Source organism: Actinokineospora enzanensis DSM 44649 (assembly GCF_000374445.1).
Classification (GTDB): domain Bacteria; phylum Actinomycetota; class Actinomycetes; order Mycobacteriales; family Pseudonocardiaceae; genus Actinokineospora; species Actinokineospora enzanensis.
Window position 1 is genome coordinate 1 of sequence record NZ_KB894406.1, and the last position, 57671, is coordinate 57671.

Here is a 57671-nt window from a genome sequence, read left to right on the forward strand (position 1 = left end):
GCCCACCCGCCCTGATTCACCAGCCCACCCGCCCGCCCGAGAAGGGATGTACCCGGCGTGACCCGTCGCCCGGTCGACCACACCCACGCCCCCGTCGTGGGCTACACCGACCGCCTCTCGGCCCGGCCGGGGGAGCGGATCACCGTGCACGCCAGCTCCACGGAGCCGGACGTGCGGGTGCGGCTGCTGCTGATCGACCACGACGGCACCGCGCCCGTCCGGGTGCCGGTCGCCGCCGACCTGCCGGAGCGGATCACCGTGCCGCACCGCGACCTGGACCACGGGTCCTACGGCGAGGTGGCCGACCCGCCCGCGTTCGCCGGGGCGACCACGTTCGCGGTGTGGGTGTGGCCGACCCGTCCCGGCCAGGGCCGGGAGGGCCTGCTCACCCAGGCGGGCGTTGCCGAGCTCGGCCTGGACGAGCGGGGCAGGCCGGAGTTCGTCGCGCACACCGACGACGGCGCGGTCACCGTGACCGCCTCCGCGCCGGTGTACGCCCGCCGCTGGTACCTGCTCACCGGCTCGTACTCCGAGCGCGGCGCCCGGCTGGAGGTACGCCCCGGCGACCCGCTGGCCGAGGAGAAGGCGTCCACGGTCGTGGTCGCGCCGCCGCGCGGCACCCTGGGCACCGCCGACACCTCGCTGGTGTTCGCCGCCCGCCGGGTCGACGGCGTGATCGTGGACAACCACGACGGCAAGCTCAGCGCCCCCTGCCTGTTCGACCGCGCGCTGGACGCCGCCCAGGTGGCCGAGCTGGCCGCGGACACCACCGGCGCCTGGCACCGCGGTGCCGCCGCGCAGTGGGACCTGGCCCAGGACATCGGCGGCGACCAGCTGCTCGACCTGGTCGACGGCAGGCACGGCACGCTGCACAACGGACCGCTGCGCGGCGTCACCGCGCACGACTGGTCCGGCGACGTGCTGGACTGGCGGTTCGCCGACACCGGCTACGGCGCCGTGCACTTCCACGCCAGTGACCTGCACGACGCGGGCTGGGACCCGGTGCTGTCCGTCGACCTGCCCGACGACCTGCCCACCGGCTGCTACGCCGTCGAGCTGGCCTCGGCCGCGGGCGTCGACCGGCTGCCGTTCTTCGTGCGCCCCGCCGAGGGCGCCACCAAGGCCCCGCTGGCGTTCCTGGTGCCGACGCTGAGCTACCTCGCGTACGCGCTGGAACACGTGTACATGCCGTTCCTGCCAGAGGACCCGGCCGAGGTCGCCGCCCCGTTCGCCCGCGCCAACCAGCTGCACAGCCTCTACGACCGGCACAGCGACGGCAGCGGCGCGGCCACCGCGTCCCTGCACCGCCCGCTGCTTGGCATGCGCGACGACCACGTCTTCCGGCACGCGAGCGGCCCGCACCAGTACAGCGAGGACCTGCACCTGGTCGGCTGGCTGGGCCGCCAGGGCATCCACTTCGACATCATCACCGACCACGACCTGCACCGCGAGGGCGCGGCGGCCCTGGCGGGCTACCGGGGCGTGTTCACCGGCAGCCACCCCGAGTACTGGACCGGCACCATGCTCGACGCGGTCACCGGGCACCTGCACGGCGGCGGCGCGCTCGCCTACCTCGGCGGCAACGGCGCCTACTGGGTGACCGCCGTGCACCCGCGCAAGCCGCACATCGCCGAGCTGCGCCGCGGCTACGCGGGCGTGCGCATGTGGGAGAGCGAGCCCGGCGAGCTGACCCTGGCCTGCACCGGCGAGCCCGGCGGACTGTGGTCCGAGCGCGGCCGCTCGCCGCACCGCCTGTTCGGCATCGGCACCACCGCCGCGGGCCTGACCACCGGCGGCCCGTACGACATCCTCGCCAAGACCGGCGACGCCGAGATCGACGCCCTGCTGCAGGGCATCGACCGGGGCGAGCCGCTCGGCGCGTTCGGCGCCCTGCTCGGCGGCGCGTCCTCGTTCGAGACCGACGGGATCAACCCGCTGCTGGGCAGCCCGCCCGGTATCCGGCTGATCGGTCGGGCCCTGCTCGGCGAGGCCTACATGTCGGCCGACACCGGCCCGACCACGCCGCACCCCCTGTCCGACCCGGTGGACCACCGCCGGTCTGATCTGACCCTTCTGGACACCCCCGGCGGCGGCACCGTGTTCGCCGTCGGGTCGATCGGCTGGTGTGCGGCGCTGTCGCACCGCGGGGATGCCAACGACGTGTCCCGGCTCACCGCGGCCGTCCTGCGCTCGTTCAGCTCCGATCGGTATGGAAAGGAGCGCTAGATGCCACTGCACCCCGAGGCGCGGGCCGTCATCGCGGCCACCGACGCCGCAGGCGGTCTGATCCCCGAGGGCGTCCCGGCCGCGGAGATGCGGGCCACCTTCGCCGCGAGCTGGACCATGCCGGACAACCTGGAGCCGGTCGGCCGCGTCCACGAACGCACCATCCCCGGCCCGGCAGGCGAGCTGGTCGTGCGGGTGTACGAGCCGACCGGCGAGGGCCCGTTCCCTGGCCTGGTCTGGTTCCACGGCGGCGGTTGGGTCATCGGCTCGCTGGTCGAGAACGAGGCCGCCTGCCGCACCCTGTGCCGCGAGGCGGAGACCGTGGTGGTGTCGGTGGACTACCGGCTGGCCCCGGAGCACCCGTTCCCGGCCGCCGCCGACGACGCCTACGCCGCGATCACCTGGGTGCAGGAGCATGGCGCCGAGCTGGGCATCGACACCGAGCGGGTGGCCGTGGCGGGGGAGAGCGCCGGCGCGAACCTGGCCGCGGTCGGCTGTCTGATGATCAAGGACCGGGGTGGTCGGCAGCCGCTGCTGCAGGTCATGGCCTGTCCGGTGATCGCCCCACCGGACGACCGGCCGTCCTACCTGGACTTCGCCACCGGCCACTTCCTGACCAGGTCGAGCATGGAGTGGTTCTTCGAGCAGTACGCCAGGGACAAGTCCGACCTGGACAACCCGTACCTGAACCCGCTCGCCGCGCCCGACCTGTCCGACTTACCCCCGGCCCTGGTCATGACCGCCGAGTACGACGTCCTGCGCGACGAGGGCGAGGAGTACGCCCACCGGCTGATGGACGCCGGTGTCCCCACCGAACTGGTGCGCTACCACGGCCAGATCCACGGCTTCTTCGCCCTCCTGGTCGACCAGCTCAGCATCTCCGGCATCGCCCACCAGCGCGCCGTCAACTCGCTGCGCAAGGCGTTCACCGCCGGACTGGAGCCCGCCGCCGACGCAGTGGACACGACCGGTCACTGACCGTCGCGATCATTGATCGCGCGGGAACGACCGTTGACCCGCAGCGCACTCCTGTGGTGCGCCGCGGGTGCTTTTCGTGCCGGTCCTATTGCCCGCTTCCGCGCGCCCCTCGTAAGTTCTCCTGGCTTACGTGGGCGAGGAGGGGACGATGGACCCGTCGATGGTGGCCTCCGCGGTGCGGATCGGGGCCGCCCTGGGCAGCAGTTCCGAGGTCGAGTGGGACGAGGTCTTCGACGCCCTGGTCGGCACCGTCCCGGACACCTGCGCCGCCCAGATCACCGGCTGGGACCCGGTGGCCCACCGCTTCGTCATCCTCGCCGAGCGCGGCTACAGCCGGTCCATCTCGCAGGACCTGGCCTACGAGCTGCCGCGCACCCGCTGGGGCGGCCAGCTGTTCGACTCGACCGTGCCGTTGCTGATGGACGACGCCCCGCACAACTTCCGGGATTCCCCGCACTACCAAGAGAACCTGCGCCCGGCGGGCCTGGAGGACGGTCTCTCGGCCGCCTTGCGGCTCGGCCCGCACCGGATCGTCGGCATGCTGCACCTCAACGCCTCGGTGGCGGGCTCCTTCGGCGAGCGGACCCGTACGTTCGTCAACGAGCTGGAGAAGGTGCTGGCCCGACGCGTCGACCCGATGCGCTCGCCCCGCTTCGAGGCCTGGTTCGGTCCGGAGTGGACGGCCAGCAGGCTGGTCCCCGGCGGCACGCCGTTGCCGTTGGGCGACCGGGATCCCTCCCCGTTGGTCGACGACCCGACGATCAACCTGCTGGGCGCGGCCTTCAACGAGCTGTCCGCGGGCATGGTCGCCTTCCTCTGGCCCGGCCCGGACGGCTGGTACCGGGTCCGGCTGCTGAAGATCACGGACGGCGTGCGCAGCGGGATCATCCTCGCCACCGCCCCGTACGCCAACGCCATGGGCCTCACCGCCCGCGAGGTGGACGTGGCCACCGGGATCGTCGCGGGCCTGAGCAACCAGGCGATCGCCGAGAGCCTCGTCGTCAGCCGCCGCACCGTGGAGACCTACGTGGAACGCCTGCTGGGCAAGCTCGACTGCCAGTCCAGGGGCGAGGCGGCGGGCGTGGCCGCGCGCGCGGGCATCATCCGCCCGCACCCCACCGGCGGCGTCGGCGACCTGCACCGGCTGACCCGGGGCGCCGACCCGCAGTGGCCGTGAACCCCGGGTTCGGGGCACTGGTCAGGAACCGCCGACTTCCCGCAACCGTCGCGACAGGAATCCCCGTTCCGCCTCGACCACGCTGAGGTCCAGCGCCCGCCGGTACTCGGCCGCGGCGCGCGGGAGATCCCCCAGCCTGCGCAGGAAGTCGCCGCGGGTCGAGTGGAAGTAGCGGTACCCGTCCAGGTCGAGCCCGTCCAACACGGCCAGGCCCGCCTCGGGCCCGGACAGCTCCGCCACCGCGACGGCCCGGTTCAGCTCCACCACCGGCGAGCCGGTCAACTCGCCCAGCCGCGCGTACAGCGTGGCGACCGCGCCCCAGTCGATCACCGGATCCGTCTGCGCCGCGGCGATCGCCGCCTGCACCGCGTAGACCCCGCGCGCTCCCCGCCGCAGCGCCGTGTCCAGCAACGCCCGGCCTTCCTCGATCTCCGCCGAGTCCCACAGCTCGCGGTCCTGTTCGTCGAGGGGCACGAACACGCCGTCCCGGACCCGCGCCCGCTTCCGCGAGTCGTGCAGCAGCATCAACGCCAGCAACGCGGCCGCCTCCGGGCCGTCCACCACCCCGCACAGCGTCCGCGCCAGGTGGATCGCCTCGGCGGAGAGCTCGACCCGCCCGTCCCCATAGCCCTGGTTGAAGATCAGGTAGAGCACGGCGAACACCCCGGGCAGCCGGGTGACGGGATCGGCCCCGGCCAGCCCTTCCACGCGGATCCGCGCCCGAGCCCGGGACAGCCGCCGCTTCATGGTCTCCTCGGCGACCAGGAACGCCCGCGCGACCTCGGCCGTGGACAGCCCGCCCAGCGACCGCAACGTCAACGCCACCTGCGACTCCACCGGCAGCACCGGGTGGCAGCACATCAGCATCAGGTCCAGCTGCTCGTACGGCACGACCTCCGCAGGCCGCCACGACCGGATTTTCTCCGCCAGCACCTTTTCCCGCCGCAGCCGGTCGACGGCCCGGTTCCGCCCGGTCACCACCAACCACCCGCGCGGGTTCTCCGGCACCCCTTCGCGTTCCCACCGCCCGGCCGCGATGGCGAATGCCTCCTGCGCCGCCTCCTCGGCGAGATCCGCGTTCCCGAGCGTTTTCGCCAACGACGCCAGCACCCGAGGCCACTCCGCCCGGAAAACGGCCTCGACATCCATCAGTGCGTCACCACCGCCCGGACCTCCACGCTGCCGCCGAGCCGCACGGCCGGGAACCGGCCCGCCAGCTCCAGCGCGGCCGCCAGGTCCGGCACGTCGACCAGGTAGAAACCGCCCAGGATCTCCTTGGTGTCGGCGAACGGCCCGTCGATGACGAGCCGTTCGCCGTCCCGCAGCCGCACCGTCGCGGCCGTGTCGGCCTGGGCCAGCCGTTCGGCCGACAGGACCCGCTCGTCGGCCAGGAACGCCACGTACTCCGCGGTGATCGCGGCCCGCTCCGCCGCGTCCAGGTCGGCATAGGCGCCGACCCGCTCGTTGATCAGCAGCGCGTACCGCAATTCCCTACCTCATTTCCGCAGGTACACCGACCGCACAGCCTGCCCCACCTGCTCGGCCCGCACCAGCTCCAGGTCGGGCGCCGCGTCGGCGAACAACCGCCGCCCCTGCCCGGCGACGCTGGGGAACACCAGCAGCCGGTACTCGTCCACCAGGTCCCGCAGCTGCTCGACGATCCCGACACTGCCCGCGATCACGATGTCCCGGGACTCTGCTTTCACCGCGTCGACCAGATCGCCCTTGACCTGCGCCGAGTTCACCCACCGGGTGATGTCCACGTCCGAACGGGACACCACCAGCTTGTCCATCCCGTTCATCCGCCGCGAGAAGTCGTCGTCCCGGCCCGGCCAGACGCCCGCGAACAACTCCCACGTGACCCGTCCGAGCAGCAGCACCCCGTCGTCCATCAGCGGCCCGAGCGCGAACTTGTCACCCGCCACCGAGTCGGGCCCGTGCCGGAACGCCCACCCGCCCCACGGCGTCCCACCCCGCCCATCCGGGTCCTCGACCACCCCGTCCACCGTCACGAACTCGATGACCACAACGCGCCCCATGGCGACTCCTTCCGACACCACGGAACGAACGGCCCGGACGATCGGGGACACCCGATTGATGTGTCCCCGATCACACCTGACGGGCTCTCGTCGGCCGCTACCGGCTAATCCGGTCCGCCGTCCCGTGCCCGCATCGTGCGGCGGGTGAAGTCGACCAGCCGGAATACCGCGCCGGTGGGCGCGCCCAGTATTCGTATCGGATTCTTCGAGTCCCGGACCCCGAATGTCGAAAGCTCCACGCACTTCCCGGACTCGCAGTGACTACCTTTCCGCCAACTGACGGATTCCGCGCCTGCCACCAATACCCCTCGTCCCGTTCTCGCCGATCGGAGCCATGCCAGCCGATTGTTCCGAACCCTTCCCGGCGACGAATCCGCTGCACGGGTGGCCGCATTTCCCGAAAGGGCTAGCCCGCGCGCGGCAAGGTGGACCCTCGCTACGCTTGGTAGCTCCTCGGTTTCGGTGTGTCCTATCGGTGGGGTGACGGCCCCGGAGGCGCACCGCCAGTACTCCACGCTGAGTGCGTGGTACTTTTCGCGGCACCCACTGCGGCCTGCAAACTGACGTGTGTCACGCTGCCGAGTGCCACACGTTCGGTGTGGGCAGCGGCACGGAAGGAGGACTCGACCTTGACTCTCACCCGGGATCCCTGGGTCGTCCGCAGGCTCGGCGGTCGTCGCCTCCGCGCGCTCCGCGAGGAGCTCGACCACACCCAGCAGGAGGTGGCGGCCGCGATGGAATGGTCGCTGTCCAAGGTGCTCCGGATCGAGGCCGGGACGCACGGCGTGTCGGTCACCGACGTGCGCGCCCTGCTCGGGCACTACGGGATCACCGACCCGACGCAGGTCGACCCGCACCTGGAAGCCGCCCGCGCGGGCCGCGGCATCCCCTGGTACGAGCCCTACCGCGACGTGCTGACCCCGTCCGTGCGCAAGGTCCTCGGCTACGAGTCGGCCTGTGCCCGGATCCGGCAGGTCAACCCCGTGCACATCCCCGGTCCATTGCAGACCGCGGGCTACGCGCGCGAGCAGCTCCGCCCGTACTTCAGCGACGCCCAGCTCGACCTGGCCGTCGAGGCCCGGGTCGAACGCAGACGGCGCCTGGTGGAGGACGGCGGTCCGGAGCTGACCGTGGTGATCGACGAGAGCGCCATCCGCCGGGTGGTCGGCGGCCGCGAGGTCATGCGCGAACAGCTGGAATCGCTGTTGGCGCGGGACGCGCGAGTCCGGATCCGGGTGATCCCGTTCGCCCGTGGCTGGCATTTCGGCCTGGAGGGCGCGTTCATCCTGCTCGACCTGGCGGACGACCCGCCGATGCCCAGGGAAACCGTGCTCTACCTGGAACAGGCCGACCGCGACTTCTTCGCGGGGGACGACACCGACCTGGTGAGCGATCACGAACGGAAGTGGCAACAGGTGCTGGAGCCTGCGCTGTCGGAAGCGGAAACGCGCGACCTCATCACCGAACAGCTGCGAATACTGGGGGAGTCGTGATCCGCGTCGTCGTCCGGAATCCTAGGTCAAACGGAGCATGGCCCCATGGGCGAGAGCACTGCCAACCCACCCACTCCTGATCCCGGTCCACCCGCCGAGAAGACAAAGCCGGCACGGGCACCGCAAGAGGCGGAGTACACCCCGAGAAGTGGTGTCCTCCAGCAGTACATCGACCTCGCTCGCGCCATGGTGGAGTCGAAGACCCGGAAGTCGTGGGTCGTTCTCCTCACGTTGCTCGTGCTAGCCCTCGCCGTGCCGGCGCTCGTCATCATCATGGCGCTCAAGGTCCCGGACAAGCTCGCCGGCGAGCCGTGGGCGCTCGCAGGCGTGACTGGGCTCGGTGGTGTGGCCACCACCGCGAAGCTGTACTGGAGTCGACGGCGCAAGTAGCGCCCGGTTGGCCGCCCACGCCAGCAGGAGCCGCGACCGCTGCCGCAGTGTCCCGGCGAACCAGCCTGCCCCGATGGCGACCGCCACCGCAACCACGAACGGGAGAAAGGACGACACGGGTGTCCCGGCGACCGCGTCCGCGGTGAGGATGCCGCTCGCCAGCGCGACGAACCCGGCGGCGATCCCGAAGACCAGGTGCCCGAGCACCACGGCCGGGCGCCTCGCGCTCATCACATCACGCATGGTCGTCAGCGCACACCAGTCTTGATCGGCATCGGGTCCCCCGCATCATGATCCATATCCGCCGCCCAGGCCACCCTGGTCGGCGAACTGGTCTGATTTCTGCCAAGCATAGCGGGCGGGCCCCAGCAAACGGGCCATGCTGTCGTCACCGGAACGGATGAAATCATCCCGGCGGCCGTGTGTGGACACGGCCGCCGGGACGGGTCACGCCACGAACTCGGTCAGCACCATGACCTTCGGCTCGGTCAGGTCGAGCATCGCCGACAGCACGCCCTCGCGCCCCACGCCGGAGTCCTTGACCCCGCCGTACGGCATCTGGTCGGCCCGGTAGGTCGGCACGTCGCCGATCACCACGCCGCCGACCTGCAGCTTCGCCGTCGCGTGCGCGGCGACCCGCAGGTCGTGGGTGAACACACCGGCCTGCAACCCGTACCGGGAGGTGTTCGCCGACGCGATCGCCTCGTCCACCGAGGTCACCTTCTGCACCACGATGACCGGCCCGAAGACCTCCTCGGTCACCACGGCACACGTCTCGGGCACGTCCGCCAGCACGACCGGCTCCAGCGTGTTGCCGTCGCCGCGGCCGCCGGTCAGCAGCGTCGCGCCGCGGGTGACCGCGTCGGTGACCCAGTCGGTGATGCGCCGCGCGGCGTCCCCGTTGATCAGCGGCCCGACGTGCGTGTCCTCGTCGGCCGGGTTACCGGTGCCGAGCGAGCGCACGTGCGAGACCAGCGCGGGCACGAACTTCTCGTAGACGTCCGCGTGCACGTAGACCCGCTGCACCGACACGCACGACTGCCCGGCCTGGTGCGTCCCGAACGTCGCGACGCGCTGCGCCGCGTCATCGATGTCGTGCCAGTCCGGGCACACGATGACCGGGGCGTTGCCACCCAGCTCAAGCAGCACGTGCTTGCGCGGGTTGGCGTCGTTGATCCGCCAGCCCACCGCGTCCGAGCCGGTGAACGAGATGACCGGCAGCCGCGGGTCCGGCGCCAGCTCGGCGATCTGTTCGTTGGTCATCGGCAGCACCGACCAGGAGCCCGCGGGCAGGTCGGTCTCGGCCAGCAGCTCGCCCAGCAGCAGCGCCGAGAGGGGAGTGGCGGGCGCGGGCTTGATGATGATCGGGCAGGCCGCGGCGATGGCCGGGGCCAGCTTGTGCGCGACCAGGTTCACCGGGAAGTTGAACGGGGTGATGCCCAGCACCGGCCCGCGCGGCACCTGCCGGACCAGCGCGACCCGGTTCTCCGCGCCCTGGTCGGTGTCCAGCCGCTGCACCGAGCCGGAGAATCGCCGGGCCTCCTCGGCACCCCACCGGAACGTACCGACCGCGCGCTGCACCTCGATCCGCGCCCAGCTGATCGGCTTGCCGGACTCGGCGGTGATCAGCGCCGCCACTTCCTCCAGCCGCTCCTCCAGCCGCCGCGACACATGGTCGAGCGCGTCCGCCCGCACATGCGCGGGCAGCGCCGCCACCTCGTCGCGGACGGCGACGGCCGCGGCCACCGCCTCCTCGATGTCGGCGGCGGTGGCGTTGCTGGTGACCCCGGCGACCGCGGCGTCATAGGGACTGCGCACGGTCACCGGGGAGTCCGAGGTGCGGGGCTTGCCCGCGACCCAGTACGGGATCGTCACTGGCCTACCTGTCCGTAGTGCATCCAGACACCCTTGATCTCGGTGTAGGCCTCGATCGCGTACGGGCCCATCTCGCGGCCGTGGCCGCTGGACTTGAACCCGCCCCACGGCGCGACGGCGTCCGGGATGCAGGGCATGTTCACGAACACGGCCCCGGCGCGGATGCCCTCGGTGAGCCGGTACGCGGTGCGCACGTCGTTGGTCCAGACCGCGGCACCCAGCCCGTAGGGGGAGTCGTTGACGCGGGCGAGCAGCTCGTCCTCGTCGTCGTAGTCGAGCACGGTCAGCACCGGCCCGAAGATCTCCTCGCGCACGATCGCCATGTCGTCGGCCACCCCGGCGAACACCGTCGGCCGGTAGAAGTTGCCCGCCGCCAGCTCGCCGTCGGCCCGCGACCCACCGGCCACCAGCTGCGCCCCCGCGTCCACGCCACCGCGCACGTACCGGTCGACGTGCGCCAGGTGCTCCGCGGTCACCAGCGGCCCCATCTGGGTGTCCTCGGCGAGACCGGGACCGAGCTTGAGCGCGTCCACGGCCTTGCCCAGCTTGGTGGCGAACTCGTCCACCCGGGACGAGTCGACGTAGAGCCGCGTGTAGGCGGCGCACACCTGACCGCTGTTGAGCAGACCGCCCATGACCGACCCGGCCACGGCAGCGTCGATGTCCGCGTCCCGCGCGATCACGGTCGGGGTCTTGCCACCCAGCTCCAGCGTGACCCGCTTCAGGTCGTGCGCCGACGCCGCCACGATGTCCTTGCCCACCGCGGTCGACCCGGTGAACGAGACCTTGTCGACCCCCGGGTGCCGCACGAGCGCCTTACCGGCCTCGGGCCCACCGGTGATCAGGTTGACCACACCCTTCGGCACCCCGGCCTGCTCACAGAGCCGCACCAGGTACGCCGCACTCAACGAGGTCTGCTCCGCAGGCTTCAACACCACGGTGTTCCCGCACGCCAACGCGGGCGCCAACTTCCACACCATGATCATCAACGGGAAGTTCCACGGCGCGATCAGCGCACACACACCCACCGGAACCCGCTGGTCGAACTGCAACGTCTCGGGGAACGAGACCCGCCGAACCGCCCCGTCGATCTTGGTGGTCCACCCGGCGAAGTACCGGAAATGCTCGATCGCCCCGGTGACACTGACCGCCTTGGCAATCCCCAGCGGCTGCCCCTGATCCCGAGTCTCAAGCGCCGCCAGTTCGTCCTGGTTCGCCTCCAACAGATCGGCGATCCGCCACAGAATGGTCGCCTTCTCGGTCGCGGGCACCTTCGCCCACCCATCGAGCGCCGCCCGCGCCGCCCCGACCGCAGCGTCGACCTCGGCCGCACCCGCGTCCACCAACGTGGCAATGGGCTCCCCGCTCGCCGGGTCGAGACTGGTGAACTCACCCGCACCGACCGGCCGAACCCACTCCCCGTCGATGTACAGACTCTCGGTGCGCATCGGCTCCCCTTCCTTGCCGCCACTGGACGAACGCGCAAGCAAGTGTCAGCCCCTCCCACCCCTCCGTGATTGCCTGTCAGCGCATGGCCATTGACCGGGCGTGCCCGACCGGGGACAGCCACCCGATGATCGGACCGATCATGGTCACTACAAGCAGTCACGAGGAGACGGACAGCACAAACACCCGACAACAGCCACACCGTACTGTCGCCGGGTTCCCGAGTCTCGTTGATCAGCGCGGGTCGACCGAGGAGGTCATCCGAAGCTCAGGCGACGTTCCGGTTCAACGAGGCAGCTTCGGCTCCACCAACGTGGCCAGCGTGTGCGCGGTCTCGCAGGCCTTGGCCTCGTCGACCCCGGTCGTCGCGACCACGGACACGGCGGACTTGGCCGTGACCTCCATGGTCACGGCGCAGTTCTTCGCGCCCAGTCCAGTGACCTGCACAGTGGTGCGGCCGCCGATGGGCGGGAGGTCCTTCAGGTCGTTGTAGTCGGGGATTTCCCGTACGCCGAAGTTCTCGAAGAAGGCCACATCGAAAAGGGTGGTGTAGTCGGTGCCGCGCAATTTCCATTGGCACCCTCGATACGAATTCGCCTTCACGGGCGCGCCGCTCTCCGAGAGGCCCAGTCGGGACCTGTCGGAATCGTTGAGCATCTTGCACGGATCGAGTCCGGCTAACGGGCTCTTCGGGGTCGTGGTCTTCGTCGTACGCGTCGATGTACCGGTGGTGCCCGCGCCGGTGGTGGGCTGCGGGTTCGGCTGTTCAGTGGGCGAACCGGGCGTGGAGGTCGAGCAAGCGGCCACGGCCGCGGTGAGGAGGACGGCGACGGTCGCACCAGTGATCACGCGCATGGTGTGTGTGGTGTCCTAGTGAGTCTTGAGCGAGTCGGCGGCGTCGCTGTCGGTGTGCTTGTAGTTCGCCATGGCGATCCGGATCGCGTCCTGCGCCTTGCCCAGGGACTCGCGCATCGCCATCATCTGCGTGACGAACCCCTGGCTGTCGGACGCCACCTGCACCATGAACGGTTTCAGGACCTCGGCGTTGTTGGTCGACCCCAGTCGCGGCTGCTGGGCGAGCAAACGCCACCCCGCCTGGTTCTCGTCGATCCAGTCGATCATGTTGCGGATGGCGGTGAGGAGGGCTTGACCACCCTGTTCGTTGACGGCGAAGCTGCCGCTCTGGGCAGCCTGCAGGAAGTCGGCCATGCCGGTGCCCACGGCTCCGGTGGGGCCGCGGCCTTCGTCGATGTACACGTCAACCTCCCCGAGTCCCCACCATCCTATCGGCGGGGTCGGCCGATGTCCGGGGATCCCGGGAACCCCCAGGTCGGGGGAGTGTCAGTCGGTGCGGTGGGTGGCGCTGCGCTGGCGGTACTCGCTGGGGCTGAGGCCGTACTCGGTCTTGAAGGCGCGGCTGAGGTACGAGGCGTCGACCAGGCCCCAGCGCGCGCCGATGGCGCCGATGGCCAGTTGCTGCTTGCTCGGGTCCGCCAGATCCTGCCCACACCTCTCCAACCGCCGCTGCCGGATCCAACCGGACACCGTCACGCCCGCGTCGCTGAAGAGTTTGTGCAGGTAGCGGGTGGAGATGTGGTGGGCGGCGGCGATCTCGGTCGGGCTCAGGGCCGGGTCGTTGAGGTGGGTCTCCACATAAGACTTGATCTTCACCAGCAAGGCCCCGCGAGAGGACTCCGCAGGTACGTTCGCGTAGTCGACCCGGTCGGCCAGCGCGGTGCCCAGCAGGTCGACCACGTTGCGTGCCAGTCGGACGCTCCCGTAGACCTGCGGGTCGTCCAGGTTCCGGGCCAGCTGCACCAGGATCGAGCTGACGATCCCGCTGACCCCGGACCCGCCGCTGAACCGCGTGGCGGTCAATTGCTCCACATGCCCCGACGGCAGGCACAGCATGTCGCGCGGGAACATCAGGACCAAAGTGGACGACACGTCGTCGAAGGCCAACGTGTAGGGCCGGGTCGTGTCGTAGATGGCGAAGTCGCCGGGGTCGAGCGCGGCCTGTCGCCCGTCCTGGGAGAGTCGGGCCGATCCGTGCAGCTGTAACCCCAGCTTGTACAGCTCCGGGTTCGCACGGGCGATGGCGCGTTGCGTACGACGTACCGTGTGAGCGTCCGCGGTGGCCTCGTACACCGCCACACTGCCCAGGTTCTGGCCGCGCAGGCGGCCACGGAACGCGGCCGTGCGCTCGCCCGGCGCGGCTTCCAACGGCACGAACGTCTGCGACACGGCCGACTCCCACAGGTCGAACTGCTGCGCCGCGGGCGCGCCCGCCGTCGTCACCGAGTACGTCAACGCCTGACCTCCTTGCCAGAGTGACACTGCGTGACTGGGAACACTGTTACCCGGGTCCCGCTCGCGTCAATAGCTCGCCCTGCACCGAGTCCTACCCGCAACGTTGTCGATGCGCTCCGGGTCAACCTCTGTGCACAGCCTGCCAATCAACTAACGTCCGGAGTGGGTACACCTGTTCCCATCGGCGGTGTTGGCCGCCGCCGGAGTCAGAATCATATGCGATCCGCTACATGATTCCCGAGGAGGAGGTCACCATGGGTGAGCTGGTCCTGGCCGCGAAGATCACGCACGTGCCGTCGATCTGGCTGTCCATCCAGCCTGGCAAGAACCACGGCATCCGCAGGCCCGCGGAGCTGGGGTTGGCCGAGGTGGGCAACCGGGCGCGGGAACGCGGCGCGGACACCTTCCTCGTCGCGGACTCGCACTGGATGAACAGCATGAGCTTCCACCTCAACGGCAAGGAGCGGCATCACGGCAGCTACGCCTCGCACGAGCTGCCGCACTTCATCCAGGACCTGGAGTACGACTACGAGGGTGCCCCCGACCTCGCCAGGCTGATCGGCGAGGAGATCAACGCCGGTGGGCAGAAGGCGCTGGTCCACGACGTCAAGGACCTGGGTCTGGAGTACGCCACCCTGGTCCCGATGCACTTCATGAACCGCCCCGAGAACACCGAGGGCGCCGCACCGATCGCGGTACTCCCGATCGGGTGCAATATCTACTCCACGATCGACGAGAACCGCCGCGTCGGCGAGGCGATGCTCCGGGCCATCAAGCGCTCGGACCGCAAGGTGGCGTTCCTGGCCAGCGGCTCGCTGTCGCACCAGTTCCCCACCAACGAGATCTCCTCGCAGTACCTGAACACGATCTCCAACCCGTTCAACGAGCAGGCCGACCGGATCGTGCTCGACCAGTGGCGCGAGGGCCGTATCGCGGACTTCCTGGAGACCCTGCCCACCTACAACGAGCGCTGCACCGGCGAGGCCGCCATGGCCGACACCGCGATGCTGTTCGGCCTGCTCGGCTGGAAGGACTACACCGGCAAGGGCGAGCAGCTCTGCGACTACTTCCCGAGCAGCGGCACCGGCCAGGTCATCGTCGACTTCCCGGTCCCGGCGTGAGCGCGCACCCGCTGGGCATCCAGCCGACCAAGATCATCGCGGTGCACCTGAACTACCGCAGCCGGGCCGCCGAGCGGGGCCGGTTCCCCGACGAGCCGTCCTACTTCCTCAAGCCGCCGTCCTCCCTGTCGGCCACCGGTCAGGACTTGATCCGACCCAAGGGCACCGTCCTCTCCGCGTTCGAGGGCGAGATCGCCATCGTCATCGGCAAGCAGGCGAAGAATGTGAAGCGCGCGGAGGCCTTGGACTACGTCAAGGGCGTCGCCGCGGCCAATGACTTCGGTGTGCACGATCTCCGCTACGCCGACCGCGGCTCCAACCTGCGCAGCAAGGGCTCCGACGGCTACACCCCCGTCGGCTCCGTCCTGGTCGACCCGCGCACCGCCGACCTGACCCTGCGCACCTGGGTCAACGGCGTGCTGGTCCAGGAGGCCAAGGTCGACGACCTGCTGTTCGACTTCGGCTACCTGATCGCGGACCTGTCCCGCACCATCACCCTGGAGCCGGGCGACGTCATCCTCTGCGGCACCCCCACCGGCGCCACCGTGGTCAACCCGGGCGATGTCGTCGAGGTCGCCGTGGGCGACGCCGAGCGGCTCGTCAACAAGGTCGTCGAGGCCGAGGACGAGCTGCCGAAGCCGGGCGCGCGCCCCCAGGTCACCACGACCGACAAGGCCATCGCCTACGGCAACGACGTCCCCGCCATCAAGCCGGAGACCGAGGCCGCCCTCAAGTCGGTGTCCACGGCCACGCTGTCCAGCCAGCTGCGCAAGCGCGGCCTGAACCACACCTTCCTGACCGGTCTCGCCCCCGCCCGCCCCGACCTGCGCATGGTCGGTCTCGCGCACACGCTGCGGTACCTGCCGCTGCGCGAGGACATGTTCGACGAGCGCGGCGGCGGCATGAACGCCCAGAAGCGCGCCGTGGAGGCGGTCGGCCCCGGCCAGATCCTGGTCATCGACTGCCGTGACGAGCACGGCGCGGGCACCATCGGCGACATCCTCGCGCTGCGGGCCGCGCGGCGTGGCGCCGTCGGCATCGTCACCGACGGCTGCCTGCGCGACAGCCCGTCGTTCGGCTCCCTGGAGATCCCCACCTACTCCGCGGGCGCGCACGCCGCCGTCCTCGGCCGCAAGCACGTGCCGTGGGAGATCGGCGTCGACATCGCCTGCGCGGGCGTGCTGGTCCGCCCCGGCGACGTGCTGGTCGGCGACGGCGAGGGCGTCATCCTGATCCCGCCCGCCATCGTGGACGAGGTCGCCGCCGACGCGGTGGAGATGGAGCGCCAGGAGAAGTTCATCCTCGCCCGCGTCGACGAGGGCGAGTCGGTCGACGGCCTGTACCCGATGGGTCCGCGCTGGAAGGCCGAGTACGCGAAGTGGGACGGCGAGTGACCACCGCGCCCGCGCTGGAGGGCCGGTCCAAGACCCAGTACGCCTACGAGACGCTCAAGCAGCGGATCGTGGACGGCTGGTACGGACCCGGCACCCGGCTGGTCTTCGACCGCATCGCCCGCGACCTGGGCGTCTCCGCCGTCCCGGTGCGCGAGGCGGTGCGGCGGCTGGAGGCCGAGGGCTGGGTGGTCTTCGAGCGCAACGTCGGCGCCCAGGTCGCGGGTGTCGACCCGGACCAGTACCGGCACGCGATGCACACGCTGGCGCTGCTGGAGGGCCACGCCATGGCCACCTCCCGGATCACGCCCGCGCTGCTGACCCGCGCGGTCAAGCTGAACGAGCGGATGCGCTCGACGCTGACCGAGTTCGACCCGCTGGGGTTCACCCGGCTGAACCGGGAGTTCCACCTGCTGCTGTGCGGCGGGTGCCCGAACCCGCACCTGCGGGACCTGATCACCCGCGAGTGGAACCTGCTGGACGTGCTGCGCCGCTCCACGTTCAGCCTGGTCCCCGGTCGGGCGCGCGAGTCGGTGGACGAGCACGACGAGCTCTTACGCCTGCTGCGCACCGGAGCCCCCGCCGCCGAAGTCGAGGCCTTCGCCCGTCAGCACAAGCTGAACACCGTGAACGCCGTGTCCACCGCCTCCCACAAGGCATAGACCTCAAGCCTGGAGAAGTAGATGAAGTTCCGTTCCACCCCCGCCGCGGTCAAGGGCTCGATCGCCCCGGTGGTCACCCCGTTCACCGCAGACGGCGCCGTGGACCTCGACGGCCTGCGCAACCTGGTGCGCTGGCAGCTCGACTCCGGCTCGCACGGCATCTCCATCGGCGGGTCGACCGGTGAGCCGAGCGCGCAGACCATCGCCGAGCGGATCGCCGCGATGAAGGCCGTCGCCGAGGTGATCGACGACCGCGTCCCGTTCCTGCCCGGCACCGGCTCCACCAAGCTGGACGAGACGCTGGAGCTGACCGCCGCGGCCAAGGACCTGGGCGCCGACATCGCCCTGGTCATCACCCCGTACTACAGCCGTCCGACCCAGGAGGGTCTGATCGCCTGGTACGGCACGGTCGCCAACGAGTTCCCCGACCTGCCGATCGTGGTCTACAACGTGCCCTCGCGCACCGCCCTGGACATCGCCCCCGACACCGTGGCCACCCTACGCCGCAAGCACGACAACATCGTGGGCATCAAGGAGACCACCAAGGACTTCGAGCACTTCTCGCACGTTCTGCACAAGTGCGGTCGGGACTTCCTGATGTGGTCGGGCATCGAGCTGCTGTGCCTGCCGCTGCTGGCCATCGGCGGCATCGGTTTCGTCTCCGCGCTGGCGAACATCGCCCCCGCGGCCGTCGCCCGGATGTACGAGCTGTACGTCTCCGGCGACCACGATGGCGCGATCGACCTGCACTACCAGCTCGCGCCGTTGGTGGAGCTGCTGTTCGTGGAGACCAACCCGGCGCCCGCGAAGCATGTCCTCAAGGACCTCGGTCTCATCGAGAGCGGGTTCGTCCGCGCGCCGCTGATCGAGCCCACCCCCAAGGGGCTGGAGCGGATCAACGCGCTGCGCGCGCAGGCCGAGCACCTGCTCGTCCGCCCCGCCAACTGACCTCCCGAACCGACCAAGGAGCTACCACCATGACGATCGACGTCCCCCGTCCGGCGGACCTGCCCAGCGACCTGCGGCACTTCATCGACGGCAAGCCCGCGTCCAGTGTGGACGGTGCGACCTTCCCGGTCGCCGACCCGGTGACCAACGAGGTCTACGGCCGGGTGGCCGCCGGTGACGCCGCGGACATCGACCTGGCCGTGGCCGCCGCCAAGCGCGCGTTCACCGACGGCCCGTGGCCGCGGCTGAGCGCCCGCGAGCGCGCCAAGATCCTGAACAAGATCGCCGACGGCATCGAGGTGCGCGCCGAGCGGCTGGCCGAGCTGGAGACCTTCGACACCGGTCTGCCGATCACCCAGGCCCGCGGCCAGGCGCACCGCGCCGCCGAGAACTTCCGCTACTTCGCCGATGTCATCGTGGCCATCCACGAGGAGTCCTACATCGTCGGCGACGCGCAGGTGAACTACTCGATCCGCCAGCCCGCGGGCGTGGCCGGTCTGATCACCCCGTGGAACACCCCGTTCATGCTGGAGACCTGGAAGCTCGCGCCGAGCCTCGCCTCCGGCTGCACGGTCGTGCTCAAGCCCGCCGAGTGGTCGCCGCTGTCGGCGAGCCTGCTGCCGGAGATCATGACCGAGGCCGGCGTGCCGGACGGTGTGTTCAACCTCGTGCACGGCATCGGCGAGCAGGCGGGCGCCGCGCTCGTCGCGCACCCGGACGTGCCGCGCATCTCGTTCACCGGCGAGAGCGGCACCGGCCAGATCATCATGCGCACCTCCGCGGACAACCTGAAGGAGGTGTCGATGGAGCTGGGCGGCAAGTCGCCGTGCGTGGTCTTCGCCGACGCCGACTTCGACCGCGCGGTCGACTCGGCCGTGTTCGGCGTGTTCTCCCTCAACGGCGAGCGCTGCACCGCCAGCTCGCGCGTGCTCGTCCAGCGCGAGATCTACGACCGGTTCGTGGAGGCCCTCGCGGCCCGCGCGAACGCGGTGAAGGTCGGCATGCCCGCCGACCCGACCACCGAGGTCGGCGCGCTCATCCACCCCGAGCACTACGAGCGGGTCATGGAGTACGTGGAGATCGGCAAGCGCGAGTCCCGCCTGGTCGCGGGCGGCGCGCGCCCCGAGGGCCTGTCGACGGGCAACTTCCTGCAGCCGACCGTCTTCGCGGACGTCCGCTCGGACGCCCGGATCTTCCAGGAGGAGATCTTCGGCCCGGTCGTCGGCGTGACGCCGTTCGACACCGAGGAGGAGGCCATCGAGCTGGCCAACGCCACCAAGTACGGCCTCGCGGGCTACGTCTGGACCAGCGACATCAAGCGCGGCCACCGGGTGGCGCGCGCCGTGCAGTCGGGCATGGTCTGGATCAACTCGCACAACGTGCGCGACCTGCGTACCCCGTTCGGCGGCATCAAGGCCAGCGGTGTGGGCCAGGAGGGCGGCGTGCACAGCATCGACTTCTACAGCGACGTGCGTGCCATCCACGTGGCCGTCGGCGACCTGCACGTGCCGCAGTTCGGCAAGTCGGGCAAGTAGGGGCCTGCCCCGGTAAGCCGGGTCTGACCAGGTGAACCGGCCCCGTTCGCGGGGCCGGTTCACCTGTTCGCGGGGCGTTGCTTCAAGGTCAAGACACTGGTTGCCCGACGGCGAACATTCGTTGTTCGGCTGCGCACTAGTGGCCCCGGGCGTGGCGGAAACCACCCCGTGGGCAATTAGCGTGCCCGGTCATGGGCAGCATGGACGGCAAGGTGGCACTCGTCACCGGCGCGGGCTCCGCGGTCGGGGCCGCGATCGCGGCGTGCCTGGACGCCGAGGGCGCCACGGTGGCGGTGCTGGACGGGGACTCCACGGCGGCGGAGCTGGCCTCGCGCGTGCTCCGGCGCGGGATGGTCGTGCGGGCCGACGTGTCCGACCCCGTGCAGGTCGACGCCGCGGTGTCGGCGGTGGTCGACCACTTCGGGCGGCTGGACGTGCTGGTGAACAACGCGGGCGGCTGGGACTGCGGACCGGCCGCCGCCGGGTCCACAATGGACATCTCGGACGAGCAGTGGCACTCGGCGCTGGGCGTCCGGCTGGACGGCGCGTTCTACGGCACCCGGGCCGCGCTGCGGTGCATGAAGGGGCAGGGCAGCGGGGTGATCGTGACCGTCGCCGCGGACTGCGGGCACCTGGCCCACCACGGCACGGTGGCGGGCGCGATGCGCGGCTTCACCGCCGCGGTCGCCAAGGACGTGGCCCCGCTCGGCATCCGGGTGGGCGCGGTGGCCCCGGACTGCGCCGACTTCCTGGTGCCGGACGACATCGCCGCCGCCGTGTTCGGGCTGGTCGGTCCGGGCGGCGCGCACCTGAGTGGACAGACGATCACAACGAGAGGACAGGGCGCATGAGGTTCGCGGACACGGTGGCGCTGATCACCGGGGCGGGCACGGGTATCGGCGCGGCCACGGCCCGCCGGATCGTGGCGGAGGGCGGCAAGGTGGTGCTCTCCGGCCGCCGCGAGGCGCCGCTGAAGGAGGTCGCGGCGTCGCTTGGCGAGTCCGCGCTGGTCGTTCCCGCCGACGCGGGCGACTCGGCGGCGATGAAGGCGGTCGTGGCCAAGACGCTGGCGACGTTCGGCAGGCTGGACGTGGTGGTCGCGAACGCGGGCGGCCACGGCCTGGGCACGGCGCTGGACACCGACGACGCGGGCTGGCAGCAGGCCGTGCACACCAACCTGACCAGCGCGTTCATCACGATCCGGGAGGCGCTGCCCGCGCTGACCGAGCGCGGTGGCTCGGTGGTGCTGGTGTCGTCGCTGGCGGGTCTGTTCGCGGGTCCGGCGGTGGCGGGCTACGTGACGACCAAGCACGCGCTGATCGGCCTGACCCGCTCGATCGCACGCGACTACGGCAAGCACGGCGTCCGGGCGAACGCGGTGTGCCCGGGTTGGGTGCGCACGCCGATGGCCGACGAGCAGATGGACGAGCTGGGCAAGGTCAAGGACGTGGACCGCGACGGCGCCTACCGGATCGTCACCGAGAACGTGCCGCTCGGCCGCCCGGCCGAGTCGGAGGAGGTCGCCGCGGTGATCACCTTCCTGGCCTCGAAGGACGCCTCGATCGTGAGCGGCGCGGTCGTCACGGCCGACGCGGGCTCCAGCGCCGTCGACCTGCCGACCATCGCGTTCGACTGAGATCCCGCTACCCTGACCGCATGGCGACGTGGCGTGATCTGGCCCAGTACGTGCGGGAAGAGTACGACGTCATCTCCGAGGGAGAGGACGAGATCCGGGTCCTGTTCAACTTCGAGATGCACAACGAGGACGACGAGCGCACGCAGGTCGTCATCGTGGCGCGGGAGATCCTGGACGCGAAGCACGAGTGGGTGCAGATTGCCTCGCCGGTGGGACTGGCGGACAAGGTCGACCTGAAGGCGCTGCTGGCGGAGATCGGGAACTCGTCGATCGCCTGCGGTGCGGCGATCATGGGTGAGCATGTGGTGCTCCGACACTCACTTCCACTGAAGGACCTGGACATCCACGAGTTCACGGATCCGCTGGAGTTGTTGGCGGGCACGGCGGACCAGATCGAGGAGATGTTCTTCGGCGGGGATCAATACTGATGAAGGGGGAGGCCACGGCCTCCCCCTTCTGTTTGCTCAGCGGGACTTCACCCAGATGAGCAGACCGATCGCGACGATCACGCCACGACTCGGTGCCTTGCTGTCGCGGAGAACCAAGGTGTCCTCGGCCACGTAGGAGACCTCGACGCAGTCGTTCCCGCCCTGCTCGCCTCCGCCTCCGGAGAAACTGCTCTTACGCCAAGCGGTTGCCATGGTCGAGATTCTCCGCCCGGATAGCCGCAAAGCATGCCGCCATCTCGGTGGCGCCAAAGCGGATCATGCCGTGCGCGGGCGACTTGCTGTCGCGGATCGCGACAGTGCCGTCCACCAAGTGGGCGATCTCCACACAGTCGGCTCCACCGTTGCCGCCGCCGCCAGAGAAACTGCTCTTGCGCCAGGTGGCGTTGTCGATCATCTAGTGGCTCCTTCAGGATCGTTCGAAGCTCGTCGCCGCCTCAGCGATTCGCCGCACTGAGTCTGCCTGGGATAGTGACTGCTGGAGAAGGGACCCGAAGCGGAGCGTCAGCTCTCGGACCTCGTCCCGTTCCTCGACATATACCGCGCGCGACGGGCCTTCTGAATAGCCCACATCGGGCATCGGGTCGGGCAGCGTCAGCACAGAGAAGGGCCCTTCCAGAGCCGCGCTCGCGCCTGCCGCCTTCGGCAGCACCTGGATTGTGATGTTCGGCGCCTCGGTCGCCTCCATCAGCCGCCGCAACTGGTTGCGCATCACCAGCGGGGTGCCCACCGGCCGCTCAAGCAGTCCCTCGTCGAGGATGACATGCAGCCGAGCCGGATCGGAACGGATGAGGATCTGCTGGCGAGTCGTGCGAGCCGAGACGCGGCGCCCCACCTCGTCTTCCGACAGGTCCGGATGGATTCCCGAGATCAGCGCGCGGGCGTACTGGGGTGTCTGGAGCAGACCCGGTACCAGCAGCGTCTCGAACTCGCGACGTTCCACCAACGCCGCTTCCCAGTGCAGGAACACGTGAAAGTAGGCGGGCAGGTTCTTGCGGACGTCCACAATCCACCCGCGCTCGTTGGCGGTTCCCGCCAACTCGACCAGCCAGCCGCGCACAGCCTGGTCGGACACCTTGTAGATGTCGAGCAGCTGCTCGACCTCCTTGGTCCGAACACCCTGTTCCTGGTTCTCGATGCGCGACAGCTTCGGCCTGGACCACTTGCCCTGACCGGTCGCCTTGAGCTTGGCGATCACGTGGTCGTGCGTTAACCCCGTCTCCTCCCGCAGGCGCCGCAGTGTCTCGGCAAGCTGCCAGCGTCGCACCGTCGCGTTGGCGGGGATGTTGTCGTGGTTCAAACCGGGTCGACCTCCGGGGAGCGGGCATGCACTCTTTCGAGTGAACTTATGGACGTCCACTTTTCAAACTGGACGTCCAAGTCCACTCTGGATCCTACACAACGAGTACCGACTCGAATGCGTTCTGTAGGAGGGTTCGAATGCTAGACCTGCATGAGTTCGTCCATGCCCAGGCACCCCGCATGTTCGCCGTCGTCCAGGAGCTGGGCGACAGCGAGGACCATCGGGTCGCCGCCTGGGGGATCGCCTTCGAGGAGCACGCCGCCGTGGTGACCGAGGACGGGGACAGCCGGTTCGTCCTGCGCACCCCGGAGTCCGCCCTCGCCGTCTTCGGCAACCACCCCGAGGTCTCCGCCCGCCTGGTCTGGCTCGACGCCGCCTGACAGGGTGGTCCGCATGGACGACACGCGGATCCACCACCGCATCAGCGCCCTCGTCGACGAGGAGCACGCGCTGCGCGAGCGCACGCAGCACGGTGGCCTGTCCCCCCAGGAGGAGCAGCAGCGCCTGCGTGACCTGGAGGCATCTCTCGACCAGTGCTGGGACCTCCTGCGTCAGCGCCGCGCCCGCCGTTCGGCCGGGCAGGACCCGGACGGTGCCGAGGTGCGGCCGGTGGGCGAGGTCGAGGGATACCGCCAGTAGCACGATCCTGTCGGCATCCCCCTGACGGCGGCCGGAAGTCCCGGCCGTCGTCCGGGGGTTTTTCTGTTCCGTGACCGGATTTAGCGCGGCCGGGGCGCCCGTTCGGGTATCTCGCATATGGGCTCGAAGTCGGCTGGACACCTAATGGCGTGATTGTCCCACCGGGCCGCGAGGCACGCCGATCCGCCGAAAGAGATCGGATGATTTCCATTCTCCGACGCCGCGCACAAAACGCTCGATTCCGGCCGAACGGTCGCGTGGTATGCGGCGTTCGGTCCGGATCGCTTGGGTCTCAAGGGAACCGGACCAGGCATCGACTGGTGCTATGGCCTGGGGTTATACGAGTTGCCGAACTTTCGTAGGTAACCGTTCACAGTTCCACCTGTAAAGACGCGATCAGGTGTGACTACTCCCTTCGGGTAATGAGCTGTGAATTCTCCTACCCCAAAGGGTCTACGTGGGGTTAGTTAGCAACGGTTAGGTTTCGTCCGTCCGTCCACCGTTAGTGGAACCTGTGAAATCCATGAGAAAGGGATCGGGGTCATGTTCGATCGACCCGACCGCGCACCCGATCATCGGACCTGCTGTGATCACAGTGGACGCCGGATCGTCCTCACCGTCCCGAGGACCTTCCGTGAGCTGTGCGGATGTTCCTTCCCGGCCACTGCGCAACCCACCCGAAACGAGTAGCGAACGTCAGTTTCACCCCATCCTGACCACGCCATATGGGAGTCAGTCACATGACCGACCTGATAGTCGAGATGAGCAGGCCACACGTGGAGGGCGCGCTTCCCGGCGCGCGGTCCGCGCGGTACCTGGCCCGCCAGGAGCAGACCGAGTCCAACGCGCGCAGCTACCCCCGCGGCCTGCCGATCGCCATCGAGCGCGGCCAGGGCAGCTTCGTCCGCGACGTGGACGGCAACGTCTTCATCGACTTCCTCGCCGGTGCCGGTGTCCTTTCCCTCGGACACAACCATCCCGAACTCGTGCAGGTGATGGTCGACCAGCTCGGCGTACTCACGCACGGGCTGGACTTCCCCACCCCGGCCAAGGAAGCCTTTGTCGAGACGCAGCTGGCGATGCTCCCGCAAGGCATGCGTGCTCGCACCAAACTGCACTTCTGCGGCCCCACCGGCGCCAATGCCGTGGACGCGGCCGTCAAGCTCTGCAAAACCGCGACCGGCCGCGGCGACATCGTCTCCTTCCAGGGCGGTTTCCACGGTGCGACGGCGACCGCGATGGCGTTGACCGGCCTGGTGTCGCAGAAGCGGCCGGTCGCCAACGGCCTGCCGGGCGTGCACTTCTTCCCGTACTCGTCCTGCGCGCGTTGCCCGCTCGGCCTGCGACCCGACACCTGCGCGACCAACTGCGTCGAGTACCTCGAACGGTCCCTGCGCGACCCCAACGGCGGACTCCCGCTGCCCGCCGCGGTGATCCTCGAACTGGTCCAGGGCGAGGGCGGCGTCGTCCCCGCGCGACCGGAGTTCGTGCGTCGGGTGCGGGACCTGACCGCGGAGCTGGACATCCCGCTGATCGTGGACGAGGTGCAGACCGGCTGCGGCCGGACCGGGACCTGGTTCGCGTTCGAGCAGTACGGTATCGAGCCGGATGTCATCGTCGCGTCCAAGGCGCTGAGCGGGGTCGGCACACCGATCGCGCTGATCATGTACGACCGGAAGCTGGACACCTGGTCGCCCGGCGCGCACACCGGCACCTTCCGCGGCAACCAGCTCGCCTTCGTCGCGGGCACCGAGGCGGTCCGCGTGATCCGCCGCGACGACGTGCTGGGCAACGTGCGCAGGCGCGGCGAGCAGCTCGCCGCCCGGTTCGCGGAGATCGCGTGGAACCCGCTCGTGCACGACGTGCGCGGCATGGGCCTGATGTGGGGCATCGAGCTCACCGACGCCCCGGACGGCACGCCCGCGCCGGCCCTCGCCGCGCGCGTCCGCGACACCGCGCTGCACGCCGGTCTGATCGTCGAACTGGGCGGCCGCGACGACCGGGTGGTGCGGATGCTGCCGCCGCTCAACGTCACCGCCGAGGTCATCGACACCGCCTGCGACATCCTCCTGGACGCCATCGGCCGCCTCGGCGGAGGCGGCGAATGGGGGCGTGGCTGAGATGGCCCTCGTAGTCCAGAAGTACGGCGGCTCCTCGCTGGGTACGGCCGAGCGCGTCCTGGCCGTCGCCCGCCGGATAGTGGCCACCCGCGTCGCGGGCAACGACGTCGTGGTCGTCGCGTCGGCGATGGGCGACACCACCGACGAGCTGTTGGACCTCGCCGCCCGCGTGTCCCGTTCCCCGGGCCCGGCCCGTGAGCTGGACATGCTGCTGACGTCGGGGGAGCGCATCTCCAACGCGCTGCTGGCCATCGCGTTGACCGACCTCGGCCACCCGGCGTGCTCGCTGTCGGGGTGGCAGGCGGGCGTGTTCACCTCCCCCGACCACGGCCGCGCCCAGATCGTCGACGTCCTGCCCACCCGCGTCCGCCAGGAGCTCGACCAGGGCAGGATCGTCATGGTGGCGGGCTTCCAGGGCCTGAGCAAGGACACCGACGACGTGACCACCCTGGGCCGCGGCGGCTCGGACACCACCGCGGTCGCCCTGGCCGGAGCGCTCCGAGCCGACGTCTGCGAGATCTACACCGACGTGGACGGGGTCTGCACCGCCGACCCCAGGATCGTGCCGACCGCGCGCCTGCTGGAACGCATCGACTACGAGGACATGCTGGAGCTGGCGGCCAACGGCGCCAAGGTCCTGATGCCCCGCTCGGTCGAGTACGCCCGCAGGCACGGCGTGGTGATCCACGTCCGCTCGTCGTTCACCGACGACCCCGGCACCCTGGTGACCACACGGGAGGAGACCCGGATGGAGAAGTCGACCGTCACCGCCATCGCGCACGACCGCACCAGCGCCCTGCTCACCATCACCGGCGTCCCCGACCACCCGGCCCGGATCGCCCAGGTCTTCCGCGTCCTGGCCGACGCCGAGATCGACATCGACATGCCCACCCGCTCCCGCACGGGCGACCTGTCGTTCACCGTCTCGCGCGCCCTCGCCCCCACGGCCGCGGCCGTCCTGCGCGCCTCGGACCTGCGCTTCGAGACGCTCACCGTCGACCAGACGATCGGCAAGATCTCGATCGTCGGCGCCGCGCTGCGCGCCGCCCCCGGCGTGGCGGCCACGCTGTGGGAGACCTTCGCCGCCCTGGAGATCGACATCACCACCCTGTCGACCTCCGAACTGCGCATCTCCACCCTCTGCGCCGAGGACGACCTGGACCGGGCCGTCCGCGCCCTGCACGAGGTCTTCGAACTGGGCGGTGCGGGCCAGGCCACCGTCTACGCAGGCAGCGGTCGGGGCTGGTGACCGGCTGTAACACAAACCCCACGTGACACGACCTGGAGAATGCGGCCCCGCCCAAGTCTCTGACCAGCCCCCCGATCAGCTGGACGGGGCCGCACCCCCGGACTTCCCGGCCATCCCCGGCCGCGAGACCTCTTCGCCGCCCCGCGACACCAGCACTGACCACAGTGGACTGTCAGCTGGCGCGCCCCACCCGAGAACGCCCACCGCCGACCCGGACGCGGGCCACCCCGCCCTGGGCCCACAGCCGAAGTTACGCGTTCGGCGAGGGGCGTCGACACGGGATGGGCAGGGCTGTGGATAAGTCTTGGGGGATGTGGACAACTGCCGGTAACGTGTGGTCGTGAGTCGGGTCGTGGGGGTCTGGAGCTATCCGGTCAAAGGGTGCGCGGGCGTGGCGCACACCGAGGCGCGCGTCGGCCGCGCGGGGGTCGAGCACGACAGGGCGTTCATGGTCGTCGGCCCGGACGGCGTGTTCCGCAGCCAGCGGCGCGACCCGCGGCTGGCGCTGATCGCCCCGGAGGTCGTCGGCGACAAGATCACGCTGGTCGCGGACGGGTTCGGCGGGGTCGTGGTGGGGATCGACATCTCGTCGGCGCGGCGGGACGTGACCATGTTCGGGGATCCGTACCGGGCGATCGACCAGGGCGACGAGGCCGCGGCCTGGCTGTCGGACGTGCTCGGCGCGCCCAGCAGGCTCGTCCGGGTGCCGCCGGAGCACGATCGGGTCACCGACGGGGAGACCCCGGGGACCTCGGGGTTCGCCGACAGCAGCCCCATCCACCTGTTCTCCACCGCGTCCTATGACGACCTGTGCGCGCGGATCGGCAACCGGGACGTCCGGCCCGACCGGTTCCGCCCCAACCTCCTGATCGACGGCTGGCCCGACCCGTACACCGAGGACGACCTGCGTGGCTGTGTGGTCGGCACGGTCCGCCTCGGCTACACCAAGCCCGCCATCCGCTGCGCCGTCACACTCGTCGACCAGGCCGCAGGCGCGCGCCAGGGGCCCGAACCGCTGCGCACGCTGGCCGGTTACCGTCGGTCGCCGCTGGGCGGGGTGGCGTTCGGGACCAAGTTCGCCGTGGTCGAGCCGGGCCGGATCGCGATCGGCGACGAGCTGCGGCCGACCCGCTGGGAAGAATCTTCCGGCCGGGTGTAACTCGTGCCGCGTTCCCGGCATCTGGTGATCGGACCCGGCGAACGAGAGGCACTGGCATGGACACCACGGTCTACCTGTCCGACGGCAACGGCGACGGCCTGGCCGACACCACCATGGTCGACACCAACGGCGACCACGTCGCCGACTCGGTGACCACCGACCTGAACGGCGACGGCACGGCCGACGTGGCCGTGTACGACGTCGACGCCGACGGGTACGCGGACGTGATCGTCGTCGACCCGACCGCGGTCCCACCCGACACCACCGGCGACTACACCAACGTCGACTACACCGGGGCCGACCACACCGCGGACGATCACACCGGGGGCGACTACACCAACGTCGACTACACGCCCGTCGACACCGCGACCCCGGACTACGGCAGCGGCATCTACGACATCCCCAGCGGCACCCAGGCCGTGATGGACATGACCGGCAGCAGCATGCACGACGCATCGACCATCTACCACGACGCGATGGACCCCGGCTCGGTCCCCGCGGACGACGTCGCCGCCGCGAACGAGCACATCGAGAACGCCGCCCGCACCTCGCACGCACTGGAGGGGCAGATCTACCAGGACCAGATCTACCACGACATCGACGTGCAGAACCAGCAGCGCGCGGCCCTGGACGAGGTACACGAGACCGCCACTGACAACGCGATCGAGACCGACCGCGCCATCTCGCAAGCCCAGGACGCACTCGACCAGTGACCCGTCTCCGCACCGCCACCCGCGCGGCTCTTCTCATCCTCGTCGCCACCGCGGCCATGACCGCCCCGATCAACGCGGGCGCGGCCACACTCGCGGTGTCCACGACGACGCTTGCCCTGCCGTCGAGACCCGAGCCCACGGCAGTGCCGCAGAACCCGGCGCAGCCGAACCCTCGCGAGACCGCGGGAGCACCCAGACCCGGCGAGACGGCGGTGCAATCGAAGCCCGGGGAGACGACGGTACTGCCGAAGCCGGGCGAGGTCGGGGTGCCGTCCGGGGTCGGGCGGGTGCCGCCGAGCACGGTCGCCGAGCCGGTGACGTCGGTTGTGCTGGTGCCGTCGGATCAGCCGCCGGTGCGGCCGCCGGAGGAGACCGGGGCCGGGCTGTTGGTGCCCGCGCTCATCGGGCTCGGGGTGATCGCGCTGGTGGTGGTCCTGCTGCTGGTGTTCCGTCGTCGGCGGCCGCCGGTGTCGATGTCGTGGCCGACGCCGGTCGCGCCGACGGCGATGGTGCCGCCGGTCGACCTGCCGGACGACCGGGTGGTGTTGGCCGACGCGTTGCGTGATGTCGCGGAGCGCGCGCCCGGTGACGCGATCCGGCAGCAGGTGGCGCGGTTGCTCGACGAGGAGCCGAAACGTGATGCGCTGGTGCTGGCCTGTGTGCGCTACCGGGACCAACTCGGCGCGCGCCTGCCGGAGTTGGCGGCGCGCTTGTACGGGGCGATGAGCCGTGTCGGGGTCGAGGAGGTTCGGTGCGAGGGGGAGCTGTTCGACCCGACCCGGCACACCGCGACGGCGACGGTCACCGCGACGCGGGCCGACCAGCATGATCGGGTCGCGGAGACGGTGCGGCCGGGATACCTCGACAACGGTCGCGTCGTGCGGTTCCCCGAGGTCGTCGTCTACCGGGCCGGGTGAGGCCGGTGTCAGCGTTCGAGACGTTCCCGCAGCGCGCGGCGGCCCCGGTGGATCCACACCCGCACGGAGTTGACCGGCGCCTCCTGCACGGCGGCGACCTGGTCGTAGGTGAGGCCCGCCGCCCAGAGCAGCACGGCTTCGCGGTGGCGTTCGGGCAGGTCTGCCAGCGCGGCGCGCACGTCCATCGCGGACGCGACCGCGTCGGCGAACGGGGCCGCGGTGGGCTCGGCGGTGCCGTTGAGGTCGACCTCGGCGCGACGCTTGCGCGACCGCAGGATGCCGAGCGCGGCGTTGCGGGCGATCGCGTAGACCCAGACCGCGAACGCGCAGTCGCCGTTGAACCTGTCCAGCCCGCGCCACGCCGCGATCTGCGCGTCCTGCAACGCGTCGGCGGCGTCGGCGTGACTGCCGGTGAGCCGAAAACAGAGCGCGTAGGCCTGCCGCTCGGCGCCGGTCCACAGCGCACGGAAGGCGCGCTGGTCACCCGCGGCCGCGGCCCTGACCAGCTCCTCTTCGGACTCGGGGGCGTCGTCCACCGGGAACGGACCGGCACTCACCGGCGACTCCAGGGCACGCGCGCTCCGATCCGGGGACTGCGGGACGGGTCAGCCAGTGATTCGCCGCCGGTACCCCCGGCGTTATCGCGAAAGGGTGCGCCGTGACCGAGGATTACGACCGGAATGCCCTGCGTGAACTCCTCTTCGACAGCGTCGACCCGCTGCCCGCCGCGCACGGGGCGGCGATGTTCGAGACGACCTTCGCGGACACCGGCGAGGTCGCGCACGACCTGTACCCGGTCGGCGCCGACTTCGGCGACGCACCCACCGAGCCGTACACAGTGGACGAACCGGACCACTTCCGGCCGGACCTCGACCACCGATCCGACCACCGATCCGACCATCAGCCCGACCACCATTTCGACCCGCACCACGACCCGGAACCGGACCTCGACACCCACCACGACCACGGCCCGGACCACGACTCGGACCCCGGCCTCGACCACCAGCACCACATCGACCCGCCGTGGTGACCGATTCCCCACCGACGCCCGTTGTTCGACCGGGATCGACCGGTAGCGGTTGACCGGTCGAAGTCGATGGGGAGAGTGCTGACCGGGTTCGGGTTGTTTGTGGAGTGATCAGGTGACGACACGTGAGCGTGCCGCCATGGTGCTGCGCACCATGTGCCGCGACGGCGCCGCGCGTGCCCACGACGCCGGGTTGCGCGCCGAACTCGCCGCCATCGCCGAACGCCTGGAGCTGCCCCTGCAACTGGCCGTCGCGGGCGCGGTCAGCGCGGGCAAGTCCACCCTGATCAACGCCATCCTGGGCCGCCCGGTGGCGGCCGTGGACGCGGGGGAGTGCACCCGGGTCGTCACCTGGTACGAGTACGGACCGGAACCCGGCCTGCTGGTCGAGGAAGTCGCCGGCCGTGTCCGCCACCTGCGCCTCCCCGACACCGGACTGCCCGAGAACCTGGGCGTCCCGACCGAGGACGTGCTCCGCCTCCGCGTCCGCCTGCCCATGCCGTGGCTGCGCACCGTGACCGTGATCGACACCCCGGGCCTGAACACGGTCGGCGCGGCCACCGAGGAAGCCACCCGCCGCCTCCTCTTCGGCGACGCGGCGGCCGAACACGCACAGGCTCTGCTGTACGTCCTCCGCTACGTCCAACGATTCGACGCCGACACCCTCACCCAGTTCCGCGCCCTGTCGGCCGCGTGCGGGTTGACGGCGGTCAACACGGCCGCTGTGCTCAGCCAGATCGACCGCCGCTCCGACGACCCCGACCCGTGGCCGGTCGCCCACCGCCTCACCGCCCGAGCGACCACCGAACTGGGCGCCACGGTGCTGGACGTGGCCCCGGTGATCGGCCTCCTCGCCGAGACCGCCCGCGCCCGCCTCCTTCGCCCGCCGGACCTCACCGCCCTGCACACCCTGGCCGAGTGCTCACCCGCCGAGTTCGAGGACGCCCTCTTCGACCTGGAGGAGTTCACCGACGGCTACGGCCCGCTCCCCGCCGCCGAGGCCCGCGCCCTGGTCGACCGCCTCCACCGCTACGGCATCACCATCGCGGTGGACCACCTGCGCAGGCACCCGACGGCCACCCTCGACGACCTCTACCGGCTACTGGTGACCCACTCCGGCTTCGCACCGCGCACCGCCGAAGGACGGCAAGGAGTCACCGCGAACGGAGCCGCCCGCCCGGATCTCGGGCATGGGCCTCCGCCGTGGCAGCGGGGTGCTGCAACGGAGCGCGGAACCGTCCGCCCAGGTCCTGGGCAGACGAGTACTCCTTGCCAGGTCGGCGATGCTCCCGGGATCGGGACTGGGGACGGTTGTCCCCGTCCCGGCCCCGGACCGGTCGACACGCCGCAGTCAGCGGTTTCCGCCGTCGACGGCGTGCAGGATGGCGCGGCCGCGGGCTCGGGTTTCGAGCACGACGGCACCGGACAGCGAGAGGGTCTCTCCGCTGGCGAAGGCGGTCATCGAGCCTCGGCGGCCCGGCTCAGCCCGGCCCGGTCGGGTGTTTCCCGTTCGGGGACGCCTGAGCCGGACCCGGCGCAGGGCGGTGTTCGGCGGCAGGTGTCCGGCCCCGCCCTCGTCGACACACCCGCGGGTCGCGGGGGCGGGGCCGGACATGTGCGCGTTGGTGGCGGATATGGTTCGGTGGGGTCGGACCACCGGACTTTTGTCGGTAGAACCGAGATCGGTAAAACAGGGATCGGTGGAACTGAGAGGGTCGAGGAAGACCGGGCCCGGTCCGAGGTACCGAGCAGTCCCACGGTGACGGACGTGCTCGATCGGTTCACCAGGCATGCGGACCTGCTCAAGGCGCATGCCGCTCTTGTTCGGTTGCGTGGCTTGGGCGCGCGGTTCCCCGGCTTGGCCGGGCCGGATCGCGCGCTGGTGGGGCACCTCCTTTCCGCCGTCGATGAGAACCGGCCGATCGCGGATGAGTTGGCGGGGTTGCGGGTGTTGTCGGCGTGTGCGGCGGTGGCCAAGGGCGTATTGGTACTGGACGAGGCCATGACCGCCGAGTTGCTCACCCTCGTGCGTGGTGACACGATCGCGGCCCGGTTGGGGCTAGCACCCGACGCGAGTGCGGACGAGGTCGTTCACGCGGCGCGGGCGGCGTCGCGGCGGTGGCGGCAGGTGGCGTTTATGGCGGGTTCCACCGTCGCGGGGCACCGGGCTCGGGATGTGCTCGCGGCGGTGGAGGACGTGGCCGAGGCGGCTGCGCCGGTCGGGTTCGAGCGGGCGTTGGTGGAGCGGTTGCGGGATGAGTCGACCTTGACCGAGGGTGATCGGCGGGTCGTCCGGGCACTGCTGGACGGCGTCGATCGGCTCGCCATGACCGGCGCTGTGTCCGAAGTGGACATAGCGCCGCGGGCCGCGGCCTGTGCGGTGCGGTTTCGGGAGCTGCTGCACCGACCGCTCCCGACACCCGTTCGGCGGGCGGTCGAGGCGGCCTGCGATGCGTTCGAGTCTCTGGCTGGGACATGATCTCACCTCCGGCTTCCACACCATGATGGCCTTGGAAAACCAAGAGCCGCAACGAAAAGACTTCCACCTGTGGATGAATCGAGGGACCTGTGGACAACTCGTGGGGGCCGCGGTGAGCCAGGAGCTGATCCGCCGGGTGCTGCGGCTGGCCAACGACGCCCACGGCCTGGCGCGCGGCCATGATCGGGACGATCTCGCCGGGCTGTTGGCCGGTCAGGCCGCGCGCTGGTCGGAGCAGTCCGCCACGGTCGTCGTGGCCGGGGCGCAGAAGCGGGGCAAGAGCAGACTGGTCAACGCGTTGATCGGGATGCCAGGCCTGCTGCCGGTGGACGCGGACATCGCCAGCGAGACACAGGTCTCGATCAGGCGGGGGCCCGCGCTGGAAGTCACGATTCGGCGTGGGGAAAGCGTTTTCGTCATCCAGCCGGGTGAGCTGGCCGACTACGCGTCCGTGCTCGGCGAACCGGCCAAGCGACGCGACGTGACGGGTGTCGAGATCACCGTGGACGCGCCGCTCCTGGACGGCGTCCGGCTCGTCGACACGCCCGGCGTGGACAGCCTCACGCTCGGCCATCGGCACGCCACGGTCGCCGCGCTCGGTGGGGCCGACGCGCTGTTGTTCGCTGTCAGCGCACAGGATCAGCCGATCCTGCGGCACGAACTGGACTTCCTCGCCGAGGCCGCCACCCGGATCCACACGGTCGCGTTCGTGCTGACCAAGGTGGAGGACTCGACCGGGTGGCGCGAGCTGCTCACCGAGAACCGGGAACGTCTCGCCCGGTCGGTCGTCGATCTTGATCCCCGGGTGGCCAGGCGACTGCTCGCCGCGCCCTGGCTGCCGGTCAGCTCGAAGCTCGCCGAGGCCGCGCTGTCGTCGCCGAACCCGGAGCGGGCTGCCGCGCGCCGTGAGCGCAGTGGGTTCCCCCTGCTGGAGCGGCATCTGCGCCGCTGGGCGGACCGGCGTGAACTCGTCCGCGCGGGCGGGGTGCTCGCTCTCGCGACCTCCGCGCTGCGGGAACTGGAGACGTCACTGCGCGACGCGGCCGCCGTGCAGAACGCCGACGAGGCCGGGCTGACCGCTCGGAAGTCCGAAGTGGACTGTGAGATCACGGACCTGGCCGCGCGCCGCCGGGACCGCAGGCGGCTCGGGATCGACCAGCAACTGCTCGCCCGCGAGGCCACCCGGCGCGCCAAGGCGCTGCTCGACGGCTACCGGCGCACGTACGAGGCGGAGATCGCCGACCTGTCCGGCCCGCGCGACACCAACGCCTACGCCGCCGCGCTGCCGGACAGTCTCGACCGCTCGCTCACCGCCGCCTGGACCGAGATCACCGCCGAGACCGCGGACGTCGCGGCTGCCGTGATCAACGAGTTCCTGCGGGCCATGGACGTCCGCGCGGCCGCCGTCGATGCCGAGCTGCTCGTCCGGCCGGACACCGTCGCCGATATCCGGACCACCCCCGGCCGGGCCCGCTTCGACCCGCTGGTGGAGGGCCTGCCCACGGTGATGATGGCGGGCAGCACCAGCTACCTCGCCATGACCCTGGGGGCCACCGCCCTGTCACCGCTCGCGCCGGTCGCGATCGGCTCCGTCCTTGCCATCGGCTTTCTCGCCCACAAGCGAAAGCTGGCCGCCTCCGCCCGCACCCGCACCGCATTGACCGCCACCGTCCGCGAGACCTTCGCTGCGGTCACCGCGGACATCATGCTCGCCGTGGAGAAGGCCGTACTGGCCTGGCGCGCCGCCGCCGAACAGGCCGTCGACGACGCATTGACCGCCCGCCACCACGACCTGGAGAGGCGCAGGCAGTCGCTCGGCAGGGGGAAGGGAACCGGCGGCGCCGCCGTCCAGGACCTCGCCGCGACGGAGAACCACCTCGCCCAGGCGGGCGACCTGCACCAAGCCCTCGACGCCGCGCTTCGGGAAGGCTGAACGGAGCAGGGTTCAGGCGGCGACTCGAATCCGAACGCTGCCGAGTATCAAGGGCCGAGTACCAAGTGCACTGCTCCCATGCCCTTGCCGGATATGCCGATGCCCCGCGTTCGACCCACTAGGAGGGCAGGCGTACCAGTGACGCCACCCCGGTGCGCCCGTCGCCCGGCGGCGCGTCCGGGGCGTGCAGCGCGAACCCCTGCCCGACCGGCTCCAGCCATCCCTGGGCCGCCGCGACCTGGTCCACCCGCACTCCGCTGACCCGCAGCACCTGCGAGGTCTCCACCCCCGCCTGCGCGCCGATCCACAGGACGTTCCCGTCCACCCGGATCCGCGGCGCCTCCGCCGGTTCCACCGATGCCAGGTTACCGAGCAAACCTGGGAAATTTCCAAGACCGCGCGGCTGGCGTTCGTCGCACATGTGCAGCGCCAGTCCCCGGTTCGGTACCAGCGACTCCTGCACCACCCCGTACATCCGGTTCCCGGCAGCCACCCACCGCGCTGTTCCCGCGCGCGGGCGCTCCACGAACAGCTTGCGGTCCGTGCCCGCGAACGTCTCCAGCCCGATATTGGTCCCCAGATACCAGGAGGACTCCCGGCGCACGACCTGGTTGACCCACAACGCTGTCGTGTCCTGCTGCTCCGCGACGACCGACAGCACGCCGTTCGTGTCGACCGTGCCCACCGTCTGGCTCGGCACGAGCACACTGCTGCGCAGGCCGGTACGCCGCTTCGTCGTACGTCCCAGGATCACCGCGCCGGAGCGGCCGTCGCCCAGGGCCGTCGGCGGAATCGAGGTCGGCATCGACGGGTCGATCAGGCGCCTGCGGGCCCCGTCCTCGTTGATGTACCAGGTGCACGACGGGCCGAGCGTGTGCGGGGCGGCGGCCACCGGGGCGAACGCCGTGGCCGGGCGGATCAGCAGGACCTGCAGGTCGCCGGTCTCGCCCCAGGGCAGCCCGACCGAGTTGTCCACCGCGCGGGTGCCCGCGCCGCGCAGGAACACCCAGCCGACGGCGCCCTGGGCGACCAGCCACGGGTCGAACGCGGTGGGAATGTCGGTGGTCGAGCGGATGATGAGCTCGGGGCTCAGCGCGTGCACCCGGATGACCTGCGCACGCCGTTCCGCGACCAGCACCAGGTCCTCGGCGATGGCCCAGCCGGTGACCTCGGCCATCGGCAGCTCGCGCTCGACGTTGCCCGCGCGGTCGAGCTTGCGCACGAGGTGGCCGCCCTCGACGGCGTTCCAGGTGTAGAGGGCGCCGTTGGTGGCCTGCGCGTCGACCACGTCCTCGGCCAGGACAGGGAACACGCTGCCGCCGATGGTCCGGGGTGCCTCGGGGGTCGCGCGCAGCGCCAGCGAGCGCTGCGCCCAGCGGGCCGCGCCCAGCGCGACCACGGTCTTCGGGTCCTGCCAGGTGCGGACCAGGCCGTTGTACTCGCCCCGCAGGCTGTCCTGGACCAGCGGGATCCGGCTGGCACCGCCGGTCAGGAAGATGCCGCGCAGCTCGTCCGGGGCCCGGCCGCTGCCCTCGATGCTACGTGCCAGCAGCCGGGTGGTGCGGCGCACGTCCTCGCCGATCAGCGCGTCGAACTCGGCCCGGGTGATCCGGACGTCCACGTCCGCGCCCGGGACGTACTGGTTGGCGTCGTCGTAGTCCGACAGCGACTCCTTGGCCAGCCTGGCCTCGGTGAGCAGGTCGGAGGCCGCGGCCAGCCAGCGCCGGTCCGGGTTGGTGCTGACCTGCGCCCACCAGTCCGGGGCCAGCCGGTCGAGCTGCTCGCCGAAGTGGTGGAACACGCGCTCGTCGAAGGTCTCGCCGCCGATCTCCGGGTCGCCGCCGGGCGGCCCGACCACGGTGAACCCGGAGCCGTCCACAGTGAGCACGGCCGTGTCGAACGTGCCCCCGCCCAGGTCATAGACCGCGACGCTGTCCTTGCCCCGGAGGGTGTCGGCCGCGTGTGTGTGGCTGTAGTGGACGGCCGCGGCGACGGGTTCCTCGATCAGTTCCACCGGGACACCCGGCAGCACCATCTCCGCGACCTCGGTCAGCACCTGCCGCTGTGCGGGCGTCCACGCGACCGGGTGGGTGAGCACCAGGCCGACCGGCGTGGCCCCGTCGAAGCGGCGGCGGGCCTCACCGACGAACAGCTCCAGCAGGGCGGCCAGCGCACGTTGTACGGTGACCGGCTCGCCGCCGAGCAGCATCGGGCGCCTGCCCACGTACCGCTTCGGGTTGCGCTCCGCACGGTCCGGGGACCGGCCGACCATGCGCTGGGCCAGCGTGCCCGCGACCAGCCGACCGGACTCGTCGAGCAGCACGGTCGAGGGGATGCGGCGCTCGCCGGAGACCTCGATCGACTCCACCCGGTCCGCGGTGGCGATGGCGCCAGCCGAGAAGCTTGTCCCGAGGTCGACCCCCAGACTCCACCGTGTCACGTCGCTCCCCGTCACCACTAGCCCGATCGTGTCTCCCTACAGGATCGCTCCCCACCTGGCAGCGTTTCCCGGTGGGGTCGGTCCGGTCCGTAGACTCCCGGCATGGCGAGGTACTTCGACGTGCACCCGGACAACCCGCAGAAGCGTTCGATCCTGCAGGTCGTGGACCTGTTGCGGGATGGTGGACTGATCGCCTACCCGACGGATTCCTGCTACGCGCTCGGCTGCGCGCTGGGCAACCGGGACGGCATCGATCGCATCCGATCGATCCGCGGTCTGGACGATCGACACCATTTCACCCTGATGTGTCAGGATTTCGCTCAACTGGGCCAATTCGTGCATCTGGGTAACGCGGTGTTCCGGGCCGTCAAATCCGCCACTCCCGGTAGTTACACGTTCATCCTGCCCGCCACGAAGGAGGTGCCCCGGCGGTTGGCGCACCCGAAGAAGCGGACCGTCGGCGTGCGTATCCCGGACCACGTGGTGACCCAGTCGCTGCTCGCGGAGCTGGGCGAACCGCTGTTGTCGAGCACCCTGCTGCTGCCCGGCGAGGCGGCGCCGATGGTGTCCGGCTGGGAGATCAAAGAGGCCCTTGACCACGTGGTCGACGCCGTCATCGACTCCGGCGAGTGCGGCACCGTGCCGACCACGGTGATCGACTTCTCGGAGGACGAACCGGAGATCATCCGACGTGGTGCCGGTGACACCGCTCGATTCGAGTAAACGGTTGCACGGTGTGTCGATCGACACGATCGTTGTATAACGAGCGGATTACGCTACTGTCTGCTCCCGTGTCGGAACTTGAACCTTCACCCGATCTGCCGATGCGCGTGCCGAAGTTCCCGCCGCGCCCCGTGGAGTCCGTCTCCGCGCCCGTCATGATCGTGAGCACGCTTCCGGACGAGCTGCCCTGGACCGTGGGCGGCCGTCAGGAGGACACTCCTCCACCCGTCGAGCCCCCGGTCACCCTGGCGACCGTCGAGGCGCCCACCGAGGCTCCCGCCGCCGAGCGCGCGCGCCCACGGTGGTTGCTGCCCGTTGCCGGTGTCGTCGTGGCCGCGATCGTGGCCGGGCTCATCGTCTGGCTGACCGCCGGTTCGGACGACCCGCCGCCGGTCACCCCTTCCAAGCCCGATGGCGTCTACCTGTTCCAACGGATGGGCGAGACGATCGAGCCGATGCGCGACAGCAACTGCGCGGCCCACGCCTACGGCAAGGTCAGACAGTTCCTGGTCCAGAACCAGTGCAGGCAGCTCTCGCGCGCCGTCTACATCAGCAACGCCGACGACGGCCGAGTCGTCTACACGAACATCGGCGTGGTGCGCATGCCCAGTCGCGAGCTGGCCGAGCAGCTTGAGCTGCTGGTCCGCCAGGACGGGACGGGCAGCGTCAACGACCTGATACGCGAGGGCCTCGTGCGCGCGCCCGGTCTGGACCGGCTCAGCCTCGGCGGGTTCGCCGCGGCCTCGGACGGGCAGAACGTGGTCATCGCCGAGTCGGACACCACCGACAAGGACCCCGATCCGGCGGTGCACCAGAAGGAGATGAAGGACATCAGCGTCGATGCCCTCCGGCTCGGTAAAGACCTCGACTGAGCGGTCACAACCGAGCCACAACCGGGGTGCGCTAACCAGTCCCAGGGCGCTATCACGGAGAGGGATTGGTCGATGAGGGCAGTCTTGGTCGCCACGGCGGTGGTCGCCGCGGCTCTGCCGGTCCTACCGGCACCCGCGGCACTCACCTCGGGCTGCGCGCCCGCGGGCGTCGCGGTGGACGATTACCGGCAGTACGAAGGCACCGGGGCGGGCACCACGACATTCACCTTCGCCGTGACCGTCGCGCCCGCTCCCGGCTGCACGGCCGTCGGGTCGGTGGACTACGTAACCGATCCCGGTAGTGCTATCGGCACCGACTTCGTCGCGACCGCGGGCACGTTGACCTGGAACGGTTCCAACGCGACGCAGCAGGTGTCGGTGACGATCGTGCGCGACGCGGTCGCGGAGCCGGAGGAGTTCTTCAACGTCCGGCTGGTGAATCCGCACAACCTGGTCCCGCTGAGGGACAAGGCGCGCGGGCAGATCGTGGACGACGACCTGCCGCCGATAGAGACGTCCGTCGACGGCGGGAAGATCTGTTGGCGGCAACAGGGTGTCGCCGAGGTCGGCGTGCACACCAACGTGCCCGCGCGTGAGCCGATCACCGTGCACTACCGGACCATTCCCATCGGGGATGGGAAGCCTGGGTACTACCCGGTGCGCGACGGAGTGGTGACCATTCCGGTCGGGTCGACCAAGGGCGTGGCGCCGGTGCGGCTGATCACGGACCCGTCGTTGCCGGACGAGCAGTTCGTCGTGGAGATCTTCTCGCCGTCGGCGGGGACCCTGGGTGCGACCAAGGCATTGGTGACGGTCAGGTCCCGGGGCTGAGCGTGTGGCCCGGCCTGCCCCGCGGGGTCGGCCGGGCCTTGCTCCTGGGTTGTCCACAAGGGGGCGGAATCATCCACAGGGAACGCATTCGCGTTAGTGGCAAGGGGCCCGGGGCGATAATCTGGTCGGGCGTGCGGATCAGGGGATGCGGGCGGTGAGCTCGCCGGCTTCCGAGGTGGCGTTGGCCTGGTGGTAGAGGTGCCGGGCCCGGGACCAGTGGCGCGTCGCGGTGGTCTGGTCGCCGGTCCGGGATTCCAGGTCGCCCAGGTCCTTGTGCAGGTGGGCCAGCTCGTAGTCGTCGGGGACGGCGGAGCGGACGGCGAGGCTGTGCTCCAGGTGGTGGCGGGCGGCGGCCAGGTCGCCCGCGGACAGGTGGGCGCGGCCCAGCTGGTTGAGGGCGGAGGCCTCGCCATGGCGGTCGCCGACATCGCGGCTGAGGTCGAGCGCGGACTGGAAGTGGGCCAGGGCCTGCGGCACGTCGCCCGCGTCCAGATGGGCGCGGCCGGTGTCCAGCAGGGATTCCCATTCCAGCCAGCGGTCGCCGATCGCGCGGCTGACGGTCAGCGCCTCGCCCAGGTGGGAGAGGGCGGTCCGGTGGTCGCCCCGTTGCAGCCAGGCCTCGCCGAGGGTGTCCAGGGTGGCGGCCTCCAGGCGGGCGTTGCCCAGACCGCGGAAGGTGGCCAGGGCGTCGGTGAGCGGCAGCAGGCTCTCGTCGGCGCGGCCCATCCGGACGAACGTGTGGCCGAGGTTGCGCTGGGACAGGGCTCGGCCGAGGTCGTTGCCCGCCTCGGCGCAGCGGGCGACGGCGAGCCGGTGCGCGGCGATGGCCTCGTCGAAGCGGCGGAGCTCGGCGTAGGCGTTGGCGATGTTGTTGTGCACGTGGCCCTCGCCCGCCAGGTCGCCCGCGGCGCGGACGGTGCGCAGCGCGCGTTGGTTGGTCTCCAGGGCTTCCCGCAGGCGACGGGTCATGAAGTACGCGACGCCCAGGGCGCGCAGCATCTCGGCCTCGGCGACCGGGTCGCCGGAGGCGGTGGCGGCGGCCGCGCCCTGGCGGCAGAGCTCCACGCGGTCGTGCCAGTGGCCGGTGGCGTCGTAGAAGCTGGTCAGCAGGTAGGTCAGCTGCCAGGCCGCGGTGAGCCTGCCGATCTCCCGCGCGCAGTGGGCCACCGCGCGCAGGTTGGGGCGTTCGGCGTCGAGGAAGGCCAAGGCGCCGCGCCGGTCGGTGAACGGGACCGACGGGCGCGGGCCGTGCTGCAGGGTCGGGGTCACCAGGTCGCGGTTGGGGTCGATGACCCTGTTCGCCTCGTCCGCGACCACCAGGTACCAGTCGATCAGCCGGGACAGCGCGGGCAGGCGGTCGTCCGGGCCGACGCGTTCGGCGGCGAACTCGCGGACCAGGTCGTGGTAGCGGAAGCGGTCGCGGTCCACCTCGGTCACCAGGTGCGCGGCGGTGAGACCGGCGAGCGCCTCGCGGGCGTGCTCGACGGGCACCTCGCAGAGCGTGGCGCCCAGCGAGGTGCTCACCGTGCTGCCCGGGGCCAGGCCCAGCAGGCGGAACATCCGGGCGCGGCCCGGCTCCAGCGGCTCGTACGCGCTGGCGAAGACCGCGCGCACCGTCCGCGTGTCGCCTTCGACGGCGAGCGTGTCCAGGCGACCGGCGCTCACCAGCTCGGCCGCCGATTCGGCGACCGATCGGCCCGGGGTGGCCACCAACCGCGCGGCGGCGAGGCGCAGGGCCAGCGGCATGCCGCCGCAGAGGCGGCCGAGGCGGGCGGCGGCCCCGGGTTCGCGACTGACCCGGGCCGGGCCGAGTACGCGGCCGAGCAGTTCCAGCGACTCGGTGTGCCCGAGGCTGTCCAGCGCGACGGGATGGACCGCGTGGCGGGTGCCTAGAGCGGCGAGAGACTGTCTGCTCGTGACAACCAACAGTGTCTGTCCCGTCCCGGGAACGAGGGGCAGAACCTGGTCGACGTCACCGGCGTTGTCCACCAGCACCAGACAGCACCGCCCGTGCAGCAACGACCGGTACAGCGCCGCGCGTTCGGTCAGCTCTGCCGGCATCCGTTCGTCCGGGACGTCCAGGGCGCGCAGCAGATGGGCCAGAGCGTCCGCCGCGGACAGTGCGCGGCGGGAGTCGTGGCCGCCCAGGTCGAGGAACAACTGCCCGTCTGGGAAGCGCGTGGCGACCGTGTGCGCCCACTGGACGGCCAGTGCTGTCTTGCCCATGCCCGCCGCCGACGAGATGACCACGACCGGTCGTTCGTCGCTCGGGCCGGACAGCATGTCGTCGAGCGCGGTGAGCTCGGCGGTACGGCCGGTGAAGTGGCCGACCCGGGCAGGCAGCTGCGCCGGGCCGCGGGTGGCCTGACGGGGTTGCAGCGCGGGGTCGCGACGCAGGATCGCGGTGTGCAGCTCGACCACCTCGGGGCCCGGGTCGACGCCGTAGTCGTCGGCGAGGCGGGTACGCAGCTGGCGGTAGACCTCCAGCGCGTCCGTGTGCTGGCCGCACCGGTGCAGCGCCAGCATGCACAGCGCGGCCAGGCGCTCCCGGGTCGGGTGCGCGGCGACCAGGCGGGGCAGCTCGCGGGCGGCCTCGGTGTGCCGGTGCAGGCGCAGCTCGGCGTCCCACAGGTCCTCGACGGCGGCCAGCCTGCGCTCGTGCAGGGTCTCCACCTCGCCGCAGCCCCAGCCCTCCAGGGCCGCGTCGGCGAACGCGTCGCCCCGCCACAGGCCGAGCGCGGACCGCAGCAGCGGCGCCGCGTGGTCGGCCTCGTCCCGGGTCAGGTGCGCGCGGGCGGCGCGGACCTGCTGGTCGAAGCGCAGCGCGTCCACCGTCTCCGGTTCGACGGCCAACAGGTAACCGGGCTCGCGCGTGCGCAGTACGACCGGGAACCCGCACGCGGTGAGCGCCTGTCGGATGCGGGCGACATGGCTGTGCAGGGTCTTCACCGCCGTCCGGGGCGGGTTCTCGCCCCACAGGACATCGATGAGGCGCGAGGCGGGTAACACCGTCCCGGCGTGCAGGGCCAGCACGCCCAGCACCGCGCGTTGGCGGGTGCCGTGCACCAACGCGCGCCCGGCCGGGCCGACGGCCTCGACCGGTCCCAGCACGCGCAGTTCGCCGGGTCGCGTCACACTCCCCAGCTCCTTCCGCACAGCTCGGTAAAGGGAGCGTAACTAGCCCGCTGCGGTGCGCAAACACCCAACCGGCTGAGCGTGCGGCCGTCCGCCCACGGATCGGTTGCGTTCCGCGACAACCATGCCACAACCGGTGGCCTACACGCTGCGGTCAACCCTGTTCCACTCGCGAGGAGAAACCCGAATGTCCCACCGCAGATCACCCGGCACCCGCCGGACACTCGTCGCCGCCACCGTGGCCATGGTGGCCGCCGTCCTGCCCGTGCTGCCCGCCGCGGCCGCCGAGAACCCGGTCGCCCAGCCCGCCCTGCCGCCCAAGACCGGGCCGTGCGGGCCGATGGACGTCACCTTCGTCATCGACGACACCGGCAGCATGGGCGGTGCCATCGCCAACATCAAGACCGGCATCAACGCCATCATCGGCGACGTCGCGAGCCTGTCCGGCGGCGACTTCAAGCTGGGCCTGGTCAGCTTCAAGGACAATGTCCGGGTGATCAACGACCTGGCGGCAGGCAACCAGGCGGCCGTCACCACCGCGGTGAACGGCCTGGTCGCCGCCGGTGGCGGCGCCGGTCCGGAGGCCTCCGACGAGGCGCTCAACACCGTGGTCAACAACCTGCCCGCGGCGGGCCGCCCGCAGACCGGCGACTTCCTGGGCACCTGGCGCTCGAACGCGACCAAGACCGTCGTGCTGGTCACCGACGCGCTGCCCGGCGGCTTCGACGACACGCACACCGCGGTGGACGTGACCAACGCGCACCTGCGCGCGCTGCAGGCGCAGAACAACATCAAGATCAACAGTGTCTACGTGCCCACCGGCGGCGTCTCCGCCCCGGTCGCCACGATCATGCAGGACTACGCCAACACCACCGGCGGCCTCTACACCCAGGCCGCCGCCGACGGCTCCAACACCGCCACGACCATCCAGCAGAGCCTGCGCAACTGCAAGCGCACCGACGTGTTCATCCGCGACCACGCCGCGGACACCGGCGTCGAACCGCACGGCCTGAACCCGATCTGGACCAGTCCGGACATCGCGGTCTGCCCGACCACGACCCCCTGCGCGGGCACCAACCCGGTCGTCGGCGGCACCAGCTACATCCACGTCAAGCTCAATAACCCGGGCCCGAACGGATCCGGCACCGCCACCGGCAACCTGATGCTGTACTACACGGCCCAGGGCGGCGCGGCGATCTGGCCGACGCACTGGACGCACATCAACACCGCGGTCAACGTGACCGTCCCGGCGGGCACGACCAACGTGGTCGTCCCGTGGAACGGCGTGCCCGGCCCCGGCCACTTCTGCCTGCTCGCCCGCTGGGTCTCGGCCACCGACCCGATGACCTTCGCGGAGGGCCCGAACACGCTGAACAACACCCGGAACAACAACAACATCGCCTGGCGCAACGTGGACACCGTGCGCCTGGTGCCGGGCAAGCCGGACACCCGCCCGTTCACCCTGGCCAACCCGAACCCGCGCGCGGTGACCAACCTGGTCTTCACCGCCCCGGAGGCACCGTTCACCGGCAAGCTCGTGGTGGACCTCGGACCGGAGCTGGCGGCCCGCTGGAAGGAGTCCGGCCAGCGCGGCGTCGGCGTCCGGCCGGTCGGCGAGACCCAGGTGCAGATCGTGGACCCGAAGCAGGCACAGATCATGGGCCTGGTGATCGACCCGAAGGAGCGCTTCGAGACGAAGCTGGAGTTCACCGCGACCGACCAGTCCCGGGCCGTGCTGCGGGTGAACCAGACCGACGAGAAGGGCGAGGACCTCGGCGGTGTCGAGTTCCGAGTGACCACAGGATGATCACGGGGTAGGGGGGAGCGTCCCGGTCACCGGCGCGGGTGACCGGGACGCTTCGTGATCCGCGCCCGGATATGCCTGGACAAGGCGACAGAACCGCCGCCTTGTGGTCAAAAACAGGTCAATGACACGCACCTCGTCCGCGATGTTGAAACCGGCGGCCCGGTCTGCGACATTCGTGCCGACACGTCGTCGACGGGAGCCCCGCGGTGACCAGACCGCCGACCGATCCCCCTTTCCGGCCAGTGTTCCGTTTCCCGGACCCGGGATGATCGGGTTCGCAGGCTGCGGCAGGCCGGAGCCGCCGCCGGTACCGCCCGCCGTGCACCGCGCCATCCTGGTCGTGGACGTGGAGAGCTTCGGCGACCACGGCCGCACCAACGCCGACCGCTGGGTGGTGCGGGACGCGCTGTTCCGGCTGGTGGCGGCGGCGCTGGCAGGCGTCGGGATCGACTGGTCGGGCTGTGATCACGAGGGCACCGGGGACGGTGTGATCGTGCTGGTGCCCGCCGAGGTCGCCAAGAGCGCGCTCGTGGAACGGTTGCCGGACGGTCTCGCGACACTGTTGCGGGCGCACAACAAGACCCACGCGCACAGCGAACGGATTCGCCTGCGCATGGCCGTGCACGCGGGCGAGGTCAACTTCGACGCGCACGGGGTCGTCGGCGACGCGGTGAACCACGCCTGCAGGCTCGTCGACTGCGAGGAGCTGCGGCAGTCGCTGAGCGCCTCCTCCGGCGCGCTGGCGCTGATCGCCTCGAACTGGTTCTACACCGAGGTGATCCGACACAGCCCGCGCATCGACCCGGCCGGATACCACCCGGTCCGCGTGCGCGCCAAGGAAACCGACACCACCGGCTGGATCCGCCTGCCGGACCTGGACTCCGGCTCCGCCCCCGTGCCGCACGCGCGCGGCACGGCCCCCGACCCCGACCGTTCACTGTGGACAGCGGCGGCCGAGTCCGTCAAGCGCCTCGGTGCCCGCCGCACCGCCTACCCGCTCGACCTGAGCATAGCCGAACTGCACGCGCAGGGGCTGTACGTGGCCGCCGGGTTCACCAAGCTGACCGGCAAGCAGACCGCCGTCTCGGTGGACCGGCTGGTCGAGGAGATCGAGACCGGCTCGTCCCTGCTGATCCTCGGCGAACCCGGCAGCGGCAAGAGCGTGGCGGCCTACGCGCTGTTGCGCGCGCTGTGGCGGCGGGTGCCCGCGATCGCGGTCCGGGTGTCGGACCTCGCCGCCGCCACCCACCCGTGGCTGTCCCGACCGGACGGTGGCCCGCGCCCCGGACCGCGCCCGGTGCTGGTGGTCGACGGCCTCGACGAGGCGCAGGGCGACCTGGTGTCGGCCACCGAGCTTTCCGACCTGCTGCACCGCTTCCACCGCGACTTCGTGATCGTGGTGACGTGCAGGCGCCGCGACTACGAGGACGACCTGGCGCACACCCTGGAGACCGGCCTGTTCGACGCGATCTACGCGGTGGACGCGTGGACGCCGGAAGACCAGTTCGCCGAGTTCGTCGACCGGCTGGTCGATGTGGGTATGCTGGACTCGCGCGCCTTGGTGGACGTCGTCGCGGCCTCGCCGGACATGGCCGGGCTGGTGGCCCGACCGCTGTACGCGCGCATGCTGACCTTCCTCGGCGCGGGCGGATCCCCGGCGGTCACCAGCGTCCTGTCGTTGTACGCGGAGTACATCGACCGGCTCGCCGCCGTCAGCGACGCCATGCTGACCCGGTTCCGGAACCCGCTCCCCGCCGCCGGGATCTGGGCGGAGGCGGCCTGGACGATCTTCTCCCGGGGCTGGCTGCGTGAGGACCGGTTCGACTTCGACGCCGTCACCGCCGAGGTCGCCGCGCGGATCGGCGGGTCCCCGAGCGGCGTGGCGCGGGCGCTGAGCCAGATCTGCGACCAGCGCCGGTCGGGCGGTCGGGTGTGGGGCACGTTCGTGCACTACTCGTTCTTCGAGTACCTGGTGGGCCATTGCTACGCCAGGGTGTTGCGGCGGACGGCCGCGGGCGGGGACACCACCGAGCTGATGGCCTGCCTCCGGGTGGACCCGACCCCCGAGATCCGCCACTTCGTGGTCGACGACCTCGTCGCGGCCCGCGCCCCGGACCTGGTCGACGTGTTGACCCGGGCCTACGCCGTACTGTCCACAGCGGACCTGTCGACCCGGCGCACGGCGGGCAACCTGGTGGCCTACCTGCTCTCCCGCGCCGCGGCCGAGCCGCGCCGGGCACTGTGGCGGTTGCGCGAGCACGAGACGGACGAGTTCCTGAGCCAGGCGCTCCTGTGGGGGCTGTGCCATCTCGGCGACGACACCGCGCTGACCGAGTTCGTCGAGCGCTCCCGCGCGTCCGCACGATGGCGTGCTCTCAACCGCGGATATCTGATGTACTACTACGGAGACCTCGATCGGCGCGCGCGACCGCCTTACGTCGACGGGGAACCGCTCATGACGTGGAACCGCACGCGGGAGCGGTCGGTGGCGTTGTTGTCGGGGGCGGGTTACTCGGCGATCGCCGCCCAACGGCGTTTCCTGGACCTGTACTCGTTCTACGACTACGCGATCCGGCGCGGTGAGGAGCTCGCCGAACACGATGTCGAGGTGGCCGCGGCCGCGCTCGCGGCACTGTGGAACGGGTCGTCGATCGACGGCGAGCTACTGCTGGAGTTGCAGGCCATGCACGCGGTCGCGACCGGCGGACGGTGACCCGTCCGGTTCGGGCACCGGGTAGAGGCGGTGCGCGTGGTCCGCGGGGACGCCGAGCACGATCAACGCCTCGGACACCCTGGCCAGCTCCCGGACCAGGTGGTCGCCGGTGAGCTCGTCGCCGGACACGTCGGTGATCGGCAGCCCGAGGTCCAGGGCCAGCTCGACCTCCAGTCGGGCGCCGCGGCTGTACTCCCAGCCCGCGGCGAGCGTCACCGCGCCGACGTGGTCGCGGATGACCTGCTCGCACAGCGCGTCGTAGTGCGCCTGCGACAGGCCGTCCAGCTCGAACTCCACGGGGTTGATCACCGGGCGCCCGGGGTGCCGCCGCCGGGTCCGGTCGACCGCTTCGGCGGCGGCGGCCTTGTTCGGCTCCAGAACCTCGTCGCGCCAACGTGTGACGTGCGTGGTGCGCAGGTGCTCGCGGTCGAAGACGCCGAGTCCCAGCATCAGGTCGACCTCGCGCCTGCCCGAGCTGATCGGGCAGGCGAGGTAGATCGCGTCGCGGAGGTCGATCGCCGCGAACGACCGCAATGCCGCCGCCAACGCCTGTCTGTGTTCCATGCGGTCTCTCCTGTCTGCCGCGCCCGGTTCGTGGATTGTCGGACGGTGCCGGGGTGTCCGTCGCGATGAAGGCCCGTTCGTGTGAACTCGATGTCGAATTCCCCGCCGCCGCTTGCTGATAAAGTGTGCGGGCGTGGCGGACGTCGGTGTGGCATCCCGACGCGTTTCCGCGACCGGGGACGGCCGCGGTGTCGGTAGCGCGGGCGGTGTCGGAGTCGGTGCGTGGGTCTGTGTCGACGGCGTGGAGGGCACCGGCAAGACGACCGTGGCGGCCCGGCTGGCCCGCGAGCTGGACGCGGACCAGGCACCCGAGTTCTCCGCCGCGGTCTTCGGTCGGGCGCTGTGTTCGGTGGTGGCGACCACACCGCACCACATCTCGACGAGCCCAGTCGGGCAGTCGCTGGTGTTCCTCGGCGACTTCTTCGAGGTGCACGCGACAGCGGTGGCACCGCGGCTGCGGCAGGGGCGCACGGTCGTCAGCGATCGCGGCTACCTGAGCAAGTACACCTATCAGGAGGTCGTGCTCGCCGCGGAGATCGGGGCCGACGCCGCTCGCGCGTTGCTGGGTCCGGTGTTCGCGTGCCTGCCGCCGCCCGACTTGACGGTTCGACTCGTCGCACCGACACCATGTCTGCGTGAACGCCTGCTGCGGCGCGATGGGCATTGCGACCCGGCGCGGGAGGGGTTCATCGACCGTGCCGTGCGTGCGGCAGACGAGTTCCTGCGGCGGACGCCCGGGATGGCGGTGGCGACCATCGCGGCGGACCGGTCGGTCGACGAGGTGGTGGCCGACGCGGTGGCCGCCGTCCGGGCTATTCGGCATAGCTGAACTCGCGCACGCGTTCGCGCACTGCCGGGCTGAACAGCGCCTGGGAGAGCAGATCCCGATAGCGGCTCCCGGTTTCGGTCGCGCGGACCCGGTCGGGGCCGACCTCGCATAAGCCCTCCTCGGCGAACGAGGCGAACTCGGCGGCGAAGCGGTCGACCGGGTCGTGGCCGAGCAGGGCGCGGAACCTCGGCCGGTCGAGCGCGGCGACGTTGAGCACGGCGGCTTTGTGCGTCCGTTCGTCGGCGGTCATGATGATCCCGTCGGAGACCGGCGAGCGACCGTCCGCCACCAGATCGAGGTACCGGCGCAGTGCCGCGGGGCGGGAGCGGAGGGAATACCCGTTGCGATAGTCCACTCCCCACAGGTAGCTGCGACTCCCGGCGCCGAACCCGAGCAGGTTGCGCATGCCCCAGTGGTTGGCCTTCTGCTGGTAACCGCCGCCCGCGCGGACCCAGCGGACGTGTGTCTCGCGCCGGTACCCCGCTTCGCGTAGCAGCCGGTCGGCCAGGTCGTAGCGCCGATACAGCAGTTCGCCGTCCACTGTGGAATACCCAATGCGGTCGTAGCCGGTGTGCGGTCGGGAGGTGAGCGCGTACGCGCACACCGTCGGCGGCCCGATTGTCACGACCTGTTCCATCGAGGCCCGCCAGCTCGCGTCCGTCTGGCCCGCCAGCCCGTAGATCAGGTCGACGCAGACGTTGTCGAAGCCCGCGGCCAGCGCGTCCGTGAGCAGTCCCAGGCCCGCCGTCGGGGCTCGCCGCCTGCCCAGGCCGCGGACCTCGGCGTCGACCATCGACTGGTAGCCCAGGTTGATCCGGTTGATGCCCGCGGCACGGATCCGGTGCAGCCGCTCGGCGTCGACCGTGGCCGGGTCGACCTCCAGCGCGACCTCGCCCGGCGTCCGGCCGGGGTCCCGGGCGAACAGCCCGAGCAGTTCGGTGACCAGGCGGGCCAGGGAGCTCGGCGGGAGCAGGGACGGTGTGCCGCCGCCCAGGTAGAGCGTCGTGATCGTCTTCGGTTCGGTCAGTTCGGCGTAGCACGCGGCCTCGGTGAGCACCGCGGTGACGTAGCCGTCGAGGTCGTGCGTGGTCCCGCCGACCGCGTACAGATTGCAGAAGCGGCAGATCTGTCGGCAGAACGGGACGTGCACATAGAGGTTGAGATCGTCGAACCGGGCCAGGGAATCACTTACCAGCTCGGTGAACCGCGCGTTCGTGGGTTCATCGAACGGCCGGTAGGCCTGGCGCGGGGGATACATGTAGACGTAGTCGGCGTGTGCCTGCGCGGTGATGAGGTCACGCAGCCGCGTGTCCTCGGCGAGTATCCGCATGCGACACCTCATATCGTTAGTGCGTCGTTGCCGCTATGATTATCCGGCCGGTGTTCAGCTCCTCGATGAGCTTGCGCACGTTGGGGGACAGCGCGTCCGGCATGTCGAGGAGCTGGTCGATGCCCAGGAAGTCGCACCTGTCATGCACGTCGGCCTCGACCGGGCGCGGTCGGCCGTGCGGGATCGAGGCCAGGAACCAGGTGTAGACCATGCACCGGCCGTTCTGCTGGAACTCCGTGCTGCCCAGTTCGCGTTCGATGTGCACCTCCACGCCGGTCTCCTCCAGCAGTTCCCTTCGGGCAGCCGCGTCGGCTTCCTCGTCCCGTTCGAGCTTTCCGCCGGGAATCTCCCATTGGGTGAGGCTCGCGGTTCTGCGGTGCAGCATCAGCAGACGCCCCTGGGGATCCGGGATCACACAGCCTGCGAGCCGGAGAGGTTGCATGGCAAAACGTCCCATCATTCACAGTTGGAGGTGTACTGTGTTGCCGCCAAGGCAAGTCGTACCGCTAACTTCGGCGCCCCCGGAGGCAATCACTCGGTCTTGTCCGTGAACTGTCGTGTATTTGTCAGTCATCCGGCGAACCGGTCGCGGGAATTCGCCCAAAAGTGTTGCCACCATGGGGAATCAGCCAGGTGTGTCGAGAATCGCGCGGACGGCGGTGACCAGCTCGGGGTGGAACTGGGCGATGCCCCGGCGCGCGGCGGTGACGGTCGGCGCCTCGATCAGGGCCGAGTTGTCCATGACCACGTCGAACACCGTGCGGTCCCGCCGGATATCCAGTCCGAGCAGGGGAAGCAGCCGTTCGGCGGTGGTCGTGTCCTTGGTGTCGAGAAGCGCGCCGCACTCGCGCTGGGTGAGGAACGGTCCGCACGGCTCCTGCGACACCCGCGCCTTCCGCGCCCGCGATGGTCGGTCCGACTCGATGAAGACCCGCACACAACCGCCTTCGGACAACCAGGGCGCGGCCCAGGAGTCGAATACCGTGCGGTCGCGGGTGCGTAACTCGTTGCGCAGCCGATCGTTGAGATCGCGGTCGACCGGCCGCGCGTCCCGCATCCGCTCCACTGTGGACAACCCGGTCGCCCACAGTGTATTGCGTCCCCCGGCGGAGACCCCGAGCGCGGACAGCAGCAGCGAGCTCGCCGAGACGTAGTCGTAGTCCAGCTCACGGGCCAGCAGCAGTGCGTGGGTGGTCTTGCCCGCCGCGGTGAGACCGGAGATGGTGACGTTCATGCGCGGCTCCAGCAGTCGGGAGCGAGTCCACCCCTGAGGATGAACCCCGATTGCCGGTGGCACTCCGCACTCAGACGGGAACGGCCAGTAATGTCTCCTCGGTGCGGCCGCGCAGGGTCACCGCGTCCGTCGTGCGCCACCGCCGGGCCTCCGCCGGGTCGGCCGCGTCGAGCGCGCGGGCCGAGGCGACGAGCAGGCCTGGCCTGGACTTCGCCAGCTCGGTGAGGCGGGCGGCCTCGTTGACCGGGTCGCCGATCACGGTGTACTCGAAGCGGCGCTCGTCGCCGATGTTGCCTGCGAAGGCGGGGCCCGCGGCGACGCCGATGCCCGCCGGGCAGTCGGGCAGCTCGGTGGGCAGGCGGGCGGCCAGGGCGCGGGCGGCGGCGAGTGCGCGGCCCGCGTGGTCGGGCAGGGTCAGCGGGGCGCCGAAGACGGCCAAGACGGCGTCGCCGATGAACTTGTTGACCAGGCCGCCGTGCGCGTCCACCTCGTCGACCACGATGGTGAAGAACCGGTTGAGCAGGTCGACCACCTCGGTCGGCGGGCGGGTGGCGGCGATCCCGGTGGAGCCGACCAGGTCGACGAACACCACGGCCACCTCGCGCACGGCGCCGCCGAGCTGGTCGACGGCGGCGGCCGCGACCTCGTGGCCGACGTGCCTGCCGAACAGGTCCCGGAGGCGGTCGCGGTCGGCCAGGCCCGCGGCCATCCGGTTGAAGCCCGCCTGCAGCAGGCCAAGGTCGGTGCCGTCGTAGACCGGGATCCGGGTGTCCAGTCCGCCCTGTTCGACGCGGGTCATCCCATCGCGGACCGAGCGGATCGGCGCGACCGTGGCGCGCGCCGTGAACACCGTGACCAGCAGACCGACCACGAGCGCGACCGCGGCCAGCACGATCACCGTGACGGCCAGGCGCTCGGTCGGCACGGTGCCGCGCGCGAGCGCGAACACCGCCACCACCGGCACGCCCGCGACCGGGACGCCGGTACCCAGGCACCAGAACACCAGCATCCGCACCAGCACCCCCGGCCCGCGTCGCGGCGGGGGAGCGGCGGAGAGGACACGCGCGGACACCGGGCGCAGCGCGAACTCGCTGAGCAGGTACGCGTTGGCGCACACGACAATCCCGGCGAAACCGGCGGTGAACGCGACCGTGAACACCAACGTCGGCTGCGACAGTCCAACCGCGACGGTGAACACCACCGTGGCCAGGCCCCACAGGAACGCCTGCATCAACGTCAACCGCAACGGGATCCGCAGCGTCGCCCGCCGGTCCTCGGCCGTCGGCTCCCGGTCGTCGACCGCCCACCGCAGCACGCGCAACACCCGGTCGGTGCCCCAGACACCGCCGCCCACCACCGCGGCGAGAACGTAACACGGCACACCGACACCGATGACCAGCCAGGTGCCGCCGACCGGGCCGGGCCCGGGGATGACGAACAACGCCAACGCCACCACGACCACCGCGCCGACCAGGTTGGCCAGCACGAGGCTCACCGTGAGCAGCACCTGCACCCGCAGGCGCAGCGCGAGACCGTGTTGGTCGAGCGGGCCCAACAGCCGCGAGCCGAACGGCCCGGGACCACCGCGCGGACGAGGCGCCATCACCGGCGCCATGGTACGGGCTGTCAGACCTCGGGGAATTCCCAGCGGTCGAGGTAATCCGACAGGGTCAGCCCGAACAGCACGACGTCGTGATGGCGGCCGCCGAAGAACTCGTGGTCGCGCAGCACACCCTCCTCCCGGAACCCGAGCGCGCGGTGCAGGGCGATCGACGACTCGTTGAAGCCGTAGACCTTGACCTCGCACTTGTGAAAGCGCTCCTCGCCGAACATGTAGGTCAGCAGGATCCCGATCGCCTCGGCCGCGTAGCCGTGCCTGCGGTGCGCGCGCCCGACGCCGATGCCGTACTGGAAGCGGCCCGACCGCCGGTCGACCGAGTGTGTGTTCAGGCCGCCCACGACCTGGCCGTCGGCGACGGAGACGATGGACAGGTGCATGTTCTCCGGCGTCGTCCGCACCGACCGCTCGACGGTGACCCGGCGGTACCCCTCGCTCGACAGCGGCGGGTGCACGCGGTCGCCCGCCCGCATGTCGTCCGAATGTTCATCGAATGACCGAAAAGTCTGCCAGTCCTCCGGCTCCACGCCGCGCAGCCATACCTTGGTCCCAGTCCACAGTGAGCTCACGCGCACGGTCTACACGTTCCTCCCGACAGCCGCGACCGCTTTAGCGGGAAGCGAACGCGACGGGGTGGTTGTCCACAGGAGTGCGGAGTTGTCCACAGTTGCCAGTTGTGTGATCTTGACAGGGCGCGGGATTCGGCAGTCTCGCCGTGCGGTTGGTGATCTGTGCGGGCAGGTTTCGTACAGGCGCGTGGTCGGGTGGTTCAGCGGCGGGGCTGGGCCGGGACGCGACGGATGTGCTCGCGGGTGGTGGGAACGCTGCCCGGTGCGGGTTCGATCGTGTGTGTGGGCGCGGGCAACGTGAACACGACGGTGGTGCCGCCGGTGGGGGCGGGTTCGACCCAGATCGTCCCGCCGTGGCGTTCCACGATGCGGCGGCACGTGCTCAGGCCGATCCCGGTTCCCTTGTACTCGCCCGCGGTCGGCTCCCGGTGGAACAGCGCGAAGACCTGCTCGCGGCCCTCCGGGGAGATGCCGATCCCGTTGTCGGTGATGCGGATCGTCACCCAGTCCGCGTCCTCCTCCCCGTAGACGCGCACGCACGGCTCGACCTCGGGCGCCACGTACTTGACCGCGTTGCCCAGGAGGTTGGCCATCACCTGGCGCAGCAGGGTGGGGTGCGCGTCGACCAGGGGGAGCGGGCCGTGGGTGATCTCCACCCGGGTGCCCGCCGCGTCGATTTCCGTTGTCAGGTCGTCGATGAGGGTGTTCAGGTCGACCGGGCGCCTGCGCAGTGGTTCGTGGCTGGCGTGCGCGTAGTGCAGGAGGTCCTCGATCATCGAGTTCATCCGGGTGGCCGCGCGGGTGATCGCGGAGAGCGGACGCTCCTGTTCGCGCGTGTGCGCCAGTTCCGTCAGCACCTCGGCGTAGCCTGAGATGGCGGCGAGCGGGCTCTTCAGGTCATGCGCGACGATCGCGGTGAAGCGGTCGAGCTCGTCGTTGGCCGCGGCGAGTTCGGCGTTGGCGCGGGCCAGCCGCTGGCGGGCGGCCTCGCGCTCGGTGACGTCGCGCAGGAAGGCGTGGAAGCGGCGTTCGCCCTGCCAGGTGAACTCGGCCAGGCTGAGCTCCACCAGCAGCTCCGAGCCGTCCCGGCGACGGGCCGGGACCTGCACTAGGTCCGCGGACAGCCGGGCCTCGCCGGTGGTGGCGCGCCGGACCAGGCCGCGGGCGTGCGCGTCGGCCAGGTGCGTGGGGATGATCAGCTCGGTGAGCGGCCTGCCGGTCACCTCGGCCGGGGTCCAGCCGAACATCCGCTGCGCGGCCGGGTTCCAGGCGGTGATCACGCCGGTGGCGTCGGTGGCCACGAACGCGTCCGGGGCGGTGTCCAGGATGGTCGACAGCACCTGCTCGCGGTCGGCCAGCGCCTGCTGGTGCGCGCGTTCCACGGTCACGTCGGTCATCGTCACGACCGCGCCCAGCCGGGTGCCGTCGGCGGCGCGCAGGGCGCGGCCGTTGCACAGCACGTGCACCGCCGGGCGGCCGTGCGGGGCGATGACCATCTCCACGTCGTCCACCCGGCCCTCGCGCAGCGCGCGCAGCAGCGGCACGTCCTCGGGGGCGAGCAGGGTGACGCCGTCCGGCGCGTACAGGCTGTAGCGGTCGGACCACTCGGCCGGGTCCAGGTTCGCGTCCGGGTCCAGGCCATGCCATTCCCGGGCGGCCCGGTTGAACAGCGTCAGGTGGCCTGCCGAGTCGCAGGCGACGATGGCGACCTCGATGGTCTCGTGCACCGCGTCGGTCAGCTCTTGGCGCACCTCCAGCTCGCGCGAGTAGTCCTCGGCGAGGGCGCGCTGGGCGTCGGCCTCGGCGGCCAGCGCCCGGTTCGAGCGGGCCTGGCGCCGCCGCTCGAACAGCGCGACCACCACGTTGGCCAGGTCCTCCAGCGCGGACAGGCGGTCGGTCGCCAGCTCCTTGGGCTTGTCGTCGAACACGCACAGCGTGCCGAGCACGTGGCCGTTCGGGGTGATCAGCGGGACGGACGCGTAGAAGCGCACGGCCGCGTAGTGGCCGGTGACCCAGGGGTTGGCGGCGAACCGCCCGTCCACCCTGGCGTCGGCGGTGATCGCGGTGTGCCCGCCCAGCACCACCGTCTGGCACATCGACTCCTCGCGCGGCGAGTCGCCGCCCTCGAAGCCGATGGTGGTGAGCTGGCACTGGCGGTTCTCGTCGAGCAGGTTCAGCGACGCGGTGGGCACGTTCGCCACCATGGCCGCGGCGCGCACGACCGCCGTCAGCTCGTCGTCGGCGGGTGCGTCCAGCACGCCGTACTCGTGCAGCTCCGCCAGCCGGGCAGACTCGCTCACACCCACCCCTCCCTCGCGAGTACTTGTGGTCGGGCAGGGGGAGCCCACCACGTCCGGTTTATTCGGCGCGGCCCGGTGCCGACGCAGGAGATTCACCCGATCGGCACAAAAGAGCGCTACCGTTCGCTCGGTTCGAGCCGGGCTGCCACGGCCGCGCACGCGTCCGCCACCAGCGCGTACTCGTCCCGGACGGCCACCAGCTCGGCCGTCTCCGGCAACCGGCCTGCACCCGCGTTGTCCTCGACCACGGTCAGCCGGGCGGCCAGCGCGTGTGCGCCGATGTTGCCCGCCGCGCCGCGCAGCGCGTGCGCCTCGGTCGCCACGAGCGCGGTGTCGGCCGCGTCCGAGGCATCGGTGAGGCGGTCGAGCGCCTGCGGCGTGCGCGTGGTGAACGACCTCAGCAACCGGGTCAGCAGCGCGCGCTCCGCCTCGGGCGGGTTCGGACCGCTGATGTCGTGCAGCCGGTCCAGGATCCCCGTCGCGCGGTCGCCGGTCTGTTCGGCGGGGGCTTCGGGCGCGGGGCCCCTGGTGAACGGGGCGAGCGCGGCCGCGAGATCCGCCGGGCGGACAGGTTTGGCCAGGTAGTCGTCCATCCCGGCGGCGTGGCAGGCGGCCCGGTGCTCGACCAGCACGCTCGCCGTCATGGCGATGATGTGCGGTTGCCGCTCCACCGGCAGCTGCGCGCGGATCGCCCGCGTGGCCGCCAGGCCGTCCATCACCGGCATCTGGACATCCATCAGCACGATGTCGTACGGCGCGCGCCGCAGCGCGTTCACCGCCTCCCGGCCGTCGGCCACGATGTCCACCCGGTGGCCGAGCTTGGCCAGCATCAGCTGGGCGACCCGCTGGTTGACCTGGTTGTCCTCGGCCAACAGGATCCGCGGCGCGCCCGCCCCGGTCCGGGCCGAGACCGTGGGCACGAACTCCGGCTCCGGCTCGGCGGCCGCCTCGACGCCCACCGCCGCGGTCAGCGTGAAGGTGGAGCCAAGGCCCTCCCGGCTGGCCGCGGTCAGCGTGCCGCCCATGGCCTCCGCCAGCCGCCTGCTGATCGCCAGGCCCAGGCCGGTGCCGCCGAAGGCGCGCGTGTTGGACGTGTCGGCCTGGTGGAACGAACGGAACAGGTGGTCCACCTTGTCGGCCGGGATGCCGATGCCGGTGTCCTTGACCGCCACCCGCAGGAACGCCCGGTCACCGACCACGTCCGCGCCGACGCGGACCTCGACACGGCCGCGGAAGGTGAACTTGACGGCGTTGCCGAGCAGGTTGGCCAGCACCTGCCGCAACCGGGTCGCGTCGCCGCGCAGCACCGGCGGGCAGTCCGGCGCGATCTCGCCGGTCAGCACCAGGCCCTTGGCCGCGGCGGACGTGGTGGCCAGCGCCAGCGCGCTGTCGAGGAACTCGCGCACGGAGAACGGCGCGTGCTCCAGCTCCAGCTCGCCGGACTCGATCCGGGAGTAGTCCAGGATGTCGTTGATGATCACCAGCAGCGCCTCG

General features: G+C 70.9%; 52 protein-coding genes (1 of these 52 running past the window's edge). 28 read left to right on the forward strand and 24 right to left on the reverse strand.

Features of this window, described 5'->3' with window-relative positions; genetic code table 11:
* Positions 1 to 57 precede the first annotated feature (57 nt).
* The 3 genes from C503_RS0106910 (at position 58) to C503_RS0106920 (ending at position 4381) form a co-directional block, all read left to right on the forward strand.
* Entirely contained in the window at positions 58 to 2226 is a 2169-nt protein-coding gene (locus C503_RS0106910; RefSeq protein ID WP_018681455.1) for a N,N-dimethylformamidase beta subunit family domain-containing protein, read from the forward strand.
* A complete protein-coding gene (locus C503_RS0106915) occupies positions 2227 to 3204 on the forward strand; it encodes an alpha/beta hydrolase (protein ID WP_018681456.1) in 978 nt (325 codons plus the stop codon).
* A gap of 148 nt (positions 3205 to 3352) precedes the next feature.
* Positions 3353 to 4381, forward strand: coding sequence for a helix-turn-helix domain-containing protein (locus C503_RS0106920; RefSeq protein ID WP_018681457.1), 1029 nt, complete (start codon positions 3353 to 3355; stop codon positions 4379 to 4381).
* Positions 4382 to 4402: 21 nt separating this feature from the next.
* On the opposite strand, the gene C503_RS0106925 is transcribed toward C503_RS0106920, so the two are convergent.
* The 4 genes from C503_RS0106925 to C503_RS48825 form a co-directional block, all read right to left on the reverse strand.
* Positions 4403 to 5530: an RNA polymerase sigma factor gene (locus C503_RS0106925; protein ID WP_018681458.1), complete on the reverse strand. Its 1128-nt coding sequence runs from the start codon at positions 5528 to 5530 to the stop codon at positions 4403 to 4405.
* The gene (locus C503_RS0106930; RefSeq protein ID WP_018681459.1) at positions 5530 to 5868 is read right to left on the reverse strand and encodes a YciI family protein; all 339 of its coding nucleotides are present in this window, start codon (positions 5866 to 5868) and stop codon (positions 5530 to 5532) included. Before C503_RS0106930 ends, C503_RS0106925 begins: the two co-directional genes overlap by 1 nt.
* 9 nt (positions 5869 to 5877) lie before the next feature.
* Complete coding sequence (locus tag C503_RS0106935) at positions 5878 to 6420, reverse strand: dihydrofolate reductase family protein (protein WP_018681460.1); 543 nt, start codon at positions 6418 to 6420, stop codon at positions 5878 to 5880.
* Positions 6421 to 6524: 104 nt separating this feature from the next.
* Positions 6525 to 7130 (reverse strand): DUF397 domain-containing protein, encoded by a 606-nt coding sequence (locus tag C503_RS48825; protein WP_425393507.1) that lies wholly within the window; start codon positions 7128 to 7130, stop codon positions 6525 to 6527.
* Here C503_RS48825 and C503_RS0106940 point away from each other — a divergent pair.
* On the forward strand, positions 7050 to 7913 hold the full coding sequence (locus C503_RS0106940; RefSeq protein WP_018681461.1) for a helix-turn-helix domain-containing protein: 864 nt from the start codon (positions 7050 to 7052) through the stop codon (positions 7911 to 7913). The two genes, C503_RS48825 and C503_RS0106940, sit on opposite strands and share 81 nt — an antisense overlap.
* Before the next feature lie 240 nt (positions 7914 to 8153).
* Here the strand turns inward: C503_RS0106940 and C503_RS0106945 are convergent, their stop codons facing one another.
* The 6 genes from C503_RS0106945 to C503_RS0106975 form a co-directional block, all read right to left on the reverse strand.
* Complete coding sequence (locus tag C503_RS0106945; RefSeq protein WP_156893040.1) at positions 8154 to 8534, reverse strand: hypothetical protein; 381 nt, start codon at positions 8532 to 8534, stop codon at positions 8154 to 8156.
* A 216-nt stretch (positions 8535 to 8750) separates the two neighbouring features.
* Positions 8751 to 10178: an aldehyde dehydrogenase family protein gene (locus C503_RS0106950; RefSeq protein WP_018681463.1), complete on the reverse strand. Its 1428-nt coding sequence runs from the start codon at positions 10176 to 10178 to the stop codon at positions 8751 to 8753.
* Positions 10175 to 11626, reverse strand: a complete 1452-nt coding sequence (locus tag C503_RS0106955) for an aldehyde dehydrogenase family protein (RefSeq protein ID WP_018681464.1) — start codon at positions 11624 to 11626, stop codon at positions 10175 to 10177. The genes C503_RS0106950 and C503_RS0106955 overlap by 4 nt, the downstream gene beginning before the upstream one ends.
* A gap of 283 nt (positions 11627 to 11909) precedes the next feature.
* The gene (locus C503_RS44360) at positions 11910 to 12479 is read right to left on the reverse strand and encodes a DUF3558 domain-containing protein (RefSeq protein WP_084476846.1); all 570 of its coding nucleotides are present in this window, start codon (positions 12477 to 12479) and stop codon (positions 11910 to 11912) included.
* Between the two features lie 15 nt (positions 12480 to 12494).
* Positions 12495 to 12881: a hypothetical protein gene (locus tag C503_RS0106970; protein WP_018681467.1), complete on the reverse strand. Its 387-nt coding sequence runs from the start codon at positions 12879 to 12881 to the stop codon at positions 12495 to 12497.
* Positions 12882 to 12965: 84 nt separating this feature from the next.
* Positions 12966 to 13934: an AraC-like ligand-binding domain-containing protein gene (locus C503_RS0106975; RefSeq protein WP_018681468.1), complete on the reverse strand. Its 969-nt coding sequence runs from the start codon at positions 13932 to 13934 to the stop codon at positions 12966 to 12968.
* 254 nt (positions 13935 to 14188) lie between these two features.
* On the opposite strand from C503_RS0106975, the gene hpaD reads away from it, so the two are divergent.
* From hpaD to C503_RS0107015, 8 genes are all read left to right on the forward strand, one after another.
* A complete protein-coding gene (hpaD, locus tag C503_RS0106980) occupies positions 14189 to 15055 on the forward strand; it encodes a 3,4-dihydroxyphenylacetate 2,3-dioxygenase (RefSeq protein ID WP_026316037.1) in 867 nt (288 codons plus the stop codon).
* The gene (locus tag C503_RS0106985) at positions 15052 to 16449 is read left to right on the forward strand and encodes a fumarylacetoacetate hydrolase family protein (protein WP_018681470.1); all 1398 of its coding nucleotides are present in this window, start codon (positions 15052 to 15054) and stop codon (positions 16447 to 16449) included. Before hpaD ends, C503_RS0106985 begins: the two co-directional genes overlap by 4 nt.
* On the forward strand, positions 16446 to 17108 hold the full coding sequence (locus C503_RS0106990; protein ID WP_018681471.1) for a GntR family transcriptional regulator: 663 nt from the start codon (positions 16446 to 16448) through the stop codon (positions 17106 to 17108). Before C503_RS0106985 ends, C503_RS0106990 begins: the two co-directional genes overlap by 4 nt.
* Before the next feature lie 21 nt (positions 17109 to 17129).
* A complete protein-coding gene (dapA, locus tag C503_RS0106995) occupies positions 17130 to 18056 on the forward strand; it encodes a 4-hydroxy-tetrahydrodipicolinate synthase (RefSeq protein WP_018681472.1) in 927 nt (308 codons plus the stop codon).
* A 29-nt stretch (positions 18057 to 18085) separates the two neighbouring features.
* Entirely contained in the window at positions 18086 to 19591 is a 1506-nt protein-coding gene (gene hpaE, locus C503_RS0107000) for a 5-carboxymethyl-2-hydroxymuconate semialdehyde dehydrogenase (RefSeq protein WP_018681473.1), read from the forward strand.
* A gap of 191 nt (positions 19592 to 19782) precedes the next feature.
* Positions 19783 to 20442, forward strand: coding sequence for an SDR family NAD(P)-dependent oxidoreductase (locus tag C503_RS38360; protein ID WP_018681474.1), 660 nt, complete (start codon positions 19783 to 19785; stop codon positions 20440 to 20442).
* The gene (locus tag C503_RS0107010; RefSeq protein WP_018681475.1) at positions 20439 to 21227 is read left to right on the forward strand and encodes an SDR family NAD(P)-dependent oxidoreductase; all 789 of its coding nucleotides are present in this window, start codon (positions 20439 to 20441) and stop codon (positions 21225 to 21227) included. Before C503_RS38360 ends, C503_RS0107010 begins: the two co-directional genes overlap by 4 nt.
* A 20-nt stretch (positions 21228 to 21247) precedes the next feature.
* Positions 21248 to 21655, forward strand: coding sequence for a type III secretion system chaperone family protein (locus C503_RS0107015; RefSeq protein ID WP_018681476.1), 408 nt, complete (start codon positions 21248 to 21250; stop codon positions 21653 to 21655).
* Between the two features lie 36 nt (positions 21656 to 21691).
* On the opposite strand, the gene C503_RS44365 is transcribed toward C503_RS0107015, so the two are convergent.
* The 3 genes from C503_RS44365 to C503_RS0107030 are packed head-to-tail and all read right to left on the reverse strand — an operon-like array spanning position 21692 to position 22973.
* Positions 21692 to 21868, reverse strand: a complete 177-nt coding sequence (locus C503_RS44365) for a DUF397 domain-containing protein (protein WP_084476848.1) — start codon at positions 21866 to 21868, stop codon at positions 21692 to 21694.
* On the reverse strand, positions 21849 to 22070 hold the full coding sequence (locus C503_RS0107025; RefSeq protein ID WP_018681478.1) for a DUF397 domain-containing protein: 222 nt from the start codon (positions 22068 to 22070) through the stop codon (positions 21849 to 21851). The genes C503_RS44365 and C503_RS0107025 overlap by 20 nt, the downstream gene beginning before the upstream one ends.
* Positions 22071 to 22082: 12 nt before the next feature.
* On the reverse strand, positions 22083 to 22973 hold the full coding sequence (locus C503_RS0107030; RefSeq protein ID WP_018681479.1) for a helix-turn-helix domain-containing protein: 891 nt from the start codon (positions 22971 to 22973) through the stop codon (positions 22083 to 22085).
* Positions 22974 to 23113: 140 nt separating this feature from the next.
* Between C503_RS0107030 and C503_RS0107035 the strand changes: the two genes are divergently transcribed.
* The 7 genes from C503_RS0107035 (at position 23114) to grpE (ending at position 29773) form a co-directional block, all read left to right on the forward strand.
* Positions 23114 to 23356: a hypothetical protein gene (locus C503_RS0107035; RefSeq protein WP_018681480.1), complete on the forward strand. Its 243-nt coding sequence runs from the start codon at positions 23114 to 23116 to the stop codon at positions 23354 to 23356.
* Positions 23357 to 23369: 13 nt separating this feature from the next.
* Positions 23370 to 23615, forward strand: a complete 246-nt coding sequence (locus tag C503_RS0107040; protein WP_018681481.1) for a DUF2630 family protein — start codon at positions 23370 to 23372, stop codon at positions 23613 to 23615.
* A 740-nt stretch (positions 23616 to 24355) separates the two neighbouring features.
* The gene (locus C503_RS0107045) at positions 24356 to 25735 is read left to right on the forward strand and encodes an aspartate aminotransferase family protein (RefSeq protein WP_018681482.1); all 1380 of its coding nucleotides are present in this window, start codon (positions 24356 to 24358) and stop codon (positions 25733 to 25735) included.
* Position 25736: 1 nt separating this feature from the next.
* The gene (locus tag C503_RS0107050; protein ID WP_026316038.1) at positions 25737 to 26984 is read left to right on the forward strand and encodes an aspartate kinase; all 1248 of its coding nucleotides are present in this window, start codon (positions 25737 to 25739) and stop codon (positions 26982 to 26984) included.
* Between the two features lie 340 nt (positions 26985 to 27324).
* Positions 27325 to 28143 (forward strand): MOSC domain-containing protein, encoded by an 819-nt coding sequence (locus tag C503_RS0107055; protein WP_026316039.1) that lies wholly within the window; start codon positions 27325 to 27327, stop codon positions 28141 to 28143.
* 56 nt (positions 28144 to 28199) lie between these two features.
* Positions 28200 to 28856, forward strand: coding sequence for a hypothetical protein (locus C503_RS38365; protein WP_018681485.1), 657 nt, complete (start codon positions 28200 to 28202; stop codon positions 28854 to 28856).
* A complete protein-coding gene (grpE, locus tag C503_RS0107065) occupies positions 28853 to 29773 on the forward strand; it encodes a nucleotide exchange factor GrpE (protein ID WP_018681486.1) in 921 nt (306 codons plus the stop codon). Before C503_RS38365 ends, grpE begins: the two co-directional genes overlap by 4 nt.
* An 8-nt stretch (positions 29774 to 29781) precedes the next feature.
* Here grpE and C503_RS0107070 read toward each other — a convergent pair whose 3' ends face one another.
* Positions 29782 to 30330: an RNA polymerase sigma factor gene (locus tag C503_RS0107070; protein WP_018681487.1), complete on the reverse strand. Its 549-nt coding sequence runs from the start codon at positions 30328 to 30330 to the stop codon at positions 29782 to 29784.
* Between the two features lie 101 nt (positions 30331 to 30431).
* On the opposite strand from C503_RS0107070, the gene C503_RS0107075 reads away from it, so the two are divergent.
* The 3 genes from C503_RS0107075 (at position 30432) to C503_RS0107085 (ending at position 35212) form a co-directional block, all read left to right on the forward strand.
* The gene (locus tag C503_RS0107075) at positions 30432 to 30803 is read left to right on the forward strand and encodes a hypothetical protein (protein ID WP_018681488.1); all 372 of its coding nucleotides are present in this window, start codon (positions 30432 to 30434) and stop codon (positions 30801 to 30803) included.
* Between the two features lie 112 nt (positions 30804 to 30915).
* Entirely contained in the window at positions 30916 to 33279 is a 2364-nt protein-coding gene (locus C503_RS43075; protein ID WP_156893041.1) for a dynamin family protein, read from the forward strand.
* A gap of 112 nt (positions 33280 to 33391) precedes the next feature.
* Entirely contained in the window at positions 33392 to 35212 is a 1821-nt protein-coding gene (locus C503_RS0107085; protein WP_169514507.1) for a dynamin family protein, read from the forward strand.
* 118 nt (positions 35213 to 35330) lie between these two features.
* Here C503_RS0107085 and C503_RS48445 read toward each other — a convergent pair whose 3' ends face one another.
* The gene (locus C503_RS48445; RefSeq protein ID WP_156893042.1) at positions 35331 to 37652 is read right to left on the reverse strand and encodes an Hsp70 family protein; all 2322 of its coding nucleotides are present in this window, start codon (positions 37650 to 37652) and stop codon (positions 35331 to 35333) included.
* Positions 37653 to 37754: 102 nt separating this feature from the next.
* Here C503_RS48445 and C503_RS0107095 point away from each other — a divergent pair, with 102 nt between their 5' ends.
* The 3 genes from C503_RS0107095 to C503_RS0107105 all read left to right on the forward strand — a co-directional run bounded on the left by C503_RS0107095 (position 37755) and on the right by C503_RS0107105 (position 40078).
* The gene (locus C503_RS0107095) at positions 37755 to 38375 is read left to right on the forward strand and encodes an L-threonylcarbamoyladenylate synthase (RefSeq protein ID WP_018681491.1); all 621 of its coding nucleotides are present in this window, start codon (positions 37755 to 37757) and stop codon (positions 38373 to 38375) included.
* A 101-nt stretch (positions 38376 to 38476) separates the two neighbouring features.
* Complete coding sequence (locus C503_RS0107100; RefSeq protein ID WP_018681492.1) at positions 38477 to 39247, forward strand: hypothetical protein; 771 nt, start codon at positions 38477 to 38479, stop codon at positions 39245 to 39247.
* 72 nt (positions 39248 to 39319) lie between these two features.
* Positions 39320 to 40078 carry a Calx-beta domain-containing protein gene (locus tag C503_RS0107105; RefSeq protein WP_063710772.1) on the forward strand — a complete coding sequence of 253 codons (759 nt, stop codon included), beginning with the start codon at positions 39320 to 39322 and terminating at the stop codon, positions 40076 to 40078.
* A 138-nt stretch (positions 40079 to 40216) separates the two neighbouring features.
* On the opposite strand, the gene C503_RS0107110 is transcribed toward C503_RS0107105, so the two are convergent.
* Positions 40217 to 43213, reverse strand: coding sequence for an AfsR/SARP family transcriptional regulator (locus C503_RS0107110; RefSeq protein WP_018681494.1), 2997 nt, complete (start codon positions 43211 to 43213; stop codon positions 40217 to 40219).
* 187 nt (positions 43214 to 43400) lie between these two features.
* Here C503_RS0107110 and C503_RS0107115 point away from each other — a divergent pair, with 187 nt between their 5' ends.
* A complete protein-coding gene (locus tag C503_RS0107115) occupies positions 43401 to 45020 on the forward strand; it encodes a vWA domain-containing protein (RefSeq protein ID WP_026316042.1) in 1620 nt (539 codons plus the stop codon).
* 265 nt (positions 45021 to 45285) lie between these two features.
* Complete coding sequence (locus tag C503_RS43080) at positions 45286 to 47733, forward strand: hypothetical protein (RefSeq protein WP_018681495.1); 2448 nt, start codon at positions 45286 to 45288, stop codon at positions 47731 to 47733.
* Here C503_RS43080 and C503_RS0107125 read toward each other — a convergent pair.
* Entirely contained in the window at positions 47683 to 48297 is a 615-nt protein-coding gene (locus C503_RS0107125) for a DUF4406 domain-containing protein (protein ID WP_018681496.1), read from the reverse strand. The genes C503_RS43080 and C503_RS0107125 overlap by 51 nt on opposite strands.
* Positions 48298 to 48430: 133 nt before the next feature.
* Here C503_RS0107125 and C503_RS0107130 point away from each other — a divergent pair, with 133 nt between their 5' ends.
* Positions 48431 to 49126, forward strand: coding sequence for a nucleoside/nucleotide kinase family protein (locus tag C503_RS0107130; RefSeq protein ID WP_018681497.1), 696 nt, complete (start codon positions 48431 to 48433; stop codon positions 49124 to 49126).
* Here the strand turns inward: C503_RS0107130 and C503_RS0107135 are convergent.
* The 7 genes from C503_RS0107135 to C503_RS38400 form a co-directional block, all read right to left on the reverse strand.
* A complete protein-coding gene (locus tag C503_RS0107135; RefSeq protein ID WP_018681498.1) occupies positions 49110 to 50456 on the reverse strand; it encodes a coproporphyrinogen-III oxidase family protein in 1347 nt (448 codons plus the stop codon). The genes C503_RS0107130 and C503_RS0107135 overlap by 17 nt on opposite strands.
* A gap of 16 nt (positions 50457 to 50472) precedes the next feature.
* Positions 50473 to 50916 carry an NUDIX hydrolase gene (locus C503_RS0107140; protein ID WP_342663370.1) on the reverse strand — a complete coding sequence of 148 codons (444 nt, stop codon included), beginning with the start codon at positions 50914 to 50916 and terminating at the stop codon, positions 50473 to 50475.
* Between the two features lie 165 nt (positions 50917 to 51081).
* A complete protein-coding gene (locus C503_RS38385) occupies positions 51082 to 51690 on the reverse strand; it encodes a cytidylate kinase family protein (protein WP_018681500.1) in 609 nt (202 codons plus the stop codon).
* A 70-nt stretch (positions 51691 to 51760) separates the two neighbouring features.
* The gene (locus C503_RS0107150) at positions 51761 to 53305 is read right to left on the reverse strand and encodes an adenylate/guanylate cyclase domain-containing protein (RefSeq protein WP_018681501.1); all 1545 of its coding nucleotides are present in this window, start codon (positions 53303 to 53305) and stop codon (positions 51761 to 51763) included.
* Between the two features lie 11 nt (positions 53306 to 53316).
* Positions 53317 to 53877 carry a GNAT family N-acetyltransferase gene (locus C503_RS0107155; protein ID WP_026316044.1) on the reverse strand — a complete coding sequence of 187 codons (561 nt, stop codon included), beginning with the start codon at positions 53875 to 53877 and terminating at the stop codon, positions 53317 to 53319.
* A gap of 200 nt (positions 53878 to 54077) precedes the next feature.
* Positions 54078 to 56177: a GAF domain-containing sensor histidine kinase gene (locus C503_RS43085; RefSeq protein ID WP_018681503.1), complete on the reverse strand. Its 2100-nt coding sequence runs from the start codon at positions 56175 to 56177 to the stop codon at positions 54078 to 54080.
* Positions 56178 to 56293: 116 nt separating this feature from the next.
* Positions 56294 to 57671, reverse strand: partial view of a CHASE3 domain-containing protein gene (locus tag C503_RS38400; RefSeq protein ID WP_169514508.1) — the 3' portion only. It continues 947 nt past the right edge of the window; the window shows 1378 of its 2325 coding nt (coding positions 948-2325); its start codon lies beyond the right edge, outside the window; its stop codon occupies positions 56294 to 56296.

What these genes read in the sequence shown, in the direction of transcription:
- C503_RS0106915 (WP_018681456.1), top strand. Translation starts at nt 2,227, where the DNA reads ATGCCACTGCACCCCGAGGCGCGGGCCGTCATCGCGGCCACCGACGCC.
- C503_RS0106920 (WP_018681457.1), top strand. Translation starts at nt 3,353, where the DNA reads ATGGACCCGTCGATGGTGGCCTCCGCGGTGCGGATCGGGGCCGCCCTG.
- C503_RS0106925 (WP_018681458.1), bottom strand. Translation starts at nt 5,530, where the DNA reads ATGGATGTCGAGGCCGTTTTCCGGGCGGAGTGGCCTCGGGTGCTGGCG.
- C503_RS0106935 (WP_018681460.1), bottom strand. Translation starts at nt 6,420, where the DNA reads ATGGGGCGCGTTGTGGTCATCGAGTTCGTGACGGTGGACGGGGTGGTC.
- C503_RS0106945 (WP_156893040.1), bottom strand. Translation starts at nt 8,534, where the DNA reads ATGAGCGCGAGGCGCCCGGCCGTGGTGCTCGGGCACCTGGTCTTCGGG.
- C503_RS0106955 (WP_018681464.1), bottom strand. Translation starts at nt 11,626, where the DNA reads ATGCGCACCGAGAGTCTGTACATCGACGGGGAGTGGGTTCGGCCGGTC.
- C503_RS44360 (WP_084476846.1), bottom strand. Translation starts at nt 12,479, where the DNA reads ATGCGCGTGATCACTGGTGCGACCGTCGCCGTCCTCCTCACCGCGGCC.
- hpaD (WP_026316037.1), top strand. Translation starts at nt 14,189, where the DNA reads ATGGGTGAGCTGGTCCTGGCCGCGAAGATCACGCACGTGCCGTCGATC.
- dapA (WP_018681472.1), top strand. Translation starts at nt 17,130, where the DNA reads ATGAAGTTCCGTTCCACCCCCGCCGCGGTCAAGGGCTCGATCGCCCCG.
- hpaE (WP_018681473.1), top strand. Translation starts at nt 18,086, where the DNA reads ATGACGATCGACGTCCCCCGTCCGGCGGACCTGCCCAGCGACCTGCGG.
- C503_RS38360 (WP_018681474.1), top strand. Translation starts at nt 19,783, where the DNA reads ATGGGCAGCATGGACGGCAAGGTGGCACTCGTCACCGGCGCGGGCTCC.
- C503_RS0107010 (WP_018681475.1), top strand. Translation starts at nt 20,439, where the DNA reads ATGAGGTTCGCGGACACGGTGGCGCTGATCACCGGGGCGGGCACGGGT.
- C503_RS0107015 (WP_018681476.1), top strand. Translation starts at nt 21,248, where the DNA reads ATGGCGACGTGGCGTGATCTGGCCCAGTACGTGCGGGAAGAGTACGAC.
- C503_RS44365 (WP_084476848.1), bottom strand. Translation starts at nt 21,868, where the DNA reads ATGGCAACCGCTTGGCGTAAGAGCAGTTTCTCCGGAGGCGGAGGCGAG.
- C503_RS0107025 (WP_018681478.1), bottom strand. Translation starts at nt 22,070, where the DNA reads ATGATCGACAACGCCACCTGGCGCAAGAGCAGTTTCTCTGGCGGCGGC.
- C503_RS0107035 (WP_018681480.1), top strand. Translation starts at nt 23,114, where the DNA reads ATGCTAGACCTGCATGAGTTCGTCCATGCCCAGGCACCCCGCATGTTC.
- C503_RS0107040 (WP_018681481.1), top strand. Translation starts at nt 23,370, where the DNA reads ATGGACGACACGCGGATCCACCACCGCATCAGCGCCCTCGTCGACGAG.
- C503_RS0107045 (WP_018681482.1), top strand. Translation starts at nt 24,356, where the DNA reads ATGACCGACCTGATAGTCGAGATGAGCAGGCCACACGTGGAGGGCGCG.
- C503_RS0107050 (WP_026316038.1), top strand. Translation starts at nt 25,737, where the DNA reads ATGGCCCTCGTAGTCCAGAAGTACGGCGGCTCCTCGCTGGGTACGGCC.
- C503_RS38365 (WP_018681485.1), top strand. Translation starts at nt 28,200, where the DNA reads ATGGACACCACGGTCTACCTGTCCGACGGCAACGGCGACGGCCTGGCC.
- C503_RS0107095 (WP_018681491.1), top strand. Translation starts at nt 37,755, where the DNA reads ATGGCGAGGTACTTCGACGTGCACCCGGACAACCCGCAGAAGCGTTCG.
- C503_RS0107100 (WP_018681492.1), top strand. Translation starts at nt 38,477, where the DNA reads ATGCGCGTGCCGAAGTTCCCGCCGCGCCCCGTGGAGTCCGTCTCCGCG.
- C503_RS0107105 (WP_063710772.1), top strand. Translation starts at nt 39,320, where the DNA reads ATGAGGGCAGTCTTGGTCGCCACGGCGGTGGTCGCCGCGGCTCTGCCG.
- C503_RS0107115 (WP_026316042.1), top strand. Translation starts at nt 43,401, where the DNA reads ATGTCCCACCGCAGATCACCCGGCACCCGCCGGACACTCGTCGCCGCC.
- C503_RS43080 (WP_018681495.1), top strand. Translation starts at nt 45,286, where the DNA reads ATGATCGGGTTCGCAGGCTGCGGCAGGCCGGAGCCGCCGCCGGTACCG.
- C503_RS0107125 (WP_018681496.1), bottom strand. Translation starts at nt 48,297, where the DNA reads ATGGAACACAGACAGGCGTTGGCGGCGGCATTGCGGTCGTTCGCGGCG.
- C503_RS0107135 (WP_018681498.1), bottom strand. Translation starts at nt 50,456, where the DNA reads ATGCGGATACTCGCCGAGGACACGCGGCTGCGTGACCTCATCACCGCG.
- C503_RS0107140 (WP_342663370.1), bottom strand. Translation starts at nt 50,916, where the DNA reads ATGATGGGACGTTTTGCCATGCAACCTCTCCGGCTCGCAGGCTGTGTG.
- C503_RS38385 (WP_018681500.1), bottom strand. Translation starts at nt 51,690, where the DNA reads ATGAACGTCACCATCTCCGGTCTCACCGCGGCGGGCAAGACCACCCAC.
- C503_RS0107150 (WP_018681501.1), bottom strand. Translation starts at nt 53,305, where the DNA reads ATGGCGCCGGTGATGGCGCCTCGTCCGCGCGGTGGTCCCGGGCCGTTC.